General features: G+C 73.2%; 49 protein-coding genes and 2 pseudogenes. 20 read left to right on the top strand and 31 right to left on the bottom strand.

Going from position 1 to position 51,203, the window contains the following annotated elements:
* The 4 genes from UWG_RS0102845 to UWG_RS0102830 all read right to left on the bottom strand — a co-directional run.
* The coding region (locus tag UWG_RS0102845; protein WP_016905696.1) for a phosphoketolase family protein at window positions 1-1,587 on the bottom strand (1,587 nt) is incomplete at its 3' end.
* Window positions 1,588-1,658: 71 nt separating this feature from the next.
* Complete coding sequence (locus UWG_RS0102840) at window positions 1,659-2,141, bottom strand: SSI family serine proteinase inhibitor (protein WP_016905695.1); 483 nt, start codon at window positions 2,139-2,141, stop codon at window positions 1,659-1,661.
* A 176-nt stretch (window positions 2,142-2,317) separates the two neighbouring features.
* Window positions 2,318-3,112, bottom strand: a complete 795-nt coding sequence (locus tag UWG_RS0102835; RefSeq protein ID WP_016905694.1) for an endonuclease I family protein — start codon at window positions 3,110-3,112, stop codon at window positions 2,318-2,320.
* Between the two features lie 224 nt (window positions 3,113-3,336).
* A complete protein-coding gene (locus UWG_RS0102830; protein ID WP_016905693.1) occupies window positions 3,337-3,636 on the bottom strand; it encodes a hypothetical protein in 300 nt (99 codons plus the stop codon).
* 245 nt (window positions 3,637-3,881) lie between these two features.
* Between UWG_RS0102830 and UWG_RS0102825 the strand changes: the two genes are divergently transcribed.
* Entirely contained in the window at window positions 3,882-4,478 is a 597-nt protein-coding gene (locus tag UWG_RS0102825) for an isochorismatase family protein (RefSeq protein ID WP_016905692.1), read from the top strand.
* A 58-nt stretch (window positions 4,479-4,536) separates the two neighbouring features.
* Here UWG_RS0102825 and UWG_RS0102820 read toward each other — a convergent pair whose 3' ends face one another.
* The 8 genes from UWG_RS0102820 to UWG_RS0102785 form a co-directional block, all read right to left on the bottom strand.
* The gene (locus UWG_RS0102820; protein WP_016905691.1) at window positions 4,537-5,121 is read right to left on the bottom strand and encodes a TetR/AcrR family transcriptional regulator; all 585 of its coding nucleotides are present in this window, start codon (window positions 5,119-5,121) and stop codon (window positions 4,537-4,539) included.
* Window positions 5,122-5,132: 11 nt separating this feature from the next.
* On the bottom strand, window positions 5,133-5,546 hold the full coding sequence (locus tag UWG_RS0102815; RefSeq protein ID WP_016905690.1) for a MaoC/PaaZ C-terminal domain-containing protein: 414 nt from the start codon (window positions 5,544-5,546) through the stop codon (window positions 5,133-5,135).
* Complete coding sequence (locus UWG_RS0102810; RefSeq protein ID WP_016905689.1) at window positions 5,543-5,989, bottom strand: FAS1-like dehydratase domain-containing protein; 447 nt, start codon at window positions 5,987-5,989, stop codon at window positions 5,543-5,545. Before UWG_RS0102810 ends, UWG_RS0102815 begins: the two co-directional genes overlap by 4 nt.
* 54 nt (window positions 5,990-6,043) lie before the next feature.
* The gene (locus UWG_RS0102805; RefSeq protein ID WP_016905688.1) at window positions 6,044-7,150 is read right to left on the bottom strand and encodes an NAD(P)H-dependent flavin oxidoreductase; all 1,107 of its coding nucleotides are present in this window, start codon (window positions 7,148-7,150) and stop codon (window positions 6,044-6,046) included.
* Between the two features lie 20 nt (window positions 7,151-7,170).
* On the bottom strand, window positions 7,171-8,775 hold the full coding sequence (locus UWG_RS0102800) for a flavin-containing monooxygenase (protein ID WP_016905687.1): 1,605 nt from the start codon (window positions 8,773-8,775) through the stop codon (window positions 7,171-7,173).
* Window positions 8,772-9,722 carry an alpha/beta hydrolase gene (locus UWG_RS0102795; RefSeq protein WP_016905686.1) on the bottom strand — a complete coding sequence of 317 codons (951 nt, stop codon included), beginning with the start codon at window positions 9,720-9,722 and terminating at the stop codon, window positions 8,772-8,774. Before UWG_RS0102795 ends, UWG_RS0102800 begins: the two co-directional genes overlap by 4 nt.
* 20 nt (window positions 9,723-9,742) lie before the next feature.
* The gene (locus UWG_RS0102790) at window positions 9,743-10,483 is read right to left on the bottom strand and encodes an SDR family NAD(P)-dependent oxidoreductase (RefSeq protein ID WP_016905685.1); all 741 of its coding nucleotides are present in this window, start codon (window positions 10,481-10,483) and stop codon (window positions 9,743-9,745) included.
* A gap of 500 nt (window positions 10,484-10,983) precedes the next feature.
* A complete protein-coding gene (locus UWG_RS0102785; protein WP_029391109.1) occupies window positions 10,984-11,814 on the bottom strand; it encodes a class I SAM-dependent methyltransferase in 831 nt (276 codons plus the stop codon).
* A 552-nt stretch (window positions 11,815-12,366) separates the two neighbouring features.
* On the opposite strand from UWG_RS0102785, the gene UWG_RS0102780 reads away from it, so the two are divergent.
* Window positions 12,367-13,251, top strand: a complete 885-nt coding sequence (locus tag UWG_RS0102780; protein ID WP_016905683.1) for a CoA transferase subunit A — start codon at window positions 12,367-12,369, stop codon at window positions 13,249-13,251.
* On the top strand, window positions 13,248-14,006 hold the full coding sequence (locus UWG_RS0102775) for a CoA-transferase subunit beta (RefSeq protein WP_016905682.1): 759 nt from the start codon (window positions 13,248-13,250) through the stop codon (window positions 14,004-14,006). The genes UWG_RS0102780 and UWG_RS0102775 overlap by 4 nt, the downstream gene beginning before the upstream one ends.
* A gap of 33 nt (window positions 14,007-14,039) precedes the next feature.
* On the opposite strand, the gene UWG_RS0102770 is transcribed toward UWG_RS0102775, so the two are convergent.
* On the bottom strand, window positions 14,040-14,693 hold the full coding sequence (locus UWG_RS0102770) for a TetR/AcrR family transcriptional regulator (protein WP_016905681.1): 654 nt from the start codon (window positions 14,691-14,693) through the stop codon (window positions 14,040-14,042).
* A 179-nt stretch (window positions 14,694-14,872) separates the two neighbouring features.
* On the opposite strand from UWG_RS0102770, the gene UWG_RS0102765 reads away from it, so the two are divergent.
* Window positions 14,873-16,504 (top strand): FadD3 family acyl-CoA ligase, encoded by a 1,632-nt coding sequence (locus UWG_RS0102765; RefSeq protein WP_237719965.1) that lies wholly within the window; start codon window positions 14,873-14,875, stop codon window positions 16,502-16,504.
* A gap of 318 nt (window positions 16,505-16,822) precedes the next feature.
* Here UWG_RS0102765 and UWG_RS0102760 read toward each other — a convergent pair whose 3' ends face one another.
* Window positions 16,823-17,587 carry an SDR family oxidoreductase gene (locus UWG_RS0102760; RefSeq protein ID WP_029391108.1) on the bottom strand — a complete coding sequence of 255 codons (765 nt, stop codon included), beginning with the start codon at window positions 17,585-17,587 and terminating at the stop codon, window positions 16,823-16,825.
* Between the two features lie 87 nt (window positions 17,588-17,674).
* Here UWG_RS0102760 and UWG_RS0102755 point away from each other — a divergent pair, with 87 nt between their 5' ends.
* The 5 genes and pseudogenes from UWG_RS0102755 (at window position 17,675) to UWG_RS0102740 (ending at window position 20,834) form a co-directional block, all read left to right on the top strand.
* Entirely contained in the window at window positions 17,675-18,556 is an 882-nt protein-coding gene (locus tag UWG_RS0102755) for an LLM class F420-dependent oxidoreductase (RefSeq protein WP_029391107.1), read from the top strand.
* Window positions 18,553-19,083, top strand: coding sequence for a nuclear transport factor 2 family protein (locus UWG_RS29370; RefSeq protein ID WP_016905677.1), 531 nt, complete (start codon window positions 18,553-18,555; stop codon window positions 19,081-19,083). Before UWG_RS0102755 ends, UWG_RS29370 begins: the two co-directional genes overlap by 4 nt.
* Window positions 19,080-19,622: pseudogene (locus UWG_RS34205) on the top strand (SDR family NAD(P)-dependent oxidoreductase); the annotation flags it as partial. The gene UWG_RS29370 and the pseudogene UWG_RS34205, both read left to right, overlap by 4 nt.
* Before the next feature lie 92 nt (window positions 19,623-19,714).
* Window positions 19,715-19,909 (top strand): SDR family oxidoreductase, encoded by a 195-nt coding sequence (locus UWG_RS34200; RefSeq protein WP_420235608.1) that lies wholly within the window; start codon window positions 19,715-19,717, stop codon window positions 19,907-19,909.
* A 166-nt stretch (window positions 19,910-20,075) separates the two neighbouring features.
* Window positions 20,076-20,834: an enoyl-CoA hydratase/isomerase family protein gene (locus UWG_RS0102740; RefSeq protein WP_016905676.1), complete on the top strand. Its 759-nt coding sequence runs from the start codon at window positions 20,076-20,078 to the stop codon at window positions 20,832-20,834.
* Between the two features lie 75 nt (window positions 20,835-20,909).
* Here the strand turns inward: UWG_RS0102740 and UWG_RS0102735 are convergent, their stop codons facing one another.
* From UWG_RS0102735 to UWG_RS0102725, 3 genes are read right to left on the bottom strand one after another with little or no spacing between them, the layout of a single operon-like run.
* Entirely contained in the window at window positions 20,910-22,037 is a 1,128-nt protein-coding gene (locus UWG_RS0102735; RefSeq protein ID WP_016905675.1) for an acyl-CoA dehydrogenase family protein, read from the bottom strand.
* 49 nt (window positions 22,038-22,086) lie between these two features.
* A complete protein-coding gene (locus UWG_RS0102730; protein ID WP_016905674.1) occupies window positions 22,087-23,268 on the bottom strand; it encodes an acyl-CoA dehydrogenase family protein in 1,182 nt (393 codons plus the stop codon).
* Window positions 23,265-24,158, bottom strand: coding sequence for an SDR family oxidoreductase (locus UWG_RS0102725; RefSeq protein WP_202800745.1), 894 nt, complete (start codon window positions 24,156-24,158; stop codon window positions 23,265-23,267). Before UWG_RS0102725 ends, UWG_RS0102730 begins: the two co-directional genes overlap by 4 nt.
* A 188-nt stretch (window positions 24,159-24,346) precedes the next feature.
* Between UWG_RS0102725 and UWG_RS0102720 the strand changes: the two genes are divergently transcribed.
* Complete coding sequence (locus UWG_RS0102720; RefSeq protein ID WP_016905672.1) at window positions 24,347-25,111, top strand: enoyl-CoA hydratase family protein; 765 nt, start codon at window positions 24,347-24,349, stop codon at window positions 25,109-25,111.
* Window positions 25,112-25,145: 34 nt separating this feature from the next.
* On the opposite strand, the gene UWG_RS0102715 is transcribed toward UWG_RS0102720, so the two are convergent.
* Together UWG_RS0102715 and UWG_RS0102710 are read right to left on the bottom strand one after the other, a co-directional pair.
* On the bottom strand, window positions 25,146-26,297 hold the full coding sequence (locus UWG_RS0102715; RefSeq protein ID WP_016905671.1) for an acetyl-CoA C-acetyltransferase: 1,152 nt from the start codon (window positions 26,295-26,297) through the stop codon (window positions 25,146-25,148).
* Window positions 26,298-26,346: 49 nt separating this feature from the next.
* On the bottom strand, window positions 26,347-27,144 hold the full coding sequence (locus UWG_RS0102710) for an SDR family oxidoreductase (protein WP_029391105.1): 798 nt from the start codon (window positions 27,142-27,144) through the stop codon (window positions 26,347-26,349).
* 113 nt (window positions 27,145-27,257) lie between these two features.
* On the opposite strand from UWG_RS0102710, the gene UWG_RS0102705 reads away from it, so the two are divergent.
* The 3 genes from UWG_RS0102705 to UWG_RS0102695 are packed head-to-tail and all read left to right on the top strand — an operon-like array spanning window position 27,258 to window position 30,282.
* Window positions 27,258-28,130, top strand: coding sequence for an enoyl-CoA hydratase (locus UWG_RS0102705; protein WP_016905669.1), 873 nt, complete (start codon window positions 27,258-27,260; stop codon window positions 28,128-28,130).
* Window positions 28,127-29,278, top strand: coding sequence for an acyl-CoA dehydrogenase family protein (locus UWG_RS0102700; protein ID WP_016905668.1), 1,152 nt, complete (start codon window positions 28,127-28,129; stop codon window positions 29,276-29,278). The genes UWG_RS0102705 and UWG_RS0102700 overlap by 4 nt, the downstream gene beginning before the upstream one ends.
* A complete protein-coding gene (locus tag UWG_RS0102695; protein WP_016905667.1) occupies window positions 29,275-30,282 on the top strand; it encodes an acyl-CoA dehydrogenase family protein in 1,008 nt (335 codons plus the stop codon). Before UWG_RS0102700 ends, UWG_RS0102695 begins: the two co-directional genes overlap by 4 nt.
* Before the next feature lie 6 nt (window positions 30,283-30,288).
* On the opposite strand, the gene UWG_RS0102690 is transcribed toward UWG_RS0102695, so the two are convergent.
* The 6 genes from UWG_RS0102690 to UWG_RS0102665 are packed head-to-tail and all read right to left on the bottom strand — an operon-like array spanning window position 30,289 to window position 35,679.
* Window positions 30,289-31,338, bottom strand: coding sequence for an SAM-dependent methyltransferase (locus tag UWG_RS0102690; RefSeq protein ID WP_016905666.1), 1,050 nt, complete (start codon window positions 31,336-31,338; stop codon window positions 30,289-30,291).
* A gap of 43 nt (window positions 31,339-31,381) precedes the next feature.
* Window positions 31,382-32,443, bottom strand: a complete 1,062-nt coding sequence (locus UWG_RS0102685) for an NAD(P)/FAD-dependent oxidoreductase (protein ID WP_016905665.1) — start codon at window positions 32,441-32,443, stop codon at window positions 31,382-31,384.
* Entirely contained in the window at window positions 32,440-32,955 is a 516-nt protein-coding gene (locus UWG_RS0102680) for an isoprenylcysteine carboxyl methyltransferase family protein (RefSeq protein ID WP_016905664.1), read from the bottom strand. The genes UWG_RS0102685 and UWG_RS0102680 overlap by 4 nt, the downstream gene beginning before the upstream one ends.
* A gap of 48 nt (window positions 32,956-33,003) precedes the next feature.
* Complete coding sequence (locus UWG_RS0102675; protein ID WP_016905663.1) at window positions 33,004-34,224, bottom strand: beta-ketoacyl-[acyl-carrier-protein] synthase family protein; 1,221 nt, start codon at window positions 34,222-34,224, stop codon at window positions 33,004-33,006.
* The gene (locus UWG_RS0102670) at window positions 34,211-34,513 is read right to left on the bottom strand and encodes an acyl carrier protein (protein WP_016905662.1); all 303 of its coding nucleotides are present in this window, start codon (window positions 34,511-34,513) and stop codon (window positions 34,211-34,213) included. Before UWG_RS0102670 ends, UWG_RS0102675 begins: the two co-directional genes overlap by 14 nt.
* Before the next feature lie 50 nt (window positions 34,514-34,563).
* Window positions 34,564-35,679, bottom strand: coding sequence for a type III polyketide synthase (locus tag UWG_RS0102665; protein ID WP_016905661.1), 1,116 nt, complete (start codon window positions 35,677-35,679; stop codon window positions 34,564-34,566).
* Between the two features lie 246 nt (window positions 35,680-35,925).
* On the opposite strand from UWG_RS0102665, the gene UWG_RS0102660 reads away from it, so the two are divergent.
* Both UWG_RS0102660 and secD read left to right on the top strand, forming a co-directional pair.
* Window positions 35,926-36,315, top strand: coding sequence for a hypothetical protein (locus UWG_RS0102660; protein WP_016905660.1), 390 nt, complete (start codon window positions 35,926-35,928; stop codon window positions 36,313-36,315).
* Window positions 36,316-36,375: 60 nt separating this feature from the next.
* Window positions 36,376-38,733, top strand: coding sequence for a protein translocase subunit SecD (gene secD, locus UWG_RS0102655; protein WP_016905659.1), 2,358 nt, complete (start codon window positions 36,376-36,378; stop codon window positions 38,731-38,733).
* Between the two features lie 133 nt (window positions 38,734-38,866).
* On the opposite strand, the gene UWG_RS0102650 is transcribed toward secD, so the two are convergent.
* Window positions 38,867-39,421, bottom strand: a complete 555-nt coding sequence (locus UWG_RS0102650; protein WP_016905658.1) for a GNAT family N-acetyltransferase — start codon at window positions 39,419-39,421, stop codon at window positions 38,867-38,869.
* A 94-nt stretch (window positions 39,422-39,515) separates the two neighbouring features.
* On the opposite strand from UWG_RS0102650, the gene UWG_RS0102645 reads away from it, so the two are divergent.
* A complete protein-coding gene (locus tag UWG_RS0102645) occupies window positions 39,516-39,986 on the top strand; it encodes a GNAT family N-acetyltransferase (RefSeq protein ID WP_016905657.1) in 471 nt (156 codons plus the stop codon).
* Window positions 39,987-40,241: 255 nt separating this feature from the next.
* Here UWG_RS0102645 and UWG_RS0102640 read toward each other — a convergent pair whose 3' ends face one another.
* On the bottom strand, window positions 40,242-40,946 hold the full coding sequence (locus UWG_RS0102640) for an HAD family hydrolase (protein WP_016905656.1): 705 nt from the start codon (window positions 40,944-40,946) through the stop codon (window positions 40,242-40,244).
* Between the two features lie 647 nt (window positions 40,947-41,593).
* On the opposite strand from UWG_RS0102640, the gene UWG_RS0102635 reads away from it, so the two are divergent.
* Window positions 41,594-42,130, top strand: coding sequence for a hemerythrin domain-containing protein (locus UWG_RS0102635; protein ID WP_016905655.1), 537 nt, complete (start codon window positions 41,594-41,596; stop codon window positions 42,128-42,130).
* 118 nt (window positions 42,131-42,248) lie between these two features.
* Window positions 42,249-42,515 carry a GlsB/YeaQ/YmgE family stress response membrane protein gene (locus tag UWG_RS0102630; protein WP_016905654.1) on the top strand — a complete coding sequence of 89 codons (267 nt, stop codon included), beginning with the start codon at window positions 42,249-42,251 and terminating at the stop codon, window positions 42,513-42,515.
* A gap of 84 nt (window positions 42,516-42,599) precedes the next feature.
* On the opposite strand, the gene UWG_RS0102625 is transcribed toward UWG_RS0102630, so the two are convergent.
* The 3 genes from UWG_RS0102625 to UWG_RS32665 all read right to left on the bottom strand — a co-directional run bounded on the left by UWG_RS0102625 (window position 42,600) and on the right by UWG_RS32665 (window position 46,032).
* Window positions 42,600-43,649 (bottom strand): SagB family peptide dehydrogenase, encoded by a 1,050-nt coding sequence (locus UWG_RS0102625; RefSeq protein ID WP_016905653.1) that lies wholly within the window; start codon window positions 43,647-43,649, stop codon window positions 42,600-42,602.
* 40 nt (window positions 43,650-43,689) lie between these two features.
* Window positions 43,690-45,819 (bottom strand): YcaO-like family protein, encoded by a 2,130-nt coding sequence (locus UWG_RS0102620; protein ID WP_016905652.1) that lies wholly within the window; start codon window positions 45,817-45,819, stop codon window positions 43,690-43,692.
* A 96-nt stretch (window positions 45,820-45,915) separates the two neighbouring features.
* Entirely contained in the window at window positions 45,916-46,032 is a 117-nt protein-coding gene (locus UWG_RS32665; RefSeq protein ID WP_016905651.1) for an azolemycin family RiPP peptide, read from the bottom strand.
* 428 nt (window positions 46,033-46,460) lie between these two features.
* Between UWG_RS32665 and UWG_RS0102610 the strand changes: the two genes are divergently transcribed.
* Both UWG_RS0102610 and UWG_RS0102605 read left to right on the top strand, forming a co-directional pair.
* Window positions 46,461-47,285, top strand: coding sequence for an SDR family oxidoreductase (locus UWG_RS0102610; RefSeq protein WP_016905650.1), 825 nt, complete (start codon window positions 46,461-46,463; stop codon window positions 47,283-47,285).
* A 295-nt stretch (window positions 47,286-47,580) separates the two neighbouring features.
* Window positions 47,581-50,598 (top strand): AfsR/SARP family transcriptional regulator, encoded by a 3,018-nt coding sequence (locus tag UWG_RS0102605; RefSeq protein ID WP_016905649.1) that lies wholly within the window; start codon window positions 47,581-47,583, stop codon window positions 50,596-50,598.
* Between the two features lie 416 nt (window positions 50,599-51,014).
* Here the strand turns inward: UWG_RS0102605 and UWG_RS33505 are convergent.
* Window positions 51,015-51,203 (bottom strand): annotated as a pseudogene (locus tag UWG_RS33505) (hypothetical protein); the annotation flags it as partial.

The raw sequence follows: 51,203 nt of genomic DNA, 5'->3' as shown, positions 1-51,203 counted from the left end.
CTCGGACTGGTCGAGCCACTTGACGTACTGCGCCGTCATGCTCCCGACGATGTTGGCGAACGCCTCGTAGCTCGCGAAGAACCCGTGCCGTCCCGACTGCACGTACCCCTCGAGCCACCCCTGGCACATGTGCTCCGAGAGGACCTCCAGCACCCGGCCGTGGCGGCCGAGGTTCCGGTCCGTGGGGAGCAGCCCCTCCTGCCAGCCGCGGGTGCGCCCCGGTTCCTCGGTGTCGTAGAGGCTCTGCAGGTGGTTGGAGTCGATCTCGTCGGGGCCGAAGACGCGGAAGTCGCGCTGCTCGGCGGTGCGTGTGAGGAGTGCCCCGAGGTACGCGCCGAGGACGGCGGTCGGCTGGTGGCCCGTGCTCCCCGGCTCCTCGACCGGTACGGCGTGCGCCTCCGCCTCGGGGAGCGGCAGCTCGCTGACGAGCCGGCCGCCGTTGGCGTAGGGGGTGGCCCCGAGCCGCAGCTCCCCCTCGGGCACCGGTGCGAGCACCTCGGCGCGGGGGCGGCCCGCCGCATCGAAGAGGTCGTCGGGCCGGTAGGAACGCAGCCACTCCTCCAACTGCCGCAACTGCCGCGGGTCCTCGTGGACGTCGGTGAGCGGGATCTGGTGCGCACGCCAGGTGCCCTCGACGGGTTCGCCGTCGCGTTCTTTCGGCCCCGTCCAGCCCTTGGGCGTGCGGAGGACGAGCACGGGAGTACGCAGCCGCGACGGGCGGGCGGTGCTGCTGCGGTCCACGCTGCGCCTGCGTACGTCGTCGAGGCGCGCCACCGCGGTGTCGAGCGCGTGGGCCAACTCGACATGTACGCGCAGGGGATCGCTGTCGGCGTCGGCGGTGACGTGGAGCGGTTCGTGGCCGAGCCCCCTGAGGTAGTCGTCGAGGTCCTGCTCCTCGGTACGGGCAGGGAGCGTGGGGTTGGCGATCTTGTAGCCGTTGAGGTGGAGGACGGGGAGTACGGCGCCGTCGTGGACGGGGTCGAGGAAGGCGTTGCTGCGCCAGGAAGCGGCGAGCGGGCCCGTCTCGGACTCGCCGTCGCCGATCACGGCGCAGGCGAGCACCTCGGGGTTGTCGAACGCGACGCCGTAGGCGTGGAGCAGGCTGTAGCCGAGCTCGCCGCCCTCCTGGATCGACCCGGGGACCTCGGGCGAGGTGTGGCTCGCGACGCCGCCGGGCGTCGAGAACCTGCGGAAGAGGGCGCGCATGCCCTCCTCGTCCCAGCGGTACCGCGGCTCCAACTCGCCGTAGGTGCCCTCGAGCCAGGCCCCGGCGCGCACCGCCGGTGCTCCGTGCCCGGGGCCCCAGACGCTGACCGTCGGCCGGCCGCTGCGCCGGATCAGGCGGTCGAGGTGGGTGTAGAGGAGGGTCAGGCCGGGACAGGTGCCCCAGTGGCCCAGAAGTTGCGGCTTGAGGTGGTCGGTGGTGAGGGGCTCGCGGAGGAGGACGTTGTCGCGGAGGTAGATCTGGCCCGCTGAGAGGTAGTTGGCTGCGCGCCAGTGCGCGTCGAGGGCGGCGGCCTCGACACCGTCGATCTCCTGCGGTTCTCGGGGACGTGTCGACTCGGTCTCTGCTCGATGGCCGTGCATGGTGCCCAGGGATACCAGGTCGAGCGGGCGTTGACACGCGTGCCGCCCGACCGGTCCTCCGGCGCGGCGCGTCAGAAGCGGAAGAGGTCCCCTGAGCTGCGATGGAGCAGGCACTCGTTGGGGAAGGTCTCCTCCCATTCGACGGTCCGGCCGCGGAAGGTGCCGAAGGCGGTCGCGGTGACGGGGTCGTGGATCATCGAGCAGGCTCCGGTGGCCGGAGGGACGGCACCCGGGTCGCCGTGCGCCCTCGCGAGGTCGGCGCAGGCCGCGGGTCCTTGCGGGTGGGTACCGGTGCCCGAGGGGCAGTAGAGGCGGACGGCGCGGGTCCAGGTCCCCTCGCCGTCGGAGAGGGTGAGTTCGAGGCCGCCGGTGGGGCGGTCGGCTCCGAGCCGCGCCTCGTGGTCGGCGGATCGGGATCCGGCGCCGGCCGGGCTCTTCGCTCCGTCTGCCGCCGTGCCGGCGGCGGAGGCCGGGGTGGCGGCGAGGGGCAGCAGGGCGGCGGCGAGCGCGAGTGCGGCGCCGCCGAGTCGGTGGGCGGTGCGAGTTGTCTCCATGTCCCGTTCAACGCCCGGCGCGCCCGCGGGTCACCAACTCCCCTCGCCCGCTTGGTTGCAGGGCGGAGGGGGCGTACGCCGCGCGCAGGGGCGCCGGCGTGCGCCGCCGGGCTCCGGATCGGCCCGGACGACCCGGCGGCGCGTGTACTGCGGCCGTACGACGGCCGGTTGGCGCGTCAGTAGATCTCGTCGACCCACTCCGGGTGATCCACGAACGGGTTCCGGTTGTGCTGGACCTGCTCGTAGATGACGTCGTTGCGGTTCTCTTCGAACGCGTCCGGCGGGTCCTGCGCGCTCCACTCCTTCAGGACCGAGACGCGGCCGAGGTTGGGCGCCGAGCCGTTGTCCACCTCGTCGTTGGCCTCGAGGTCGGGCCAGGAGTCGTCGCCCTCGTACCGGACGTCCATGTAGAGGATCATCCGGGCGACGTCGCCCTTGACCTCGTCGCGCGGCTCGAAGGAGTCGTCGTCGGTGAAGTTGCCGGGGGCGTCCTCGACTTCCTCGCCTCCCTCGTCGAAGTCCTTGTTCCCGCGCACGCTGTTGACCTGGACGTCGGTGGGCCTCAGGTGGTGGACGTCGGTTCCGGGCCCCGTCGAGGTGCCGAAGTCGCCGTGCGACTTGGCCCAGACGTGCTCGCGGTTCCACTGCCCCGAGTCGCCCCCGTTGTCGCCCGCCGACTGGGAGCGGCCGGTGTAGAGGAGGATGACGTTCGAGGAGTTGTCGGGGTCCTTGTCGGTCTCCTTCAGGGCGTCCCAGACCTCGTCGTAGGAGATGGCCTCGGCGTCGGTGGAGATGATGGTGTGGAGTGCGTCCTTGAGCTCCCCGCCGGTCTTGCCTTCGGCGTCCTGGTAGTAGTCGGCGGGTGCTTCGAGCGCCCCGGGCGCCGGCCCGGCCGTGGCCGTGGGGACTGCGACGGCTGCGACGGCCACCGCTCCGGCGGCCGCGGCGGCGTAGAGGGTTCTGCGTATCACGGTTCATCCCATCGCGTGGGGGACGGACGCCTCCGGCGCCGGTACCGGCGCACGGCGCCCGTGTGACGGGTGTTCGGTCGCACGATTCCTGCCCGGGAATCTACGCGCGTGAACATGTCAGAAACCGCGGCGAAGTGAAGAATCCGTGTGCCAACCACCGTGGATTTCGCGGCGGTTACCCGAACGCGAGAGCCCCACCGCACGAGGCCGAGCCCCGGAACGCGCTACTCCCCCGCGCTCTCCTCCGACTCCGACTTGGCCGCGTCCTTCAACGCCTGGCTCGCCTGGAAAGCACCGTGCTCGGCGGGGAGCCCCGACTCCTGGAGCGCCCTGTTCTTCTCGACGACCGCCTGCTGCACCACGCCCCGCAGCCGCGCGGCCTCGGCCTTCTCCTCGTCCGTCCACTCGATGCCCGGTTTTCCGACGTCCCTGGCATGGCCGTCGAGGGCGGCGAAGGCGCCGTTCACGGCGCGCTGGAGGTCGATCAGCTCCCGATGCGTACTTCTGTCGATGATGTCGGCCATGTGTGCGATCCTACGTCCGCCCGGGAGTTTTCCCAGCGCACAGCGGCGCGCGACGCGCGAGCGGCCGCTCTTCGACGTCGCGTCCGCTTCCGTCAACGGCAGTGTGCCGCAGGCGTGTTGGACCGCTCGCGGCTCGTCCGCCGGCGGGCCCCGCTCGGGTGAACAGTGACCCCGGCGAGCGAGCGCACCGCCGCGGACGGGCACCGGTCGCAGGGAGGCGGCAGCAGACGGACGAGGGAGTGGCCATGGTGCGGGCACTGTTGGTGATCGATGTGCAGAAAGACTTCTGCGAGGGCGGCAGCGTCCCCGTCCCGGGCGGCGCCGGGCGGGCCGCCGCCATCGCCGGGCTCGTGGCGAGGACGGCGGCCGAGGGCGTGTACGCGGAGATCGTCGCCACCCGCGACCACCACATCGACCCGGGCGGCCACTTCTCCGCCGACCCCGACTTCCGCACCTCGTTTCCCGCGCACTGCGTCGCCGGCACCGAAGGCGCGGCCTTCCACCCGTACTTCGCGGCGGCCGCCGAGTCCGCAGCCGTTCGCGAGGTCTTCTACAAGGGCGAGCACGCCGCCTCCAAGAGCGGCTTCGACGGTGCGGACGCGGCGGGAACCCGGCTCACCGACTGGCTGCGTGCGCGCGGCGTCACCTCGGTCGACGTGGTGGGCATCGCCACCGACCACTGCGTCCGCGCGACGGCGCTCGACGCCGTCCGCGACGGCTTCGCCACGCGCGTCCTCCTCGACTACACGGCCGGCGTCGCCCGGGAGACGACGGACAGGGCCCTGGAGGAGCTCGGCAACGCCGGCGTCTCCCTGGACGGGGAGCCGGTCGTGCCGGCGTGAGGGCGCCCAACGTCGCTCCGCGGCACGGAGATTGGATTCCCGGTGCGTTCGGCCGGCCTCACTCGTCCGCGCCGAAGCCCTCCAGGAAGATCTCCGCGGTGTCCGTGGCGAGTTCCTCGACGCCGTAGACCTCGGAGGGGCGGAACCACCGCACCGAGAGGAAGACGGCGTCCCGCAGGAAGCGGTGGAAGACGCGTGCCTCCACGTCCCGGCGGAAGGCGTGCTCAGCGACCCCGTCGGCGATCGCCTCCTGCCACGTCCCGAAGATCCGTGCGGCGGCCTCGCGTACGGCGGCGAAGCGGTCGTGCGAGGCGAAGTAGCCGCGGTTGAGCTGGTAGACCTCCGTCGCGTGCGGGTGGGCGTGCGAGACGTGCAGCGACGCGAGGACCAGGGCGCGGAGACGTGTCGCGGCGTCACCGCCGGTGGCGAGCACGGCGCCGTAGGCGGCGTCGAGTGCGCCGAGGTACTCGGCGACGATCTCCTCGACGATCGCGTCCTTGGAGTCGAAGTAGTGGTAGAGGCTGCCCGAGAGGATGCCGGTCGCCTCGGCGATCTCGCGGACCGTGCAGCCGCCGATGCCCTTTCGGGCGAAGAGCGGGGCCGCGCGGTCGAGTATGAGACGGCGGCGGTCGCTCCCCGCCATCACGCCGGCTCTCACCGGGGGACCGCGAAGGTCGCCCAGGCGCGCACCGCGACGCCCCCGGTCTGCCGTGCGCAGCGCAACTCCAGCTCCACGTACCGCTCCCCGCCCTCCTCCAGATCACCGACCATCTCGCCCTCGCAGGTGAGGGTGTCCCCCGGCCACACCTGCTCGGCGAACCTGGCCCGGAAGCGGCGCACGTTGTGCGCGCCGAGCCAGTCCGTGGCCCAGGAGGCGAGGAGCCCCGCCTGGAACATCCCCACCGAGAACGGAGAGGGAAAGCCGGCGGCCCTGGCGTACTCCTCGTCGTGGTGGATGGGGTTCATGTCGCCCGAGGCGCCCTGGTAGCGGACGAAGTCGGTGCGCGTCACAGGTCCGTGCACGACGGGCCCGGGCGCGGGCGGGAGCGCGGCGCGGCCCGTCGTCACGACGCCTCCGGGACGCCGCCGGTCTCGACGCCGGTCATCCTCGCCTCCGCCACGAGACGGCCGTCCGCGTCACGGAACTCGGTGACCATCACGGCGAAGGTGAGCTCGCCGCCTCGCCTGCCCTGCTTGGTGTACATCTCGGTCACCGTCGACCGGGCGGTCAGCTCGGTGCCCGCGGTGGGCGGAGGCCCGTGGAAGACGTACTCCTGCTCGGCGTGGAGGCCGCGCTGCTGGTCGAGGGCGACGCGCTGCCAGGCGTCCGCCTTCCCCTCCTGCCAGAAGAACTGCGTGGTGAGGAAGGTCGGCGGGCACGGCGGCTCGTCGGAGTCCAGGTAGGCGGGGTTGCTGCTGCCGGTGGCCCGCGCGAACTCGCGGACCTTGCCGCGTTCGACGTCGAGCCTGAAGGGGGCGCCGGTGTGCCCGAGCGCCTGTCGGTCGGCCATCTTCTCCTCGATCCCTGCTCTCGGCGCGGGGAGTGCCCCGGACGCCTGCGGTGTTCAGTGCGCGCGGTCCGCCGTGGACACGGGGCCGCCGGTCGCGGCGAGGCGGTCGAGCACTTCGGTGGCCTCCCGGGTGAGGCGGGCGATCAGTTCCCGGCAGCTCGGCAGGTCGTCGATGACGCCGAGGACCTGGCCCGTCGCCATCACGCCCTCGTTCGGGCGGCCGTCGAGGAGCGCCGTCCGGTAGAGCATGGGCGCGTTGGCCGCCATCACCACCCGGCTCCAACTCAGGTTGTGCGCACGGCGCATCGCGAGCCCCTCCCGTACCATCTCGCGCCACGGCGTCCCGGACATGCGCCGGAAGGCGACGGCGTTCCGCGCGGCCCTGACCAGCCGGCCGGGGCCGGAGGTGCGCTCCAGCGCATCGACGGTGCGGCCGCGTACGACGCGCTGCGGTACGCCGTCGATCTCGCTGGTGAGCACGGTGTCGTGCACCGTCTTGCGGAGGTATTCCTCCTTGACCTCCGCCGCGACGGGGCTGTCGCTGGTGAGGAGGAAGCGCGTGCCCATCGCGATGCCGTCGGCTCCGTAGGCGAGTGCGGAGACGAGCCCGCGTCCGTCGAAGTAGCCGCCCGCGCCGATCACGACGATGTCCACCGCGTCCCTGACCTGCGGCAGCAGCAGGCTCGTCGGCACCTGTCCGGTGTGCCCGCCGCCTTCGCCGCCCTGGACGACGACCGCGTCGGCGCCCCAGGAGGCGACCTTCTCCGCATGCCGCCGCGCGCCCACCGAGGGCACCACGACGAGCCCGGCCTCCTTGCACCGCGCGATGAGCGGCTGCCGCGGGGCGAGCGCGAAGGAGGCGACGCGCACGCCCCTGCGTGCCATCAGGTCGATCCGCCGCTCGACGTCCGGCTGGTCGGCGCGGACGTTGACGCCGAACGGGCGGTCCGTGCGCGCCTGCACCTCGTCGATGGCGGCGGCGAGCTGCTCGTAGGAGAGCAGTCCGGCCGAGAGGATGCCGAGCCCGCCGGCCTCCGCGGTGGCAGCGGTGAGACGCGGGTCGGAGACGTACCCCATGCCCGTCTGGACGACGGGCACCTCGACGCCGAAGAGCGCGGTCGCGCGGGTGCGCAGGCGGCCCGCGGCCGGTTGCTCGGTCATGCGGTTCCTTCCCGTGGTGGTCAGCGCGTGGTGAGGAGGAAGCCCTCGTAGCCGCCGTCGCGGATCTCCTCGCAGCGCGCCGTGTACGCGCCGAGACCGGCCACGTACGGCATGAATCTCCGGGGCTTGCCGGGGATGTTGGCGCCGAGGTACCAGGACTCGGCGCGGGGGAAGAGGGTCGCGTCGGCCGCCTCCTGGACATGGGCCGTCCATTTCTCGGCCGCGTCGTCGCGGGGCTCCACCTGGGTCGCGCCGCGGGCGTCGGCCTCGCGTACGAAGCGGAGGATCCAGTCGACCTGCTGCTCGGCCGTGAGCACCATGTTGGAGAGGACCGAGGGCGCGCCCGGGCCGTTGACGGTGAACAGGTTCGGAAAGCCGGGCACTTGGAGCCCGAGGTAGGTGACGGGCCCTTCGGCCCAGGTCTCCGCGAGGCGCGCGCCGCGGGGGCCGCGGATGTCGATCCGGGTGAGCGCGCCCGTCATCGCGTCGAAGCCGGTGGCGCAGACGAGGACGTCGAGCGGGTGGTGGCCGCCGCGGGTCTCGGCGCCGTCGGGGGTGATCCGTACGAGCGGGTCCCGCCTGAGGTTGACGAGTGCGACGTGGGGGTGGTTGAACGCCTCGAAGTAGCCGGAGTCGGTGCAGATCCGCTTGGTGCCGAGTGGGTGGTCGGTCGGGATGAGATCCTCGGCCGTCTGCGGGTCTTCGACGAGCTCCCGGATCTTCCGCTCGGCGAACCGCCGTGCGTGGTCGTTCGACTCCAGGTCGGTGTACTGGTCGGGGAAGGTCTTCCCGAAGAGGACACCGCCGGCGCGCCATCCCTCTTCCAGTGCCGCCTCGCGCTCCTCGGGGGTGCACTCCGCCGCCCGCTTCGGGTACGGCACGTGCGGCGAACCGCCGCCGCTGAGTCGGGCTCTGCGCCTGCGCTCCGGGTACTCGGCGCGGATGCGTGCCTGGTCGGCGTCTGTGAGTCGCCGATTGAGCGCCGGGACGCTGTAGTTGGCCGTGCGCTGGAAGACGGTGAGCGACGCTGCCTCCTCCGCGAGGAGCGGCACCGACTGGATGCCGGACGAGCCCGTGCCGATGACGCCGACGCGCTTGCCGGCGAGCGAGGGGTGCGGGTCCGGCCAGCGCGCCGTGTAGTACGTCTCGCCCGCGAACTCGTCGATGCCCGGTATGCGGGGCTTGTTGGGCGCCGAGAGGGAGCCCGTCGCGAAGAGGAGGTGGCGGGCGCTGTGCTCCTCGCCTGCGGCGGTGCGCACCGTCCAGGCCGAGGCGGACTCGTCGAACTCGGCCGCGTCGACGCGGGTGCCGAGGCGCACGTGTTCGCGCAGGCCGAAGCGGTCGGCGACGTGCTCGAGGTAGGCGAGGATCTCCGGCTGGGTGGCGTAGCGCTCGCTCCACGGCCAGTCGTTCTGTAGCTGCTCGTCGAAGGAGTAGGAGTAGTCGACGGATTCGACGTCGCAGCGGGCGCCGGGGTAGCGGTTGAAGTACCAGGTGCCGCCGACGCCGTCGCCGGCTTCCAGGCAGACGACGTCGAGTCCGGCGGCGCGCGAGGCGTGCACCGCGTACAGCCCGGCGAAGCCCGCACCGACGACGAGGACGTCGTGCACTCTTCCGTCCGTCATTCTGCTGCTCCCCGGCTCGCGGTGGCGGTGAGGTTCCGTACGTCGTGCCAGAGCACCGCGCGCGCCGACTGCGCGGGCCGGAGCCCGGCGACGGTGAGGAACCCGTGGAAGAGTTCCGGGTAGTGGCGCCGGACGGCGGGGACGCCGCTGTCGGCGAGGGCGCGGCCGTAGGCGCGTCCCTCGTCGCAGAGCGGGTCGAGCCCGGCCGTCACCACGACCGCCGGGGGCAGGCCCCGGAGGCTCGCCGCTCGCAACGGGGCGACCTGCTCGACGGGTTCGGGCAGCCGCCCTCCGGGGAGGTACTGCCGCCAGTACCAGTCCATTGCCGCACGGGTGTTGCCGTATCCGGAACCGCGAGCGGTGTAGCTCTCGGTGTCGCAGGCGGGGTCGATGACGGGGTAGACGAGGATCTGCCCGGCGAGGTCCTGGCCCGTGTCGCGGGCGGCGAGAGCGGCGACGGCGGCGAGGTTGCCGCCCGCGCTGTCGCCGGCGACGAGGAGCCGCCCCGCGTCCCCGCCGAACGCGGCGGCCTCCTCGGCTGCCCAGGCGACCGCGGCGGAGGCGTCCAACGCGGCCGCCGGCGCCGGGTGTTCGGGGGCAAGCCGGTAGCCGACGGACACCACGACGGAGTCGGTTCCCTTCGCCATCTCGCGGCAGAAGCCGTCGTGGGAGTCGATGTCGCAGAAGACGAAGCCGCCGCCGTGGAAGAAGACGATCACGGGGCGCGGCGGGGCCTCCGGCGGCGAGGGGAAGTACAGCCGCACCGGCAGCGGTCCTTCCGGGCCCGGCACGGTGCGGTCCTCGGTCCTCGCCACGTCGCCGAGGTTCTCGACCGGTGCGCGCCGGGCTGCTATGGCGGCGCGGGCCTCCGCGCCCGTCATCCGGTGGACGGCGGGGAAGCTCGCGTCCAATTGCCGGACGGCGGCCGCCGTCTCTTCGTCGAACACTCTTCAACCCTTCACGCGGCTCAGGCGGTCTGCCCGCCGTCGACCACGAAGTCCTGGCCCGTGCAGTAGCTGCCGGCGTCGCCTGCGAGGAAGGCCACGAGGCGGGAGACCTCGGCGGGTTCCCCCGGGCGCGGTATGGGCAGGTGCGCGACGGCACCGCCGCCGGCTCTCGTGACCTCGGAGAGCATCCGGGTGACGATCGCCCCGGGGCAGACGCAGTTGACACGGATGCCGTACTGCCCGAGCGCCTTCGCCGCGGCTCTGCTGACGCCGCGCAGCCCCCACTTGGAGGCCGTGTAGCCGAGCCCTCCGGCGTATCCGGTGAGCGCCGCCGTGGAGGCGACGTTGACGATCGAGCCGCCCGCCTCGCGCATGAGCGGCAGGACGGCACGCATGCCGAGGATCGGGCCGACGAGGTTGACGTCGAGGGTGAGTTGAAGCTCCTCCTCGGTCAACTCCTCCAGCCCGCCCAGTCGGTAGCGTCCCGCGTTGTTGACGAGCACGTCGACGCGGCCGAACTCGCGGCGGACGCGGTCGACCGCGGCCTCCCAGGCGGCCTCGCTCGCCACGTCGAGACCGAGCGCGAGCGTCCTTCCTCCGATACCGTCGGCGACCGCGCGCACCAGTTCCTCGTCGATGTCGGCGAGGACGACGGCTGCGCCCAACGAGGCGAGCATACGGGCGTGTTCGGCACCCTGGCCCTGCCCGGCCCCGGTCACGAGCACCGTCTTTCCCGTGAGGTCGGCGAGTTGCTCCGACACGGCCCCAACCCCTTCGCGACGCCACCGTGCAATGCCTAGCAAGCGCTTGGTGTGGGGAGCGTAGCAAGGTGGCAGAGCCCGGGGAAGACTTCGGGCGACACCGGAGGACCTGCCCGACGGGCTTCCGCGGCGGGTGTCCTCGGGGGACGATCCAGGTGCGGGGCAGACGAGTTGCCGGGACGCCGTACAGCAGACGTCCGCCAAGGGCGGCGGGAGCGGGAGAAGGTGAGGCGGCAGGACGGACGGCGCTCGTCCGGTGCCGCACGTCGGCGACTTGGGCGTGGGCATGCTCGGTCGCGGGAGCGGACCGGCCGGCCGGCCGTGCACGAGGGTCTTCGCCTGCCGTGGCAGGCAGCGGGCCGGCGGCCGCTCGGACACTCGGCGGCAGCGCGGAAGAGACGAAGCCAAGCGCCAAAGGTCCGGGGCTGGTTGGGCGGCAGGCGGGCGGACACCGTCCACTGCTCACGGCAGTGCGCGGTGAGGGCCCGGAGTGGGCGGCCTCAGGCCTGCCCGCGTCGCCCGGAGCGTGTCGGCCCGGCCACGCCAGGGTGCCCCGGTCGGTCGTCCGGACCGGAAGCCGGAGGCGGCGCCTCGACGACGAAGAACAGGAAGCAGGGCTTCGTCGACAGGTCACGGAAACCGTCGGGGAAGAGTTCGCGGGCGGCCGGGTCGGGCTGCGGCTCGCTGAGGGCGGAGAGGCGGAAGCCGGCGGTGGTGAAGGCGTCGGTCATCGCGTGCAGCGGTCTGCGCCAGAACCTCATCGGGGCGGACCTCCCGCCGAACTCCCAGTCGAAGGAGTAGCTGGTGGTCGCGGAGTAGTCGGGCCGAGGCTCCTGGATCGTGTAAGCCACGAACGGGTGATCCACCGAGGCGATCAGCCGGCCGCCGGGGCTGAGCACGCGCCGCAACTCGGCCAACGTCGGCCCCCAGTCCTCCAGGTAGTGCAGTACGAGCGACGCGACCACGTCGTCGAACGCCCCGTCGTCGAAGGGCAGGCGCTCGCCCAGGTCGCCCGTGTGAAGGTCAGCCTCCTCGCCCAGTCGCCGCCTGGCCACGGCGAGCATTCCGGCGCTGGCGTCGATACCGGCGACGACGGCACCGCGGTCGCGAAGCGCGGCGAACAGGGAGCCCGAGCCGCAACCGGCGTCCAGGATGCGGTGACCGGCCACGTCTCCGGCGAGAGCCAGCATCGCGGGCCGCTCGTAAGCGGCGTTCACCAGGCTGTTCTCGCTCTCCGCCGCGTACGCCTCCGCGAAACCGTCATAGTCGTTCACGCGATCCGGACCCGCGACCCGGGTGAGGTTCCCGGGCACCTCGACTGCACGCTCCATCGTCGCAGCCTAGTGGTGAGCCGACCGCGGGACGGGCGAACCGCAGAGCTAGGACTTGACCGGGCGAGCACCCTCGGCGCCACGTGCACATCTCAGCGGCACCGCGGACACGCGCGCGACGGCCGGCATGTCCCGGCACAGCCCTCACCCCGCTCGGACCAGCAACACCCGGAACGGCCCACGCGTCCGGGCACCTCCCCGTAGTCCCTAGCAATCGCTTGGTTGACGTGAGTAGAGTGGGCACATGCGGACCGGCCTTCACCACGACATGCCCAACGCACCCTTTTTCGCCCGCCGTTGGCTCGATACGCCCACCGCCGAGGCCGACACCGCGGACGCAGCGGATGCCTCTGCGCCGCTCTCCCGCAGTGCGACAGACCCGCCCTGCACGTCCGCTCAACCGAAGACCGCACGACGCGGAGTCGAGGCTCTCCCAGCAGAGCTCCCGGGGACGCGCGACGCACACGCAGTGCGACCGCGGCGCCGCTCCACCGCCGTGCATGCACCGACACGACCCGGCGACCGACCGCATCGACTGAAGAGAGGAGAGGCATGGCGGACAAGACCATGGCCCTCGACGATTTCCCTGCCGCTCTCGCGTCGGGCTCGACGATCGGCATCGGCGGCTGGGGGTCGCGCCGCAAACCGATGGCGCTCGTGCGCGCCCTCCTCCGCAGCGACGTCACGGACCTGACGGTGGTGAGCCTCGGCGGCCCCGACGTCGGCCTGCTCTGCGCAGCGGGCAAGGTGCGCAAGCTCGTCTACGGCTTCGTGTCGCTCGACAGCATCCCGCTCGACCCGCACTTCCGCGCCGCACGGGAGACCGGCACGATCGAGGTGGCCGAGTACGACGAGGGCATGTTCGTCGCCGGCCTCCGCGCCGCCGCGAGCCGCCTCTCGTTCCTCCCCACCCGGACGGGCCTCGGTTCCGACGTGCTCACCATGAACCCGGAGCTGAAAACCGTCGCCTCGCCCTACTGCGACGAGGAGTACGTCGCGATGCCCGCGCTGCGCCTCGACGCCGCGCTCGTCCACGTGCACCGCGCCGACCGCGCCGGAAACGGCCAATACCTCGGCCCCGACCCGTACTTCGACGACCTCTACGCGCGCGCGGCCGACCGGTGCTACGTGAGCTGCGAGGAACTCGTGCCCACGGCGGACCTGTTGGACGCGGGGCCTCCGCAGTCCCTGCTGCTCAGCCAGATCTTCACGACCGGGGTGGTGGAGGCGCCGCGCGGAGCCCACTTCACCACCTGCGCCCCGGAGTACGCCCGCGACGAGCCGTTCCAGACCGAGTACGCGACGGCCGCCAAAAACCCCGAGGACTGGCGGGAGTTCGCGCGTACGTACCTCGGCGGCGACGAGGCGCACTACCAGGCGGCCGTGGCCCGCTTCCACGCGGACCGCACCGCGAAGACGCAGGAGGCGACGGCATGAGCGCGGAGTTCACCAGGGCCGAGGTCTGCGCGGTGGCCTGCGCCGAGACCTGGCGCGGCGCGGGAGAGGTGCTGGCGCACACGGTCGGCCTCGTGCCCACGATCGGCGCCCGGCTCGCCCGGCTCACGCACACACCTGAACTCGTCCTCTCCGACGGCGAGGCGTACCTCATGAGCGAGCCGCCGCCGCTCGGTGCCACCGCCGCGGAGGGCGGCGTCGTCAGCGGATGGCTGCCCTTCCGCACCGTCTTCGACATCGTGGAGAGCGGACGGCGGCAGAGCATGATGGGCGCGAGCCAGATCGACGCGTACGGCAACCAGAACATCTCGCTCATCGGCGACTGGCGCAGGCCCGACCGCCAACTCATCGGCGTACGGGGCGCGCCGGGCAACACCGTCAACCACCGGACCGACTATTTCGTCGCGCGGCACTCCCCCAAGGTCTTCGTCGAGCAGGTCGACGTCGTCTCCGGGGTGGGCAACGACCGTGCGCGCAGGCACAGTTCGGCCGGGCGCCACCACCGGCTGGTGGCCGTCGTCACCGATCTCGCCGTGCTCGGATTCGGGTCCGAAGGGCGCCTCCGTCTGGAGTCGGTGCATCCCGGCGTCACCGCGAACGAAGTCCGCGCGCGCACGGGTTTCGCCCTCGACACCGAGGGGGCGGGGGTGACCCGCGCGCCCACCGGCGAGGAACTGCGGCTGATCCGCGAGGTGATCGACCCGGAGGGCCTGCGCGACCGTGAAGTCCGGGGCTGAGCAGACGAGTTCGGCGCCGGGTCCCGCACCGGATCACTCCTCCGCGAGCAGGCCGCCCTGGAGCATGCGCAGGTACTGCTTCGCGACGGCGTCGACCTTGTACTTGCCGCGCGGCCGGTACCAGCGCACCGACGACCAGACCGTGTCGCGGATGAACCGGTAGGCGAGCTTGACGTCGATGTCGCCGCGGAAGGCGCCGGACTTCTGCCCCGCTCCCAGCACCCGCACCCACACGGCTTCGATCTTCCGGCTGGACTCGCCGACGTACTCGAAGCCGGGCTGCTTGCTGAGCGGGCCGACCTGGTTCTGGTAGAGCGCCACGGCGTGCGGAGCCGTGGCTATCGCGTCGAACGAGGCGTTGACCAGCTCCTCGAGCGCCTCCCTCGGCTCCCCCGCCTGCTTCTCGATCGCGGTGAACCGGCCGAGGAGGTTGACGAGGAAGTCGCGGAGAATCTCGTCGAGCATCGCCTCCTTGGAGCTGAAATGGTGGTAGAGGCTGCCGGAGAGGATGCCCGCCTCGTCCGCGATGTCGCGCACGGTCGTCTCCGCGTAGCCGCGGGTCGCGAACATGCCGGCGGCGATCTCCAGCAGCTCGCCGCGCCGCGCCGAGCCGCCCTTCGCGACGCTCTTGCCGGCCGGCGGCGCTCCTGGGCTCTTCACGGCACCCTGCCGGGGCTTCGCCGCCATCTGTCGTCCCTCCTGAGATGCCACAACAAGCATTTGACCGCCGGTGATTCTGCCACAGCCGACGACCGCGGCGCGGCCGGTCCCGGCCGCCCCGGCGAGCAATGACCGTAGAACCCGCGTGAGCAGCCCTGTTCAGCTCCGCACCACCTGAGTACGATGCCAAACAAGCAATTGCTCGCTTGGAGGAGAATGTGGTCACCGCGAGTGCTCCGAGAACGATCCCCCAGCTCGTGCGGGAGGCGGCGAAGAGGTACCACGACCGCCCGGCCGTAGTCGAAGGGGAGGTGCGCCTCGGGTACCGCGAACTCGCGGAGCGCGTCCACGAGACGGCCGCCGCCTACCTCGCCGCCGGCGTCTCCCCGGGCGACCGGGTCGCCGTGTGGGCACCGAACCGCACGGAGTTCGTGCTCGCCGTCCTGGGCGCGCAGACCGCAGGCGCCGCCGTTGTCCCCCTCAACACCCGCTACCGCGGCCACGAGGCGGTGGAGATCCTCAACCGCTCCCGCGCCTCGGCCCTCGTCCTCGCCGACGGATTCCTCGGTACGGCCTTCTCCCGCATGCTCCGCGACGCTGCCGCCGAGCGCTCCCGAGCAGGCGACCAGGGCTCGGTCCCCGGCGTCCCCGCCCTGCGCACCGTGGTCGACATCGGCGCCGCACCGGACACGCAGATCGCCGTGCCCTGGCGGGAGTTCCTCGCCGCCGGCGCCGACATCCCCACCGCACACGTCGAAGCGGTCGCCGACGCCGTCACGCCGGATGACGTCTGCGACATCATGTTCACCTCCGGTACGACGGGCGCACCCAAGGGCGTGATGAGCGCGCACCGGCAGACGATCGACGTCGCACGCGTGTGGGGAGAGCGCGCCGGTCTCGGCCCCGACGACAACTACGCGGTCGTAAACCCTTTTTTCCACGGTTTCGGCTACAAGGCGGGCATGGTCACCTCCCTCCTCTTCGGCGCGACCGTCCATCCCGTCTCCGTCTTCGACGCCGAAGAGCTCCTCCGACTCGTCGAGTCGGAGCGGATATCGGTGATGCCGGGCGCCCCGACGCTCTTCACCTCGCTCCTCGACCATCCCCGGCTCGGCGCGTACGACCTCTCCTCGCTGCGGTACTCCGTCGCGGGCGCGGCGACCGTGCCGCACTCCCTCTTCCGGCGCATGCGCGACGAGTTGGGGTTCGAAGCGGTGACACAGGGATACGGCCTCACCGAGGCGCTCGTGGTGACGATCTCGCGCCCCGGGGAGGCGCCCGAGCACGTCGCGGAGACGACCGGACCCGCCGTGGAGGGCATGGAGGTGCGCATCGTCGACGCAGAGGGGCGCGAGGTTCCGTGCGGCCAGGAGGGCGAGGTCCTCGTGCGTGGACGCAACGTGATGCTCGGCTACTTCGAGGACGAGGAGGCGACGCGGCGCGCGATCGACTCCGACGGCTGGCTGCACAGCGGCGACATCGGCCGGCAGGACGAGCACGGCTGCCTGCGCATCACCGACCGGCTCAAGGACATGTTCACCGTCGGGGGGTTCAACGTCTACCCGGCCGAGGTGGAGAACGTCCTCGCGGCGCACCCGCACGTCTCGGCCAGCGCGGTCGTCGGTGTGCCCGACGGGCGGCTGGGCTCGGTGCCTTTCGCCTTCGTCGTACCGCGGCAGGGGTGCGAACCCGAGGCGTCCGAACTCGTCGGCTACTGCCGGGAGCGGCTCGCCAACTTCAAGGTGCCGCGCGGTGTCAGGCTCTGCGAAGAGTTGCCGAGGAACGCGAGCGGGAAGGTGCTCAAGACCGAGTTGCGTGAGGCGGCTGCTGGGGAGTGAGGAGCGTGGCCGGCACGTTCGCGGACGCCGAGCCGGTGGTCGGGGACGGGTCGGCCCCGCAGGAAACGGGTTGCCGGGCGGCGGAGTACGTGGCGGCTTCGCGTGCGCCGTTGCCCGACGCGGTTGCTGGTCCGCGGCGTTGGGCGGCCCGGCCGTCGCCGGTGCGGTCCGCGGGCCGGCGCCGCCGCGCGTCGGCCGGGGCAGCGGAACGCACTTTCCTGCCGCGGCTCCGTATACGCCGACCGAACTGCATCCGCGGTCGGTTCGTGCGCGGAGCCCGCTGCGGCCCGCATGCGGCAGCCGCTCCCCGGCGATCTCTCACCCCTCGTCCGCCTGCGCGAGGAAGGCCGGCCATTCGCCGCCCCCGTCGACGTTGAGCACGGCCCCCGTGATGTGCGCGGCGTACTCGGAGGCGAGCATCAGGCAGGCGGCTCCGATGTCCCGGGGTGTGGCGAAGACGCCTCGCGGGATCGTCGCGGCGATGCGGGCGGTCGCCTCCTCGTCGCCGTAGTGGCCGGTGGCGCCCGGTGTGGCGACGAGCCCCGAACTCACCGCGTTCACCCGGACTTTGGGCGCCCACTCGACGGCGAGGCTGCGGGTGAGGCTTTCGAGACCGGCCTTGGCCGCGCCGTAGACGGCGGTACCCGGGCTCGCCCGGCGCGCGCTGATGGAGGTGACGTTGAGCACGACCCCGTCGAGGGCGGACTCCGCCATCACGGGGAAGGCGGCGTGTGCGACGAACGCCGGGGCGAGCAGATTGAGTTCGGTGATCTTGCGGTGGAAGCGCGGGGACGCCCCGGCGAAGTGGGCGAACGGAGCGCCGCCCGCATTGTTGACCAGGACGTCGATCCGGCCGCGCCGCTCGGCGACGTCGGCGATCCAGGAGGCCGCCTGCTCCTCGTCACGGACGTCTACGGAGCGGTAGGTGACGCCCCCTGGCAACCGCTCGGGCTCGGAACTTCGTCCGCAGATCTCGACGCTCGCCCCCGCCTCGCGGAAGACGTCGACGATCCCGGCCCCTACGCCCCGCGCCCCACCGGTGACCAGCACGACCTTTTCCGACAGGTCAAGAGTTGGCGGCACGGACCCTCCTAGCTGCACGGCGTGTCGGGCGAAAATCCTAACCGAGCAACCAACCAAACGCTAGGTTAGAAGGCTACGATGGCCGCCATGAAGTACTCAGTCATCGCCCCCGTGTCGGCGTCGGTCACGGCCGACCCGGAGTGGATAGCGGAATATGCCGAGCACGTGGAGGCGTGCGGCTTCGAGTCGCTCTCCGTCGTCGAGCACGCCCTCGTCGTCAGCCGGTACTCCAGCGTCTACCCGTACGCCTCGTCGGGCCGCATGGAACTCGCCGACGACTGCGTCATCCCCGACCCGCTCGACCTCCTCTCCTTCCTCGCCGCCCGGACCACCCGACTCGGCCTCGCCACAGGTGTGTTGGTCCTGCCCAACCACCACCCGGTCGTCCTGGCCAAGCGCCTGGCGACGATCGACGCGCTCTCCCGCGGCCGGCTGCGGATCTGCGTCGGCGTCGGCTGGATGAAGGAGGAAGTGGAGGCGTGCGGTGCCGAGTTCGCCTCCCGCGGCCGCCGGGCCGACGAGCAGCTCGACGTGGTGCGCGCCCTCTGGGCCGACCGCTCCCCCGAAGGCGTGGACCACCACGGCGAGTTCTTCTCCTTCGAGGGCGGCATGAGCTACCCCAAGCCGGCGAACGGCCGCAGCGTACCGCTGCACATCGGCGGACACAGCCTCGCCGCCGCCCGCCGCGCCGGCCGCCGAGGCGACGGGCTGCAACCGCTCGGCGTCGCGGGCGACCGGCTCGAGCGGCTCGTCTCGGTGATGCACGAGGAGGCGGAGGGGGCCGGCCGCGACCCTTCCACTCTGGAGTTGACCCTCGGCCACCAGGTATCGCGAATCACCCTTGGGAAAGCGGCATCACTCGCGGCGCGCGGCGCCTCGCGCCTCACCCTGCAACCGGAGCCCACCGGCAACCTCTCGCGAGCCAAGGACGAACTCTCGGCATGCGCGGACCGGTTGGGGCTGGCGTGAGCCTCGCACCAGCGGACCGGCTCGACCTCGCCGACCTGGTCGCCCGGTACGCCGCTTACGTGGACGACCGCCGCGTGGAGGAAGCCGCCGCGCTCTTCACTCGGGACGCCACCCTGGCCCTCCCCGCTCCCCCGGCACGGCTGGCCCCTGAGGTGACCCGCACCGGCCGCGCCGAGATCGTCTCGGCGCTGCGTGAAGCCGCGGCCTTTCCCCTCACCCGCCACACGGTGCAGGGCGAACTCTTCAACGCCCAGAGCTCGTCGGACGCCGGAGCACGGGCAGCCGGCCGGGTCCTGTGCACGGCACACCATCTGCGGAGGCGCACGTCCGGCGCGCTCACCGATCTCGTCTGGCAGCTCCAGTACACCGACAACTACCTCCGCGAGGAGGAGGGTTGGCGGATCACCCGCCGGGAGGTCCGGATCGACTGGATAGAGACGCGCTCGCCCCGCCTGTGGCGCGCCGAGGAGGACGAAGGACCGGCCGACGTCGAGGGGTCGGCGACGGAGAACGGAGGGACGCCATGAACGAGCAAGCGCACGGCAGGCCGCGCGTCTGCGTGGTGACAGGAGGGGCGCGCGGTATCGGCGGCGCGGTGAGCCGCCTCCTCGGCCGTGGAGGTGACACGGTCGTCCTCAACGACACCGGGGCCGAGGCGGCGAGCGCGGCCTCGCGCGAGATCACCGATGCGGGCGGCCGCTGCGTCACCGTACTCGGCGACATCACGCAGGACGCCGTCGTCGCCGAGGTCGCCGAGGTCGCGCTCTCCGTCGGCGAAGGGCACGTCGACGTCCTCGTCAACAACGTGGGCGACTTCCGTCCGGCCTCCCGCACCTTCCTCCACTCGACTCCCGAGCAGTGGCAGCGGCTCTACGAGCTCAACCTCCGCCACGTGCTGACGCTCACGCACGCGCTCCTTCCCGCGATGGTCGAGCACCGCTCGGGCGCGATCGTCAACAACTCGACGGTGGAAGCCTTCCGCGGCATTCCGGCCCACGCCCCGTACTCGGCGTTCAACGCCGGTGTCTCCGCCTTCACGAGGAGCCTCGCCGTCGAGGTCGGGCAGTACGGCGTGCGCGTCAACGCCGTCGCACCCGACCTCGCGGACACCCCGCAGACGCCGGCGGCCGCGATGCTCAGGGGCGCGATCCGGAACGGCTGCGGACCTGGACACCGCTGGGAAGGTTCGGCGCTCCCGAGGAGTGCGCCGAGGTCGTCGCTTTCCTCGCCTCCGATCAGGCGCGGTACGTCACGGGGCACACCGTTCCCGTCGACGGCGGCACCCTCGCCGCCTCGGGCTGGTACGGGCGCGCGGACCGCAGGGGCTGGACCAACATGCCCAACGAAGCCTGATGAGCGCCTACTTCACGACGGAGTCGAAAGCGGGGGACGCCTCCGCGCCGCGGACGGGGCGCCGCCCGCAGCACTTCTCGTTCGCAGCAAACGCTTGGTGGACGCTTCGTCACGCTCGCGGCCGTAGGAACGTCCGCGCGGTACACACCGGAAGGGGAGGCGGCTGATGCCCGTCCGTCAGGAGCAGTTCGGTGCGGTGTCCCTGGTGACGCTCGACCGTCCGAAGGTACGCAACGCGCTCGACCAGCAGGCGCTCCACGCCGTCGCGGAAGCCCTCGACCGAGCGGCCGCTCCGGGCAGCGGCATCCGCTGCGTCGTGCTGACCGGAGCGGGCGAGCGTTCCTTCTGCGCAGGCCTCGACCTCGCCGACGCCGCGGGAAGCGGCCTCCCCGACCCGGACACCTCACCGCTCGCGCGGCTGCGCTCCGGGTACCCGCTCCCGGTGGTCGCCGCGCTCAACGGGGCGGCCGTCGGCGGCGGCCTGGAGCTGGCGCTCGCCTGCGACCTGCGCATCGCGGCGGAGCACGCCGTCTTCGCGCTCCCCGAGGTGTCGCTCGGCTTCGCCGCGACCGAGGGGGGCGTGGAGCTCGGCCGCCTCGTCCCCTTCGGCATCGCGCTGGAACTCATGCTCACCGCCGAACGTGTCGACGCCGCCCGCGCCTTCGACGTGGGACTCGTCAACCGCGTCCTCCCTGCCGACGAAGTCCTGCCGGTGGCCATGGAGTTGGCGCGACGAATCAGCTCGCACTCGCCCGCCGGCGTGCGGGCGAGCAAGGAACTCGCCTACCGCGCCCTCTGGCAGGAGCCCTCGCAACTCCACCGTCTCGCACGGAAGCGCACCGAGGAGCTCATGGAGGGCGAGGACGCAGCCGAGGGGCTTGCGGCCTTCAGGGAGAGGCGACGGCCGCGGTTCAGGGACGTGTGACCCGGCCCGCACGGCCTCCGCGCCGGTGGCCTCCGGCGGTCAGCGCGCCCCAACCGCCGTTGCAGAGCGGGCCGTTCACGCGTCCGCGAGGCGGTCGGCGAGTTCGCGCCGCAGTGCGGGGCCCGAACCGGCGAGGAGCTGGGCCGACTTGGCCCGCTTGAGGTAGAGGTGGAGGTCGTGCTCGTAGGTGAAGCCGACGCCGCCATGGAGCTGGAGCGCCTCGGCCGCGACGTCCATGAACGTGTCGGCGGCCATCGACTTCGCGAGCGCCGCCACGCTCCCCACACCGTCGCCGAGTTCGTCGACCTCGCCCGGGTGCGGTGCCGAGGCGGCGAACCGGACCGCGTAGTCGACGGCGGCGCGTGCCCCGTGGACGGCGAGCGCGAGGTCGGCGCAGCGATGCTTGAGCGCCTGGAACGATCCCAGCGGCCTGCCGAACTGCCGCCGCAGCGTGAGGTGTTCGACGGTCATGTCGAGGCAGGTGCGCGCCGCGGCGACGGACTCGGCGGCGAGGGAGACCCGGACGAGCGCACGCAGGCGGGCCGCGAGAGCGCCGCCGTCGTCCGGCGGCGAGAGCGGCGTGGCGGGTACGTCGGCGAACGCGATGTCGGCGAGGCGCCGCGTGTGGTCGAGCGCGGCGCGCTCGGTGCGCTCCACCCCGGGCGCATCACCGGGCACGAAGTGCACCGACGCCGCGTCCCCCGTACCGGCGACGACGAGGAACCCGTCCGCCACCGCCCCGAAGGGGACCGCACCCAGCCGCCCGCTCAGCGCGCCGCCCGCACCGGCGAGGCACTCCCCCGCGCCCGGCGTCACCCCCGCCGCGGCGAGGACGAGCGGCTGCCGCGCCATCCGCTCCAGCACCTCCTCGCCCGCCGCGCAGCCGCCCCGTGCCACCCGCTCCGCGACGAGCACAGCCGTGACGAGCGTCCCCGGCAGCGGCGACGGTGTGAGACGGCGGCCGAACTCCTCGACCACGGTGGCGACTTCGCGGAACCCGAGGCCCAGGCCGCCGAGGCTCTCCGGCACGGGCAGCGCACCGAGGCCGAGTTCGTCCCAGGCACGGTCGTGGAGCGCCCGGTCGAACCCGTGCGGTTGCGCCATCTCCGAGCGCCGTCCCTGCGCGCCGGAGCGGGCGTCCAGAAACGCGGCGACCGTGCTCCGCATCTCCTCGCGTACTTCGTCCTCGACGTCGTCGCTCACCGGTCGCTTCCTCTCCCTCGTGCCGTGCCGCCGCGCCCGCCGCCCGGCTTCAGCCGCGGGGCAGACCGAGCAATCGCTCGGCGATGATGTTGCGTTGCACCTCGTTCGAGCCGCCGTAGATCGTGTCGGCACGGCTGAACAGGAAGAGCGTCTGCTCGTCGGTCAGTTCGTACGGCGGCGCCACGGTGAGCGCCTCCGTACCCGCGACGTCCACGGCGAGCTCGCCCAACTCACGGTGCCATTCGGCCCATTGGAGCTTGGAGAGCGACGCTTCCAGGCCGGAGGCCCCGCCGCCGGAACTGCGAAGGGAGGCGAGCGCGGTGTACCGCATGACGCGCAGCCGGACCCAGGCGCGGACGAGGCGGTTGCGCAACTCCGCGTCCGCCCACGCCCCGTTGGCGCGAGCGAGGCGGAGCGCCGCGTCGAACTCCCGGCGGAACCCGATCTGTTGCCCGAGCGTGGCGACGCCGCGCTCGAACCCGAGCGTGGACATCGCCACGCGCCAGCCGTCCCCCTCCTCGCCCACCCGGTTCGCCGCCGCGGTGCGGGCGCCGTCGAAGAAGACCTCGTTGAACTCGCTCGTGCCGGTGAGCTGCCGGATGGGACGAATCTCCACGCCGGGCTGGTCCAGCGGGACCAGCAGGTAGGAGAGGCCCGCGTGGCGCGTCGAGTCGGGGTCGGTCCTGGCGAGGACGAAGATCCAGTCGGCGAGGTGCGCCAGGGACGTCCAGACCTTCTGCCCGGTGAGGACGTACTCCTCCCCCTCGCGCACGGCCCGCGTGCGCACGGACGCGAGGTCGGAGCCGGCGCCGGGCTCCGAGTACCCCTGGCACCACAGGTCCTCTCCGGCGAGGATGCCGGGGAGGAACCGGCGGCGCTGGTCGTCCGAACCGTGGGCGAGCAGCGTCGGGCCGAGGAGCTGCTCGCTCATGTGCATCAGCCTGCCGGGGCCGCCCGCCGCCGCGTACTCCTCGTGGAAGACGACCTGTCGGGCGAGGGACGCGCCGCCCCCGCCGTGCTCGGTGGGCCACCCGAGGCCGATCCACCCCTCGGAGCCGAGCCGTCGCTCCCACGCCCGCCGGCGCTCCAGCGCCTCGTCCTCGTGGCCGGGCCCGCCCGTGTCCACGACATCCGAGAACTCGCCCCCGAGTTGCTCGGCGAGCCAGCCGCGGACACGCAGCCTGAACTCTTCGCCCGCTTCGGGTACTTCGGTCTCGCCGCCCATCGTCATGCCCCGTAGACGGGCGCCGGCGGCTCGGCGTCCGCGAGCAACCCGGCTACGACGGGGAAGAGTTCCTCTGGCTCCCAGCGGCGCCCCCGCTCCGCCGGTGGTCCGTGGCGCCAGCCGTCGGCGAGCGAGACGGAGCCGCCCTCCACCTCGAAGACGCGCCCTGTGACCTCGCGTGCGGCGTCGCTGCCGAGCCAGACGACGAGCCCCGAGACGTTCGACGGGTCCATGGCGTCGAACCCGGAGGCCGGGGCCGCCATCCGCTCGGCGAAGACCGTCTCGGTCATGGGCGTGCGGGCCGAGGGTGCGATGGCGTTGACGACGACGCCGTACCGCGCCAACTCCGCGGCGGCGACCTGGGTGAGCGCGGCGATGCCCGCCTTGCTCGCCGCGTAGTTGCCCTGTCCGACGCTGCCCATCAGCCCGGCGCCGGAAGAGGTGTTGACGACGCGCGCCGCCACCCGGCGGCCGGCCTTGGCCTCGGTGCGCCACCACTCGACGGCGTGCCGCAGGGGTGCGAAGTGGCCCTTGAGGTTGACCCGCACGACGTCGTCCCACTCGGCCTCGCTCATGGTGGCGAGCATGCGGTCGCGGTTGATCCCCGCGTTGTTGACGAGCGTGTCGATCCGCCCGTACCGCTCGACCGCGGTGGCGACGAGCGCGGACGCCGCCTCCCACTCGGAGGCGTCGGCGGTGACGGCGACCGCCTCTCCCCCGTTCCCGGTGATCTCCGCCGCGACGTCCTCGACCGTCCCCGCGGCGTCGTTGAGGACGAGGCGCGCGCCGTGGCGGGCGAACTCCAGTGCGTGCGCGCGTCCCAGGCCCTGCCCGGCGCCCGTGACCACGACGACGCGGTCCGCGCAGAAACCGCTCTTCACAGCTGTCCGTGTCACGCGCACAGCGCACCACACCTCTCGCACAACAGGAAAGCAAACGCTTGGTACTTCTCAACTCGCCGTCGCCCCACGAGGCTCGGCGACTTCGCACCACCGACGCCGAAGACGGCCAACCGGCTTGTGGTTCCGGCGTGTTGGGCAGGGTGCTACGTTAACAAGCAAATGCTAGGTTAGGAAGTGAGAGAATGACCGTCACCACCTCGACCGGGCAGGACGGCGTCACCGCCGTCACCGTCTCGTATCCACCAGTGAACGCCCTCCCCGTGGCCGGCTGGCACGACCTCGCCGACGCCGTGACGGAGGCGGGGAGCGAGCGGAGCCGGGTGGTCGTGCTCCGCGCCGAGGGGCGGGGGTTCAATGCCGGGGTCGACATCAAGGAGATGCAGCGGACGGCCGGGTTCGAGGCGCTGCTCGGCGCCAACCGCGGCTGTTACCGCGCGTTCAAGGCGGTCTACGAGTGCCCCGTCCCCGTCGTCGCGGCCGTGCAGGGGTTCTGCCTCGGCGGCGGCGTCGGCCTCGTCGGCAACTGCGACACCGTGATCGCCTCGGAGGACGCCTACTTCGGGGTGCCCGAGGTCGACCGCGGCGCGCTCGGCGCCGCCACGCACCTGGCGCGGCTCGTCCCCCAACACCTCATGCGCACGCTGTACTTCACCGGCCGCACCGTGCCCGCCACCCAACTCCAGGCGTACGGCTCGGTTCTGGATACGGTGCCGCGCGAGCAGCTCGACGCGGCCGCGCTCCGGGTGGCGGGCGAAATCGCACACAAGGACCCGCGCGTGATCCGCGCGGCCAAGGAAGCGCTCAACGGCATCGACCCCGTCGACGTCCACCGCAGCTACCGCTTCGAGCAGGGCTTCACCTTCGAACTCAACCTGGCGGGCGTCGCGGACCAACGGCGCGACGCGTTCGCCTCGCCGGAAGGCGCCGACCCGGCCGATGCCGACTGACGGGTGACGGGTGACGAGCAGCTCCGAGGCCCCGTCAGAGCCGCTCGACGACGGTGACGTTCGCCTGGCCCCCGCCCTCGCACATCGTCTGGAGTCCGAACCGTCCCCCGCGCCGCTCCAGTTCGTGGAGCAGCGTCGTCATCAGGCGGACCCCCGTGGCCCCGATGGGGTGACCGAGCGCGATGCCGCCGCCGTTGACGTTGATCCGCTCCGGGTCCGCGCCGGTCTCCTTCATCCACGCCAACACCACGGAGGCGAACGCCTCGTTCACCTCGAAGAGGTCGAAGTCCTCGATGGCCAGGCCGGTTCGGCGCAGGGCGTGCGCCGTCGCCGGGATCGGCGCCGTCAGCATCCACAGCGGATCAGCGCCCCGTACCGAGAGGTGGTGTACCCGTGCCCGCGGCACCAGTCCCTGTTCCTCGACGGCGCGTTCGGAAGCGACGAGGACGGCCGCCGACGCGTCGCTGAGCTGTGAGGCGACCGCCGCCGTGATGCGCTCGCCGCCCGCGACGGGTTCGAGGGAGGCCATCTTCGCCGGGCTGGTGTCACGGCGCACCCCCTCGTCCACGGCGAAGGGGCCGACCGGTGCGATCTCTGCGTCGAACCGCCCTGCGTCGATCGCCGCCGCGGCGCGCAGATGACTCCGCCAGGCGAACTCCTCCAACTCTCCGCGCGAGAGCGACCACCTCTCCGCGATCCGCTCGGCCGCGCGGAACTGCGAGACCTCCTCGTCCCCGTACCGCTTCCGCCACCCTTCGGACTCGGCGAACGGCGTGGTGAACCCGTACTGCTCGCCCGCCGTCATCGCGGCGGAGATCGGGATCGCCGACATGTTCTGCACCCCACCGGCGACGACGAGGTCCGCCGTGCCGGAGAGCACCGCCTGCGCGGCGAAGTGGATCGCCTGCTGGCCCGAGCCGCACTGCCGGTCCACGGTCACGCCCGGTACCTCCTCGGGGAGGCCGGCCGCGAGCCACGCGGTGCGGGCTATGTCGCCGGCCTGCGAGCCGATCGTGTCGCAGCAGCCGAGGACGACGTCGTCGACGAGTGCGGGGTCGAGACCGGTCCGGTCGATCAGGGCGCGCAGCGTGTGCGCCGCCAGGTCGGCGGAGTGCACGCCGGACAGGGCGCCGCCGCGCCGTCCGACGGGGGTGCGTACGGCGTCGACGAGGTATGCCTGGGACATGTCCGTCTCCTCAACTGACTGGTCGGCTCCGGGCGTCGGGCTGCCGGGCTCACGCGTGCTGGCTGCTCGCCGAGAGGACCTCGCCCGTCAGGTAGGAGGCGTACTCGCCGGCGAGGAAGACCATCACGTTGGCGATCTCCCACGGTTCGGCCGCACGTCCGAACGCCTCGCCCGCCCTCAGCTCCTCGAGCAGCTCTTCGCTGGTCACCTTCGCGAGGAAGGGATGCATCGCGAGGCTGGGTGAGACGGCGTTGACGCGGATGCCGTCGTCGGCGAGGTCCATGGCGGCCGAGCGGGTGAGCGCCATGACACCGGCCTTCGCCGCCGCGTAGTGCGCCTGCCCCTGCTGAGCCCGCCAGCCCACGACCGAGGCGTTGTTGACGATGGCGCCGCCCCTGCCCGCCGCGCGCATCCGCCTGCCGGCCGCCCGTACGCAGCGGAACGTGCCGGTGAGCGTGATCTCCAGAACCCGCTCCCACTCCTCGTCGCTCATCTCCAGCACGGACGCCGTGCCGCCGAGCCCGGCGTTGTTGACCATCACCTCGACGCCGCCGAACTCCTCCGCCGCGTCGAGGAGTGCGGCTATCTGCTCCTCCCGCCGGACGTCGCAGACGACGGCGCGGACGCGGTCGGCGCCGAACTCCGCGGCGAGCGCGCCCTCGCTCTCGGCGAGGCGGCGCTCGTGCGTGTCACCGAGCACGACCCGGGCTCCTTCCTCCAGGAAGCGGCGGGCCGCGGCGGCACCGATACCCGCGCCGGCGGCCGCGGTGACGACGACCGTCCTCCCGCGCAACAGGGCGCGGGGCTCGGGATACGGCGGTGGGGGGACTCGCCTGGATGCGCTCATGGGCTCTGCTCCCGGATTCCGGTCGTCTGGTGCGGAGTTGGCCCCTGGCCAAGGCCGGCGTGGACCCGTAGGCTAGCAAATCAAGCACTTGCTTGGGAATCGCTGGAGGAGCCATGCCGAGCACCGGAGGGGACGCCCCGGACGAGGCGGTCGTCACCTACGAGCGCCGCGGTCCCGTCGCTGCCGTGACCCTGAACCGCCCGCGGTACCGCAACGCGCAGAACTCGAAGATGACGTACGCGCTCGACGCGGCCTTCACCCGCGCCGTCGACGACGACGAGGTGAAGGTGATCGTCCTCGCGGGCGCCGGCGAGCACTTCTGCGCGGGCCACGACATCGGCACCCCGGACCGGGACGTCGACGAGAGCTTCGAGCGCAAGGCCGTCATCTGGTGGGACCACACGGAACGGGAGGGCGTCGACCGGCGCTGGGCCCGCGAGTCGGAGGTCTACCTGGGGATGTGCCGGCGCTGGCGGGAGATCCCCAAACCGGTGATCGCGATGGTCCACGGCGCCTGCGTCGCCGGGGGCCTCATGCTCGCCTGGTGCTGCGACTTCATCGTCGCCTCCGACGACGCCTTCTTCGCCGACCCGGTGGTACGCATGGGCATACCCGGCGTCGAGTACTTCGCGCATCCCTGGGTGATGAACCCGCGCGCCGCGAAGGAGTTCCTCTACACGGGCGAGCGGTTCTCCGCCGAGCAGGCGCGGGAGTGGGGCATGGTCAACCGCACCGTTCCGTTGGAAGAGTTGGAGAGCGAGACGTACCGGATCGCCGAGCGGATCAGTGCGATGCCCGCTTTCGGCCTCGCGCTCACCAAGCGAGCGGTCAACCAGGCCGAGGACCTCCAGGGGATGCGCAGCGGCATGGACTCCGTCTTCGGGTTGCACCACGCGGCCCACGCGCACAACGCCGAAGTGGGCGGCGACTCGCTCGCCGGCATGGACGCCAGGCGGATGCGGGACGCGGGACGGAGCGCCTCGTGAACCTCGACCTCGGCGAGTCCGAACTCGCCTTCCGCGACAAGGCCCGGGCCTGGCTCCGCGCCCACGTACCGGCGGAGCCGCTGCCGCCGACGGACTCGGCGGAGGGCTTCGCCGCGCGCCGCGCGTGGGAGGCCGAACTCGCCGCCGGACGCTGGTCGGTGGTGAGTTGGCCCGAGCAGTTCGGCGGGCGAGGCGCGACGTTGCTGGAATGGGTTCTCTTCGAGGAGGAGTACTACCGCGCGGGCGCCCCCGTGCGGGTGGCGCAGAACGGCATCTCGCTGCTGGCGCCGATCCTCTTCGCGCACGGCACACCGCAGCAACAGCAGCGCTGTCTGCCGAGGTTGGCCGACGGGACGGAGATCTGGGCGCAGTGCTGGTCGGAGCCGGAGGCCGGCAGCGACCTGGCGTCGCTGCGCAGCACCGCCGTCCGCGACGAGGCGCGCGGGGGCTGGCTCCTCAGCGGCGCGAAGACGTGGAGCTCGCGCGCCGCCTTCGCCGACCGCGGCTTCGGCCTCTTCCGCTCGGACCCGGAGGCAAGGCGCCACAGCGGCCTCACCTACTTCCTCTTCCCGCTCGACGCGGAAGGACTCACCGTCCGCCCGATCCCGCAGCTCGACGGGAACCCGGGGTTCGCCGAACTCTTCTTCGACGAGGTCTTCGTCCCCGACGAGGACGTCCTGGGCGCCCCCGGCGACGGCTGGCGCGTGGCGATGAGCACGGCCGGCAACGAACGGGGACTTTCGCTGCGCTCGCCCGGCCGGTTCTGCGCCGCCGCGGACCGGCTGCTCCACCTCTGGTGCGAGCGCGGCGCCTCGCTGCCCGAAGCGCGGGACCGTGTCGCGGACGCCTGGATAGCGGCGGAGGCGTATCGGCTCTACACGTTCGGGACGGTGACGAAGCTCGCCGAGGGCGGGGAGGTCGGCGCGGAGGGCAGCGTCAACAAGCTCTTCTGGTCCCAACTGGACGTCGGCCTCCACGAGACGGCGCTCGAACTCCTCGGCCCGGAGGCCGAGTTGCGCGACGCCGAGGGCGCGTGGGCGGACGGCTACCTCTTCTCGCTCGGCGGACCCATCTACGCCGGCACCAACGAGATCCAGCGGAACATCGTGGCCGAGCGGCTGCTCGGCCTGCCGAGGGGGACCCGATGAGATTCGCGCTCACCGAGGAGCAGCGCGCGTTCGCGGAGTCGCTCGACGACCTGCTCACGGCGGCCGAGGCGCCGGCTGCGGCCCGCGCCTGGGGCGCGGGGGACACCGGGCCCGGGCTGCGGCTGTGGGGCCGGCTCGCCCGACTCGGCCTCCATGCCCTGCGGTTGCCGGAGGAGTACGGCGGGCTCGGTGCGGGGCCCGTCGAGACCGTCGTCGCCTTCGAGCGGCTCGGGCGGCACCCGGCCCCCGGGCCGTACGTCGAGTCGGCCGTCGTGGCACCGGTGCTGCTCGGCGTCGCGGGAGCACCGCGGTTCGCCTCACCCGACGCCCTCGCCGAGGGGCGTGAGATCGTGACGTTCGCGGCACCGCCGTGGACGCCGCTCGCGCTCGACGCCGAAGCGGCGAGCCGGGTGCTCGTCCTGGACGGGCACACCCTGCGCGAGGCCGAGGTGGGGGCCGGGCGCCGTTCCGTGGACGCCTCCCGCCGCCTCCACGAGGTCGCCGCACGGGGCGAGTTGGGCGGCGTCACGGCGCGGACGGCCGCCGCGGCGCTCGACGAGGCCGCGCTGGCGTGTGCGGCGGTGCTTCTCGGCGCCGGGCGGCGGCTGCTCGCCGAGGCGGTCTCGTACGCGGGCGTGCGGCGCCAGTTCGGCCGGGCGATCGGCGAGTACCAGGCGCTGAAGCACGCCCTCGCGGACGTCCGGGTCGGTCTGGACTTCGCCGAACCGCTGCTGTACAGGGCCGCGTTGAGCCTCGGCGAGGAGGCGCCCGAGGCCGCGCGCGACGTCTCGGCGGCGAAGGTGGCGGCCGCCGGCGCCGCGCACCGCGCCGCACGTACCGCACTCCAGGTGCACGGCGCCGTCGGCTACACCCTCGAACACGACCTCGGCATGTGGGTCACCAAGGTGCGTGCCTTGATGGGGGCTTGGGGCACACCGGCGGTGCACCGGTCGCGGGTCCTGGCCGCGGTGGCGCCCGACGCGGCCGTCGGGCGCCGGGATTGAACCCTCTCACCCCGCCACGACCTGGTAGAGCACCTGACCGGGGATGCGGCGGAGCTCCGTGCCGCGCGGGTCCACGAACCCGGAGTCGGCGAGCCAGTCGAGGAGTTGGTGCCGTCCGTGGAGAGAGGCGCCGGAGCTGAGGTGGAAGAGGAGGCCGAGTCCTGCGGCCGTCGCGTCGGGGCCCCGCTGGTCGGGATCGCGCGCGAAGAGGTCGAGGACGGCGAGGGTGCCGCCCGGGCGCAGGGCCGCGCGGAAGCGGCGCAGCAGCGGGGGGATCTCCTCGGGCTGGAGGTGGTGGAGAAGGTTGAGGCACAGCAACACGTCGTGTCCGGCACCGAGTTCGGCAGTACGCGCATCGCCCTCGCGGTGCTCGACCCGGCTCGCCCACCCGGCGTCCGCAATGATGCGGCGCCCGACGGCGACGCTCCCCGGCAGGTCGAGGACGGTGGCACTCAACCCCCGGTGCCGCGCGCAGAGCTGCGCCGCGTACCACCCGTGCCCGCCGCCCACGTCCAGCACGTGGCGAGCCCCCTCCGGCACCCTGACCGCGGCCGCGAACTCCGGAGCGCTGAACCGCGCGAGCTCGTACTGCCCCTCGATGTACTCGCGCCAGTACGGGGAGTCGGCCGGGGCGAGGTGGTGGTCGACGGCGGCGGCCCCGCCGGCGTGCTCCGGCAGCCGCGACCACCAAGGCCAGTACTCCTGATGGCTGGCGACGTAACTCCGCACCGATCGGGGCGAGTCGGCGAGCAGCCAGCGCCGCGCCGCGCGGGTCGGCGCGTAGCGGCCGCGGCGGCCCGCGCGCACGTACCCGAGCGCCCGGAGGGCCTCCAGGAGCAGCCGGGTGGTGTCGGCGCGCAGCGAGAGATCCTCGGCGAGCTGCTCGGGCGTCGCGGCCCGCGTGGCGAGGCGGTCCAGCAGGCCGAGGCGCACGGTCGCGACGAGGACACCGGGCAGGGCCATGCCGGCGAGCGACTGGAGCGCCGGCAGCGGGACGCGCCCGCTGCGCAGTGCGAGGCGTTCGAGCAACGTCTCCCCCTGGACGGCGATGCGCACGGGCGTCTCCTTCGTTCGTCGGCCGGTGCTCCCCGGCCCCGGTTCAGCGGGCGAGGCGTCCCACGGCGGCGTCGAAGAGCGCCGGAGCGCCGGTGCAGCACCTCAACAGGTGCCGGCGGAGCAGCGGTCGGGACGTGGCGAGGACGAGCGCTCGGGTGGTGAGGCGGTAGCCGCGGGTGGCGCGGCGCCAGCTCCGCTCGTACGTCTCGGGTCCGCCGTCGGCGAGGGCCTCGACGACCGCTCTCGCCTGCGCGAGCGCGAGGCTGACGCCCTCCCCCGTGAGCGCGTCCTCGTACCCGGCGGCGTCTCCGACGAGGAGGACGCGGCCGTGCACGCGCAGCCGCGGGTACTGGCGCATCGGTCCTGCCCCGCGCACGGGCGAGGCGGGCTCCGCGCCGTCGAGCCGCGCCGCCAGCTCGGGGAAGGCGCGCAGCAGTCCCGCGTAGGAGGGCGCACCCCCGGTACGCGCCCTGTCCCTGGCGAAGAGCACGGCCACGCCGACGAGTTGGGGCCCGACGGGCGTCACGTACGCCTCCGCGTGCGGCGCCCACACCACCTCGACCCGCGTGCTCCAAGGGGTCGTACGCCAGTGCCGACGCAGCCCGAAGCGGCACGGTGCGCCGTACCTGACGCCGACCCCGAGCGTGCGGCGCACCGGCGAGTGCAGCCCGTCGGCCGCGACGAGCCACCGGGCCCGCACCCCGGCCGCGCGGACCGAGCGGGCGTCCTGCTCCACGCGGTCGACCCGCCGCCGCACCCGCGGCACCCCTGCGGCCTCCACCGCCTCCGCCAGCGCCGTGTGCAGCTCGGTGCGGCGGACGCCCCGTCCCGTCCCCGAGCGGAACCGCGCGCGTGCGCGGTTGCCCGCGAGGTCGGCGTACTCGATCCCGGTGAGTTCGTACCCCGCGGGCTCGACGCCCAACTCGGCGAGCAGCCGCACCCCTTGGGGCATCAGGCCCTCCCCGCACGCCTTGTCGACGGGTGCGCCGCGCGGTTCGCAGACGAGCGCGGAGAGCCCTGCCCGCGAGGCGTGGAGCGCCGTGGCGAGCCCCGCCGGCCCGCCGCCGGCGACGAGCAGGTCGACGTCGTAGGCCGGTCCGGTCACGGTGCGAAGCCCAGCGCCGCGTTCTCCACCCGCAGGCGGACGGCGAGGACGAGGGAGTTCGCGGCGAGGAAGAGCAGCGCCGACAGCCAGGCGGTGTGGACGAGCGGCAGGGCGACCCCTTCTGCCACCACGGCAAGGTAGTTGGGATGGCGCAGCCACCGGTACGGGCCCCGCTCGACGAGCGGCAGCCCCGGCACGACGACCACCCGCGTGTTCCACCGCGAGCCGAGCGACTGCACGCACCACCAGCGCAGTGCCTGCGAGGCGACCACGAAGGCGAGCGCCGTCCAGCCGAGCGGAGGGAGGAACGGCCGTCCGGCGAGGGCCACTTCGGCGACCATGCCGACGAGCAGGGCCGCGTGCACGGCGACCATCGCGGGGTAGTGCCCACCGCCGTACTCGACGCCGCCCCGGTCCCTGGCCCAGCGCAAGTGACGTGCGGACACGAGGAGTTCGACGAGCCGCTCCGCGGCGACGGCGAGCGCGAGCAGCGCGAACCAGAGGAGGCTCACGGTGCGACCGCCTCACGCGCGCCGGCGCGGGACGGCCCGTACGGCGGCTCAGGCGGTGGCGAGGACGAGAGCGGCATTGTGGCCTCCGAAGCCGAACGAAGTGGTGAGGGCCGCCTCCATCGCCACGTTCCGCGGTCCGCGCGTGACGAGGTCGAACTCGGCGCCGGCGTCCTGGAGTCGGAGGCCGGCCGTCGGCGGGACCTGCTGGTGCTGGAGGGCGAGGACGGTGAGGGCCGCCTCGATGGCGCCGGAGGCTCCGAGTGCGTGGCCGAGGACGCCCTTGGCGGCCGTCGCGGGAGGCGGCTCGCCGAAGACGCGCCGCAGCGCCTGCGCCTCGGCGGCGTCCCCGAGCTGTGTGGCGGTGCCGTGCGTGTTGACGTGGTGGATCCGGTCGGGCGTGCGGTCCGCGTCGGCGAGGGCGCCGCGGATCGCCTGTTCGGCGCCGCGCGCTTCGGGGTGCGGCGCCGTCGGGTGGTGCGCGTCGGCGGAGGCGCCGTATCCGAGGAGTCGGGCGCGCGCTTGGGCGCCGCGCGTTCGCGCGTGCGCCTGCGACTCGACGACGAGCACCGCGGCGCCCTCGCCGAGGACGAAGCCGTCGCGCTCCCGGTCGAAGGGGCGGCACGCGCGCAGCGGGTCCGGGTTGCGGGAGAGCGCGCCGAGTTGGGCGAAGCCCGTCGCGGTGATCGGCACCCGCGCCGACTCGCTGCCGCCGGCGAGGACGACGTCGCAACTGCCGGAGCGCACCATGTTCCGCGCGACGCCGAGCGCGGTCGCGCCGGAGGCGCAGGCGCTGGAGACGACGAAGTTCGGCCCGTGCGCACCGAGTTCGAGCGCCGCCTCCGCCGCCGACATGCTCGGCAGGCTGCGCGGCAGCGTCGAGGGCGAGACGCGGCGGGGCGAGCCGTCCGCGAGGCGCCGGAACTCGTCGGCGTACCGGTCGAGGCTGTTGCCGGCCGTCCCCAGCACGACACCGACGCGCTCCGCCGCCCAGTGGGGCGCGGCGAGCTTCGCGTCGTCGACGGCTCGCCTGGCCGCCCCGACGGCGAACTGCGTGAAGCGGTCGAGCCGCCGGCTCAGCCGTCCGCCGAGCTCCGCCTCGGCGTCGAACTCCGCGACCTGGCACGAGTACGCGACGGGCAGCCCGGCGAGGAGCGGATCGGGGCGCGCCGTCGACACGCCCTCGCACACCGTCCGCCACACCCCTTCGGGCTCGGCTCCGGCCGGCGTCACCAGGCCGAGTCCGGTGACGAGGACCTCATCCCTCGACACGGGCCTCTCCTCCCGCGGGACCGGCAGGCGTGCGTCCCGGCACGGCGAGCGCCTCCAGCGCGCTGCACGCCTCGCCGAGCGTCGATTCGCGGCTCACTCCGTCGAGTTCGGCGGGGAACTCCAGGTCGAGGTCGTTCTCGACGGCGACGACGAGCTCGACGAGCGCCAAGGAGTCGACGCCCAGCTCGCGGAAGGTCTGCTCGGGGCGCAACTCTTCGGCGTCGAGGTCGAGTTGCTCGGCGAGCAGTTGGAGCATGCGGTCCTGGAACTTCGGCGCGGGTGTGGACACGGAGCCTTCTCCTCTGCGTGGGGCGGGTGTTGGCGGAACCGGAGGGGCGCTCACCAGTCGAGGAGGACCAGTTCGCTGGCGAAACCGGGCCCCATCGCCGTCATCAGGCCGGGAGAGCCGGGCGGCGGCGGGGCGTGCATCGTCCGCCGCAGCACGTCGAGGACCGAGGCGGAGGAGAGGTTGCCCAGGCTGGAGAGGGAGCGGCGGGTGTGCGCGAGCGACCCGTCCGGCAGTTGGAGGCCGCGCTCGACCGCCTCGATCACCTTCGGGCCGCCGGGGTGGCAGACCCAGGAGGCGATGTCGGCGGGGACGAGGTCGTGCTCGGCGAGGAAGCCTGTGACGTCCTTGGGCAGTTCGCCCTCGGCGACGTCGGCGACGTCTGGCGAGAGGACGATGGTGAACCCGTCGGCGCCGATCTCCCATCCCATGACGGAGAGCGAGTCGGGGTAGAGGCGGCTGCGGGTCGCGAGCATCCGCGGCCCCGTGGCCGGCTCGGTCCTGTCGGCTCCGAGGACGACGGCCGCGGCCGCACCGTCCCCGAAGAGGCTGGAGGCGACGAGGTTGGCCGTCGCCGTGTCGCTGCGCTGCACCGTCAGCGAGCAGAGTTCGACCGAGAGGAGGACCGCGACCTGCTCGGGGAAGGCCCGCAGATAGTCGTGAAGCCGAGCCAGTCCCGCGGCGCCCGCGGCGCACCCCAGTCCGAAGAGGGGCACCCGCTTGACGTCCTCGCGCAGCCCGATCCGCTCGGCGAGCCGTGCCTCGAGCGACGGGACGGTGAGCCCCGTCACGGTGGTGCTGGCGATCAGGTCGACGTCCTCGGCCGCGATCCCCGCGCGGTGCAGCGCGGCGCGGAGCGCCTCCTCGCCGAGTGCGCAGGCGGTCGAGCACCAGGCGGAGTTGGCGTCGGTGAAGTCGGCGAGCTCCTGGTAGCGGTGGAGCGGCTGGGAGAGGTGGCGGGTGCGGACGCCCGCGTTGGCGGAGATCCGGGCGAGCATGCGGCGTCGGTCGTCGTCGGGCAGGCAGGTGGCGGCGAACGTCTCCGCGATCTCCTCCTGCGTGTAGCGGTACGGCGGAACCGCCACCTCGACGGCCGCGATCCGCGGTGCCGCCGCCCCGGGTCCGCCGGAGCCCGGGTTCCGCCGCGAGGAACCGTCAGCGCTCTGCATCACGAGACCTGCCCTGTGTCGACGTGTCCCCCGGCGGAACCCTAGAGCACCGGAAGGCGATATCCGGATAAATACGCCCGGAGCGCGCCAGTCTGCCGCCCCTCCGCGACGTGGGCGCGAGTACCGGGGAAGATGGCGCACGGTGACGGGCGAGAAATGTGTGCCCCGAGCGTTGGAGACAGCGGAGGCGACGGCAGCCGAGCCGCGCCGAGGTGCGGCCCGGAAGGCGCCGCGAGAGGAGGGGCGGTGCGCACGACGAGGCGCCCGGCACGGGTACGTGCCGCGGCCCACCGCGCCACCCGCGCCGCCGCGGCACTCCTCACCGCGCTCCTCGTCGTCCTCGTCGGCGACACCGGCTCGCAGGCGCACGCAGGCGGCGCCCCCGCCATCGAGCACGTCGAGCACGCGCAGCACGCTTGGTCGGACCAGGGGCAGCCCCTACGCCTCCACGAGACGTTCGGGCACCCGATCCACCCGGCGCACACTCCGCCTCCCCCTGTCGTCCTGCCGGACGCCGGCGCGGGGCAGGCGCACGCCGTCGCGGCGGCGCCGGCGGAGCCCGGCGAATCGGCGCTGCGCCTCGCCCGGCTCGCTCCCTACCTGGGGCGCGGACCGCCCCTTCCAGCAGGCAGCTGACAACTTCCCACCCCGCCGCGGTCGGTGACCCGACCGCGGTACGCCTGCTGGAGGCAACCCATGACCCGCGCCAACAAGGTGCGGGCGGTGATCGCGCTCGCCGTACTGGCGTTCTCCGCGCTGCTCACCGCCACCACTCCGCCGAACCTCGGGATCGACCTGAAGGGCGGCACCCGCATCGTCCTGGAGACGCGCGACACCGCGAAGGCCGATGCGACCGCACACACCACCGACCGCACCATGGAGGTACTGCGCCAGCGCATCGACGGCCTCGGCGTCACCGAGCCGGAGCTGGTGCGCTCCGGAGACAACCGCATCCTCGTCGACCTGCCGGGCGTCGACGATCCCACCGAGGCCGCCGAGGTGCTCGGCCGCACCGCCAGCCTCTCGTTCCATCCCGTCGAAGGACCCGCGGACGCTGCGGAGGCCAAGGGCAAGGGCGGGTCGGACGAAGGCAAACCGCCGGGCTCCGCCGCGGACGGGGACGAGACCGACGGCCGCGCCCTGCGCGACGAGTCGGGGCAGGCACTGCAACTCGACGCGGCGGAGCTCACCGGCGCCGAGGTCGCGCAGGCAAAAGCCGCGATCGACCCCGAGCGCGGCGGCTGGTTCGTCGAGCTCGGCCTGCGCGACGGAGGCAAGGACGCCTGGGCCGACGTGACGGGAGAGGCGGCCTGCGCTCCCGAGGGCGACCCCGCGCGGCGGGTGGCCGTCGTCCTCGACAACAAGATCATCTCGTCGCCGCAGATCGATCCGTCCGTCGCCTGCGGGCGGGGGATCACCCAGGGCACCACGCAGATCACCGGGTCCTTCAGCGAGGCGGAGGCGAAGGAGCTCGCCGCGCTGATCGAGGGCGGTGCGCTGCCCGTCCCCGTCGACGTCGTGGAACACCGCACCGTCGGGCCCACCCTCGGTGCGCGCGCGATCACCGCGAGCGCCGAGGCGGCCGTGCTCGGTGCGGCGCTCACCGCGGCGTTCGTGCTCTTCGTCTACCGGGTGGCGGGGCTGCTGACCGTCATCGGACTGCTCAGCTACGCGCTCATCGCCTACGCGGGACTTCTCGCCTTCGACGCGACGCTCACCCTGCCGGGGCTCGCCGGCTTCGTCCTGGCGATCGGTATGGCCGTCGACGCCAACGTGCTCGTCCTCGAACGGGCACGCGAGGCGTACGGGGGAGGCGAGGGGCGCAAACGGTCGCTGCGCTCGGCCCTGACGAAGGGGTTCAAGGGCGCCCTCTCGGCCGTCATCGACTCCAACGTCACGACGCTGCTCGCCGCCGGGCTCCTCTTCTTCCTCGCGGCGGGCCCGGTGCGCGGCTTCGGGGTGACGCTCTCGCTCGGGGTCGTCGCCTCGATGGTGAGCGCGCTCGTGGTGGCCCGGATCCTCACCGACCTCGCCGCCGGGAGCCGCTGGCTCAGGGCGCGTCCCGCGCTCAGCGGTATCGCGGCGCGCGGGTGGCTGCGGGCCAAATGGGAGCGGAGCAGCCCCGACTGGATGCGGCACGGGCGGCGGTGGCTGGTCGTCTCCGGGCTCGCGCTCGCCGTCGCCGTCACCGGGCTGTTCGCCCGCGGCCTGGAGTTCGGTGTCGACTTCACCGGCGGGCGGATCGTGGAGTACACGACCGAGCAGTCCGTCGAGCCGGACCGGGCAAGGCAGGCGCTGGAGCGGGCCGGTATCTCGGACGCCGTCGTGCAGAGCTCGGACGACGGGGGCGAGAAGGTGTCCGTGCGCACCGAGAAGCTGACGGCCGAGCAGGAGAAGGCCGTGGACGACACGGTCGACGAACTCGGCGGCGGTGCCGACCGGGTGCGGGACGAGCTGATCGGCCCGAGCATCGGCGAGGAGCTGCGCCGCAACGCGCTCGTCGCCATCGGGGTCGCGCTCTGCGCCCAGTTCGCCTACCTCGCGGCGCGGTTCAGGTGGAGCTTCGCGGCAGCCTCGATCACGGCGCTCCTCCACGACGTGGTCATCGTCGCCGGGGTGTTCGCCTGGCTGGGGATGTCCGTCGACGGGGTGTTCCTCGCCGCGCTGCTGACGGTGGTCGGCTACTCGGTGAACGACTCGGTCGTCGTCTTCGACCGCGTACGCACCGAGTGGGCCGCCGACCGGGCGGGGCGGCTGCGGTCGATCGTCAACCGGGCAGTCGTGCGCACCATGCCGCGGACCCTGAACACCGGGATGGGGACGCTCTTCATCGCCGGGTCGCTCGCGCTCCTCGGCGGGGATTCGCTCCAGGACTTCGCGGTGGCGCTGCTCGTGGGGGTCGTGGCGGGGTCGTACTCGTCGCTCTTCGTCGCCGCGCCGCTCGCCGTCGAGCTGGAGCTGATGGGGGGTGCTCCGAAGCCGCCGACGCCGAAGGAGCCGGCCGAGCGGAAGCGTCGGGTGCGCGGTCCGGCCGACACCGGGGCGCGCGTCTGACGCGGCCGGTGCGGCCCCGGTCCGCAGCGGGACCGGGCCGCGCCGGCCCGTCGACCGTGGTCGGCGGGACGGTGCTTGGTTTCGCCTTCGCGGGGAATCCGCTCGTGCGGGCGGGCGCTCCCCGGCGCGGGGCTCAAGTCCCGCGCCGGGCGCGCCACTCCGGAGCGAGTACCGACCAGACCTCCATGTCGGCGCGCTCCCCCCGATGGAGGAAGCTCTCCCTGAGGACGCCGTCCCGCTGCATGCCGAGGCGTCGGGCGACGGCGATGCTCGGCTGGTTCTCGGCCGACGTCAACCACTCCACCCGGTGGATGCCCCGCTCCTCCACGGCCCACTCGATGAGGACACGCGCCGCTTTCGTCACCAACCCCCGTCCGACGGCGGACGGTTCGAGCCAGCAGCCCGCCTCGGCCGTGCCCTGCGCGACGTCCATCGTCCGGAAGAGCACGCCGCCCCGCAGCTCGCCGTCGGCCCAGATGCCGTAGATCCGGCCGGTGTCGGCGGCGGCCTTGTCCGCGTACCCCTGGAGGAAGGCGCGGCTCGACGCCGTGTCCCGCACCGCGTCGGAGAGTCCGATGTGACGTCCGACGAACTCGCGTCCGCGGTCCATGTGGGCGAGGAACTCCTCGGCCCGCCACGGCTCCAACGGGCGCAACTCGCCCTCGTCTTCCAGCGGTACGGCGAACATCGACGTCCTTCGATCGGCTTTCGGACGCCGTTGAGCATGACACGGCCGCCTTGTCGGGGGAAGCGCCGCCAGGGGGTGCGGCACACTCGTCCGCATGGTGCGTCTGCGGATTCTCACGGTCGACGACTGGCCGCTGTGGCGGGAGCTGCGCCTCGCGGCGCTGCGCGAGGCACCGCACGCCTTCACCGCACGGCTCGCGGACTGGGGGCACGGGGGCGAGGAGCGGTGGCGGGCGAGGCTGGAGGCGCCGGCCACCCGCAATGTCGCCGCCTTCGCGCAGGGGACGGCCGTCGGGATGGCGAGCGGGCTGTCCCGGGACGGCGCGTACGAGCTGCGGTCGGTCTGGGTGAGCCCCCGGGCGCGGGGCCGGGGCGTCGGCGACCTCCTGCTCTCGGACGTCGCTTCGTGGGCACGGGAGCACGGGGCAACGTCCCTGCGCCTCAAGGTCGTTCGCGGCAACGAGGCCGCCGAGGCGCTGTACGCGCGCAACGGCTTCGTCGCCGAGGAGGCTGCCCGGGCGGAGGGTGCCGGGGAACGCGTGATGGTCAGGTCTCTCGTGCCCTGACGCGGTGGCCGTGTCCCGGATCGGCCGCGGAGCGCCTCGCCGGCTGGTTGCCGACGGCGGCGCGACCGGGCCGGCGCCCGGAGCGCGGTGCGCCCCGGGCGCCGCCCGCTGCGGGGCGCCCGCCGAGAGCCGACGGCCCTCCGTGGGCGCCCCGTCGGCCGCCGACCCGCGGAATGTGCGCCCCCGCCGACGGAGCACACAGCGCCCCGGCGTCCGACCCGCGGAGCCACCGCCCCGCCGGAGCGACGCCCGGCGTCAAAGCCCGTCGGAGCGCGGCTGTTGACGTGGAATGCGGGCCAAGGCCCAGCGGCGCATCTCCGGGCGATCGAGCGAGGCGACCCAGAGGTCGACGAGGTCGAGGACCTTCTCCGCGGGCGTGGGACCGACGCCGAGCACCCGCATCCCGGCCGAGCGTGCGGCCTCGATCCCGGCGTGCGAGTCCTCCACGGCGAGGGTGTCGGTCGTCTCGGCGCCGCAGTGGCGGGCCGCCGTGAGATAGGTGTCGGGCTGCGGCTTCGGGCGCACTGCCTCCTCCGGCACGGAGATGTACCGGAAGTAGTGCAGCAGTCCCGCGGCGTCCAGCGAGGACTCGACCACGTCGCGCGGGCAGTTGCTCGCCACGGCGAGCGGCGCGAACGTGCTGACGGCGCCGACGAGTTCGACGGAGCCCGGCATGGTCACCGGTTCCGCGACGGAGAGCCGCCGGAAGATCTCCAGCAGGCGGCCGGCGACCGCTTCGGCCTCGTCCGGGTGTCCGGCCTCTTCCGCCATCATGCGGCCGCAGTCGGTGTAGTGGAGTCCCGCCGCGCGTTCGGCGAAGCCCTCGCCGACGGTGAATCCGTACTCGGCGAGCGTGAGCGACCTGGCTTCCTGCCAGTGCCGTTCGGAGTCGAGCAACGTCCCGTCGCAGTCGAATACGACGGCCTTGGGGGTCCAGGTGAGAAGGCACGGGTTATCCATGCGATTGCTCCCGTTCGACGAGTGTGCTGAAAGTATTCGAGACGGCAGGGCACGCTGTTGCAGACACCGCAGAATTCTGGCGTCCGCGGTTTTTCGGGCAGCGTTCCTCGCCGCCGGAGGAGAGACGTGCGGACGAGCGGCGCTGCACGGCAGGCTTCTCAACGCTCATCCGGATGGGGACGCAACTCACGCTAGAGAACCTGCACTTGCCGGTCAATCGATCCCGGAAAGTATTCATAACGCGGGGATGCGAAGCACGGGGCAACCATCGGGCCACAAAAGAATGGAATTACGAACGCGATTCGAATCGCCGGACCCCCGAGTGGCCTGTTCGTTTCGCCTTCCGGGGGCGATGCCGCTCAAAAAACCCACAGAAAAACAGGAGTTCGCGGCGCATGGGGCGGGAGGGGAGCCATTCGACCGCCGGCATGTACGCCCCTCGTCCCCCAACCGCGCCCCGTCGCCACCCTCGTCCGGGGAGCCACCCGCGCACCAGGGCGAGCGCAGGGCCGCGCCCTCGGGCGCACGTCACCTTCCGCGGGCAGCCGGGCGGAGCCCCTCGGCGTGCGCCACCGTCACCGTCCGTTTCCGAACGGCAGCTCGGGGAAAGCGGGACGGTGTCCCCGAGAGCGAACGGAGGTGCAGGGATGGAGCGCGCCGAGACGGTCCGCGCGTCGGACGGCGAGTCAGCGACGGACGACGTCGTGGAGCTGATCCTCAGCGACCACCGCGCGATGGAGGAGCTCTTCCGCGAGATGCGCAGTGTGGAGGCCGACCGCACCGGAGCGCTGCGCCGCTTCTCCGACCTGCTGATCGCACACTCCGAGGCCGAGGAGAGCGACGTCTACCCGGTGCTGCGCCACCTCAACGACGTCGAGGGCGACGAGGTCGAGCACGGCGTCCACGAGCACGCCGAGGCCAACGCGGCCCTGCTCGCCCTCCTGGAGACGGGCGAGCCGGGCGGAGAGGACTGGGACGCGAAGCTGGAGTCCCTCGTGGAGGCGGTCACCCACCACCTCGACGAGGAGGAGCGCTCGCTCATCAACCACACCAGGGAGAACGTCGCCCCGGCGAGGCGCCGCGAACTCGGGCGGGCCTTCGCACGGGCCCGCCGCGACCAGTTGGCGAGCGCGCCGGGACGAGTGGAGAACGTACGCAGAGTCGTCGCAGCGGGGACCGCCTGAGACCGGCCGGTCGGACGCGCGCCGCGTCGGAGCGCCCTGCTCCGGCTACCCGGCCGCGCGTCTGATCGACTGGTGCCGAGAGCCTGATCGAACGACCCCGAAACGAGAGTGAGTCACAGTGGGCATCATCGCGTGGATCATCATCGGACTGCTGGCCGGCGCCATCGCCAAGGCCCTGGTCCCCGGCAAGGACCCGGGCGGCTGCCTGATCACCATGCTCATCGGTGTGGTCGGCGGGCTCCTGGGCGGGTGGCTCGGCAAGGTCATCTTCGGGGTCGATTCCATCAACGGCTTCTTCCACCTCTCCACGTGGATCGCCGCCGTCGTCGGCTCCGTCATCGTGCTGCTGGTCTACCGGCTCCTGACGGGGAACCGGGGCCGCTGACGCGGCGCCGCCAGCAGACGCACCGGAAGGCTCCGGCGGTGGCCGCCACCGCCGGAGCCTTCCGCGTGTCAGCACGCCTGCCGGCTACGGGTGTTCGACGCGGACGGCCGGCGGAGGCTCCGTTCCGGGGAGCCCGAGCGCGAGGTTGCCGACGTGGAGCGCCTCCTCCTCGCAGCCCTCGAGGAAGGGGGCGGTGACGGGTGCCTCCATCCGCCCCGTCAGGCACGAGGCGAGGCCCAGATCCGTCGCCGCGAGGCTGAGCGTTTGCATCAGGCACCCGGTGTCGCGGTAGACGAGGCTCAGCGCCATCCCCTCGTACTTCCACGCCGTGCGGTCCCCGTAGGAGGCGAGGTAGAGGCTGGCGGGCGGCGGGCCCTCCAGCAGCGCGGGGAGGGTGACCGTGCGGTGCTGGAGCACGTCGAGCTCCTCGTCCCACGCGGAGAGGCGGTGCAGGACGTGGTCGAAGGGGTCGTAGTGGTAGGCGCCGGCGGGGAGTCGGGCGACCTCGCGGGCGAGGAGGTAGACGTCGAGGCTGTGCCTGCCGCCGCCGGAGGGCGCCGGGCGCTGCGTCTGCTCGTACGAGCGGGGCGGTAGGTAGCCGCGCACCCTCGCCGAGCGGGCGAGGAGAGCGGCGAGCCGGTCGAGGGGCAGCGGGTCCGGCGCGAAGCACCTGGTGCTGCGCCGCTCGCCGAGGACGTCGGCGAGCGGGCGGCTGGGCTCGCCCCCGGCCTCGGGCAGCGCGACGCTCTCCGGCGCCTCGGGGTGCGTGCGCCGTGCCGCGGGCGCGCGTCCCCGCCGCGCGTGCGGCACGGGGCCGCGGCCGGCCTGCGCGTGGGCGGCCCGCTCGTACGGCGTCCAGCGGGGGCGGCGTGCGTCGTCGCCGGTGCCTGTGGTGCGCTCCAGGATGCCTGCGGACGCCAGGCGTTCGAGGAGGGCGTGCGTCGCCTGCTCGTCGCCTGGCGGGCGCCACCGGGCGTGGAGCTCGTCCGGGGTGAGGGCGGTGTCGAGGTGGTGGAGGAGGTCGACGAGTTCGGGCCTGGCCGCGAACTTGCGCCAGGCGCGGCAGTCGACGAGCACGGGGCCGCCGCCCTCGGCCCACTCCAGGAGTACGTCGGGGTTGCGCCGGTAGCGCACGCTTGGCAGGTGGCTCGCTCCCTTCGGCCGTACGCCCCACTCAGAGAAACGGCAGCGGGTACGGGTTGAGTTGGCTTTCGATGCGCGGCTCGGCACGCACGCCCATCGCCACCGGCGCCTCGAGGACGCGGGGGCCGCCGCGCCTGTGGAAGTCGCTGCGCAACGTGATCGGGCACAGGCCCGGCACGACGGTGCGGACGACGGAGACGCCGCACTCGGCCACGTCGATCGGGGTGAGGTCGACGGTCACCGTCTCGTATCCGCGCGCGGCGAGCCGGGCGACGGCCTCGGTGACGTCGGCGTCGAGCCCCTCCGACGACCGCGGCTCCGGCGGTGGGCGCAGCGGTCCCTCGTCCCAGAAGGCGAGGTGCCGTACGCGGTCGGGGTGCCAGTAGTAGAGGCTGAAGTCGCGGAGGGAGTCCAGCACTTCGTCGTCGTGCGGGATGCGGGCGCCGGCGTCGAGTTGCTCCTGCCACTTGCCGGCGCCCGCGTGGCCGAGGCACGCCTCCTCCAGGGCGCCGAGCAGCGCGGCGTGCGGGTCGAGGTCGGCGCGGGCCGCGTGGACGACGACGGGGCGCTCGGGGGTGCCCTCGCGAAGCCGCACGCCGAAAGCGGGGATGCCGAGGTCCGTGGTGAGGTCTTTGCCGGTCACGGAGATGCCGCGCGCTCTGAGCCGCTCGACGATGCCGCGGGCCGTGCCCTTGGGCAGGCGGTCGAAGTCGAGGGTGGGGAGGGTGAGTCGGTTCTCCCAGAAGACGACGGAGGAGTCCCGCTCGACCACCTCCATCACCCCGGCGAAGACGGCGTGCCGCGGAGACGCTCCGGCCGCGAGCCCCGTGGAGATCGGGTCGAACCAGGAGCGGTGGCCGCGGGGGAAGCGGTAGGGGAGGTGGACGGCGCAGGCCGGCAGGTAGCGCCTGCGGCCGGTGGTGAGCGAGCGGCCCTCGACCCAGTCGATCGGCGCCCGCGGGTCGAAGGGGCGGTGGCGGGCGTGCGTCGCGTACTCGCGCGCGGAGCCGAGCGGCAGGAGGCGCGGGTCGACGGCTTCCTCCCCCAACTCGGCCAGCGTGGCACGGTGCAGGGCGCGCTGCTCGTGGACGCCGGCCGCGTACCGCTCCATCGTCTCGCCGACGGCGCAGACCCGGGCGTTGAGCGGGTCGCTCTTGACGGCTCCTCCGCGGGCCTCGGCCGTGACGGCGGAGAACCACTTCGTCGTCGTCTCGCCCGCGGTGCGTGCGTAGGTGGTGCTCCCTTCGGCCTCCTCGCCGTCGTCGACGCGCAGTTCGGGGACGATCCCGGTCAGCGGGTCGACGGCGCCGCGCATGCGCTCCCAGCTCTCGTGCAGGCTGCGGGGCCCGTCGCCGGGCGCCGGCGGGACGGCGTGGGACGCGCACGCGGGGCAGGCGGGGGTGTGGAGGAGCCGGTGCTCGGTGCGCTCCAGGGAGTCGAGGGCGAGGTCGACGAGGACGGGGCGCTCGGAGCCGTCGGCCGGGGCGAGGACCGTGTGCGCGAGGACCCCCGCGGCGATGGCGGTCGTGGGCCACATGTTGCTCTCCGCCGCCCCGAAGAGGGTGCCCAGCGGCAGGTCGGCGACGGCCTGCCAGAGGTGGTTGGCACGCAGGCGGCGCACGAGGCAGACGGGGCAGGGGGTGCGGGGCGGGTCGAGGCGGGCGAGGAGGAGGCGGGTCGGTGTGCAGAGGTGGACGAGGAGCTGCGGGCCTCGGTCCAGGGCCGCGCGTGTCCAGGAGGTGAGGGTCTCCTCGGGGATGTCGAGGGGGAGCAGGGCGAGTCGGGCCGCGGTCCACGGCTCGGCGGGTCCGGTGCGGAGGCCGGCGCGGTGGAGGAGCCGCACCGTCTGCGTGGCGAGGGGACCCTCGCCCGCAACGGCGACACGTCGGCCCTCCTGCTTTCCGCCCGGGCCGTAGACGGGGTGGGCACGATCGTCGGGACCCCGGTGTGCGAGGCCGCGCTCGCGGAGGGCCTCGGCGAGCCGGGGCGGGAGGGAGGCGAAGGGCACGGCGCCCGTCTCGCCCTCGTGCAAGGGCGGTTGGGCCGGGACGCGGAGCGTCCCCGTACTCGCGCAGACGTAGAGGTGGCCGTTCCGCTGCACGAGCCGGACGTCCCGTCGGACCGTACCGGCCGGGGCCCGGCCGGCGCGCTGTTCATCCACTGCTTTTCACCTTCGGGAGGGGGTTCGGGGCTCGGGGCAGCCGCCTCCCGGCCGGGCGCAGGCCGGGCCGGGAGGCTCACGCCGGCTGACCCGGCGTCACTCCTCCTCGGACTCGGCTTCGCTCGCCGCGGCCGAGAGGCACGAGTGGCCCGCGAAGGTCTCCTCGGCCTCCGGGATCGTCATCTCCTCGAAGAGGGCGTCGTTTTCGGGCATGCTTCGTCCTTTCCGCTCGTGAAGGTTTTCCGATTCGGCGACCAATGCCCCCGCTTTCAGGAGGAGGAAGCCGCAGCTCGAATCATCCACGAGGCAAGCCGGGACGGAAGGGGACGGGAACGAAACTCGCACTTACGGGGCAGGTGCACGCAAAGAAATCCCGCGCAGCGTGAAGCAAAGGCCACGAGACCGTTGTCCGACTTTTCTGCGTGCCGGCGGAGTTCGGGGGCGTCCCGCATTCCGCGGTACGGGCCTCCCCATGAATGCGCCCACGCGGGCCCGACCCGGCGGGCAGGGCGGTCGTGGATTTGCCCGGAGCCGCCCGGCCGGTGAGGGTGGAGCGGGCGGGGCCTCGCTCGGGGCTCTCGACGTCGCGGGCAGCACGGCCCGACGTCGCCGCGGCGTACGCAGCAAGGAAGGTGGAGGACATGGCAGAGCAGGTGGTCGTCGTCATCGGCGCCGGGGGCATGGGGAGGGCCGTCGCGCGACGCACGGGGGCGGGGAACCGGCTGCTGCTCGCGGACTTCGACGAAGGGCTTCTGCGGTCGGTCGCCGACGAGTTGGAGGGCGAGGGCCACGCCGTGACCACGGCGGCCGTCGACGTCTCCTCCGCCGGCTCGGTGGCCGCGCTCGCCCGGCAGGCGGCCTCGCTCGGCGAGGTCGGCAGCATCGTGCACACCGCCGGACTCTCGCCCGTGCAAGCGCCCGTCGACGCGATCCTCGCCGTCGACCTCCTCGGAGTCGCGCTGGTGCTCGACGAGTTCGCCGGCGTCGTCGCGCACGGCGGCGCAGGCGTCGTCATCGCCAGCATGGCCGGCCACGGCCGCCCGGGTCCCTCCGCCGAGGAGAGCCGCCGGCTGGCCACGGTGCCAGCGGGGGAGCTGCTCTCCCTGCCGTGCGCCGCGGCGTCCAACTTCCCGGACCCCGGCGCCGCTTACGCGTTCGCCAAGCGCGCCAACCTCCTGCGCGTACAGGCTGCTAGCACGTCGTGGGGCGAGCGGGGGGCACGGATCAACTCGGTGAGCCCCGGCATCATCGCCACTCCCATGGGGCAGCAGGAACTCAACGGTGAGCACGGCGGCACCATGCGTGCGATGATCTCCGCCTCCAACGCCAAGCGGGTCGGCACGGCCTCCGACATCGCGGAGGCCGTCGCCTTCCTCCTCGGGCCCGGCGCCGGCTTCGTCTCGGGGACGGACCTGCTCGTCGACGGAGGCGTGACGGCGGTGGCGAGCACCGGGGGGCTCGGCTAGGCGCGTCGGAGTCCGAGCGGTAGCAGCGCCTGCCGGGCCGCGAACGGCCCTCCTTGCGCTCTCGGTCCGTCCTTCGCACGCTCAAGTGGCCTCCGCAGCCCGGTCGGACGCCTCTTCGAGGAACCAGCCGGCCTTCGGTCGGGGTGCTGTGTGGACTGGGCGCGTCGCCGCAGACGAGACTTGACGTGGCGCCGCGAGGAGCCGTCACCGCCGGGCGGCCGGGCAAGGGGGTGCCCCGGGCGTTCCACGAGGGCGGCGCGGAGGAAGCCGGGCGACGTATGGAGGGACATGTCCGATGGGGAACGAGACACGTGTGCGCTTCCGGATACTCGGGTCCTTCGAATGCTGGGACGGTGAGGAACGCCTGCGTGTGGGCGGGCCCGTGCACGAACGCGTACTCGTCACCCTTCTCCTCGACCCCGGGCGGGTGCTGCCGGTCCCCCGCCTCGTCGAGGCCGTCTGGGGTGAGGAGGCGCCCGCGACCGCCGAGCACCAGGTCCGCAAGGCGGTTGCCGATCTGCGCAGGCGTCTCCCCGACGGGCGGAGCGTGATCGTCACCGACGGTCCCGGGTACCGGGCCGTGGTCACGGAGGAGCAGCTCGACCTCAGCCAGTTCAACGAGGGGCTGCGCAGGGCGAGGGAGGCGACGGCCGACGGCCGGACGCGCCGTGCCGCGGAGGCGCTGCGCGACTCGCTGGCGCTGTGGCGCGGCCCCGTGCTCTCGGGGGCCGGCGGCGAGGTGATCGTGGCTGCGTCCGCCGCGGTCGAGGAGCGGCGCCTGACCGCCCTGGAGCAGTCCTTCCAACTGCGCCTCGGCTTCGGGGAGAGCGGTGAACTCATCGGAGACCTCCGCGAGTTGATCAGCGCGCACCCGCTCCGGGAGCGGGTCAGGGGCCAGTTGATGCTCGCGCTCTACCGCTCGGGGAGACAGGCGGAGGCGCTGGAGGAGTTCAACAGGGTGCGTGACCTGCTCGTCGAGGAGCTCGGCATCGGTCCGGGCGAGGAGTTGCAGGAGCTCCACCAGGGCATCCTGCGCAACAGCCCGGAGCTGGCGGCGCCCGCGCCGGCCGAGGAGCCGCCGGGCCCCGCACCGCTCGTCGTCGAGGAGACGCGCACCACGCTCCCCTACGACCTGCCCGACTTCGCCGGCCGCAACGAGGAGTTGGGGCGCATCCTGGGATTCGTCGACGAGCCGACCGGGTCGGGGCCGCTCATCGTGATGGTCGACGGGATGGGCGGGAGCGGGAAGACGTCACTCGCCGTGCGCGCAGCACACCAGCTCGCGGCGCACTACACCGACGCCCAACTTTACCTGGACTTACGGGGTTTCGCGCCCGGCGAGCAACCGCTGTCGGCGTTCGCGGCCACCGAGGCGCTGCTGCGCATGCTCGGCGCACCGGCCGAACGCATCCCCGAGGACCTCGACGGGCGCACCGCCCTCTGGCGGCAGACGGCGACGAGGCACCGAATGCTGCTGCTCCTCGACAACGCCGTGGACGAGGCGCAGATCCGCCCGCTGCTGACCCCGTCGAGCGACGTCCTCACGCTGATCACCAGCAGATCCCTCCTCGTCGACCTCGACGGGGCGCACAGCGTGTCGCTCGGCACCATGTCGCCCCAGGACAGCACGGCGCTCGTCGTCGCGGTGCTCGGAGCGGCGCGTGCCGAGGCCGAGCCGGAGGCCGTCGCCGAACTCACCTCGCTCTGCGGGCACTTGCCGCTCGCCCTGCGCATCGCGGCGGCGCGGCTCCGCAAGCGGCCGCGGTGGACCGTGCGCTACCTCGTCGACCGGCTGCGCGACGACACGCACCGGCTCGCCGAGCTCAACGCCGGCGAGCGCAGCGTCGAGGTGACGCTGCGGCTCTCGTACGAGGGGCTGGAGGCCGGACACCGCAAGGCTTTCCGCCTGTTGGGGCAGTACCCGGGCCCGGAGCTCGACGTCCACACGGCCGCCGCCCTCCTCGACGCGCCGACGCGGGACGCCGAGGACACTCTCGAATACCTCCTCGACGTGCACCTCATGCAGCAGCAGGAACCCGGCCGCTACGCCTTTCACGACCTGGTGCGGAGCTTCGCCCTCGGACTGCTGCGCCCCGCGGACGAAGACGACGAGGCCGAGGGCGCCGTCGTCCGGCTGCTCGACTACTGCCAGCTCGCCACCGACGCCGCCTGCGACCTCCTCTTCCCCGGGCGGGTGCGGACCGAGGGCCCGCAGCAGGAGGTGCACCGTGAACTCCCCGCCCTGCACAGCGCGGTGCGGGCCAGGGAGTGGCTGGAGCGGGAGCAGGACGGCCTGCTCGCCGCCGTCGCCCTCGCCTACCGCAGGGGCATGGACCGGCGGGTGGCGCGGCTCGCCGCGAACATCGTCTTCCAACTCGACCTGCGCGGACGCTTCGACGACTTCCAGGAGCTCGCCGGCACCGCGGTCGACGCCTCCCGGAGGCTGGGCGACAGGCCGCTGCTGCGGCTGAGCCTCTCCAATCTCGCCGTCGCGCACTGGAAGTTGGGGCGGTTCGAGGAAGGGGTGGCGGAGGCCGAGGAGGCGCTGCAACTCGCCGTCGAGCTGCGGGACCAGCGAGGCGAGGCGAAGGACACCGGGTTGCTGGGGCTGCTCTTCTCCGCGCTCGGCAGGTTCGACGAGGCCGCGCCGCGGCTGGAGCAGTCGATCGCGCTCAAGCGGGAGTTGGGCGCGGAGCGCGCCGAGGCGGAGTCCCTCACCAACCTCAGTGCGCTGTACGCGCAGCGCGGGCGGTTCGCGGACGCCGCCGAGGCGGCCGAGCGGGCCGTCGCGCTCGACCGGCGCATCGGCGCCACCGACAAGGAGGTCGAGGCGCTCACCGACCTCGCCGTCGCGAAGCTGGGGCTCGGCGAGGAGAGGGAGGCCTACCGGGTGCTGGCGCGCGCCCGCGAGCTGGCGAGCGACGCCGTCTCCCCTGCCGAGGGTGCGCTCCTCCTCGCGGTGTCGGCGGAGGCGAGCGAGCGGCTCGGCGAGTCCGAGGAGGCGGAGCGGCGAGCCGGAGCCGCCCTGCACCAGGCGCGGTTGAGCGGCGCACCGCTGCGCCAGGCCGCGGTCGCCAACACCCTCGGCCGCCTGCACCGCCGACGCGGCGGGCACGTACGCGCACTGGAGCTGCACCGACAGGCGCACCGCCACGCCTCCGAGTCCGGCTACCGCGTGGAGGAGGCCCACGCACTCCACGGGATCGCCGCCGCGCTGCGGGGGCTCGGCGACGACCACGAGGCGGAGAGGTACCGAACGCGCGCGGAGGAGGCGTTCGAGACGATGGGGGTGCCGGAGGAGTGCCGCGGGTGAGCGGGGCTCGGGGGGCTCGTCGGTAACTCATGGACAAGGTCAGATGGCCGGGGTGCCGGGAGACGTGCGGGCGCTTTCGCGGGGGACGTCGCGTGTGGGAATTCCTCGGGCGCCCGCGCCCGTCCGGCACGGACGCGCGGCGGACGGAAGCACTCTTCGGGGACGCCCGTCGGGTGTGGCTCCACGGACACTTCTCGGAGCAGGCACCGTACGGACGCGGACGCTCCGGCTCGTCGCCCGGCGCCTCCGGACGCCGCGGCTCACCCGGTTTCGCCGGCGGGCGACCGGCGCCCGAGGACGGACAGGAACGGGCGGGCGACCGGCGTTCGAAGTGCTGACACGACGAGGCGGCGCCACCGGTTTCCTACCGGTGGCGCCGCCTGCGCCCGAGCGTGTGCCTTGCGCTGCCGACTGCCTCAGGCCGCGGCCACGTTGGGGCCTTCCCCATCGGCGGGTGCGGAGTTGGGACCCTCGCCCGAGGCCGGGGCGGGAGCGACGTTCGGACCTTCTCCCGGCTCGGAGTCGAGGCCCCCGCCTTCCACGGCGGCGGAGTTGGGCCCTTCGCCCTCCGTCCCCGCCGAGTTCGGCCCCTCACCCGCTACGAA

Source organism: Streptomyces xiaopingdaonensis, assembly GCF_000262345.1.
Taxonomy (GTDB): Bacteria; Actinomycetota; Actinomycetes; order Streptomycetales; family Streptomycetaceae; genus Streptomyces; species Streptomyces xiaopingdaonensis.
Note: the sequence above shows the minus strand (reverse complement) of the source record. Positions and strands in the feature narration are given on the sequence as shown.

What these genes read in the sequence shown, in the direction of transcription:
- UWG_RS0102840 (WP_016905695.1), bottom strand. Translation starts at nt 2,141, where the DNA reads ATGGAGACAACTCGCACCGCCCACCGACTCGGCGGCGCCGCACTCGCG.
- UWG_RS0102830 (WP_016905693.1), bottom strand. Translation starts at nt 3,636, where the DNA reads ATGGCCGACATCATCGACAGAAGTACGCATCGGGAGCTGATCGACCTC.
- UWG_RS0102825 (WP_016905692.1), top strand. Translation starts at nt 3,882, where the DNA reads ATGGTGCGGGCACTGTTGGTGATCGATGTGCAGAAAGACTTCTGCGAG.
- UWG_RS0102820 (WP_016905691.1), bottom strand. Translation starts at nt 5,121, where the DNA reads ATGGCGGGGAGCGACCGCCGCCGTCTCATACTCGACCGCGCGGCCCCG.
- UWG_RS0102810 (WP_016905689.1), bottom strand. Translation starts at nt 5,989, where the DNA reads ATGGCCGACCGACAGGCGCTCGGGCACACCGGCGCCCCCTTCAGGCTC.
- UWG_RS0102805 (WP_016905688.1), bottom strand. Translation starts at nt 7,150, where the DNA reads ATGACCGAGCAACCGGCCGCGGGCCGCCTGCGCACCCGCGCGACCGCG.
- UWG_RS0102800 (WP_016905687.1), bottom strand. Translation starts at nt 8,775, where the DNA reads ATGACGGACGGAAGAGTGCACGACGTCCTCGTCGTCGGTGCGGGCTTC.
- UWG_RS0102785 (WP_029391109.1), bottom strand. Translation starts at nt 11,814, where the DNA reads ATGGAGCGTGCAGTCGAGGTGCCCGGGAACCTCACCCGGGTCGCGGGT.
- UWG_RS0102780 (WP_016905683.1), top strand. Translation starts at nt 12,367, where the DNA reads ATGGCGGACAAGACCATGGCCCTCGACGATTTCCCTGCCGCTCTCGCG.
- UWG_RS0102775 (WP_016905682.1), top strand. Translation starts at nt 13,248, where the DNA reads ATGAGCGCGGAGTTCACCAGGGCCGAGGTCTGCGCGGTGGCCTGCGCC.
- UWG_RS0102770 (WP_016905681.1), bottom strand. Translation starts at nt 14,693, where the DNA reads ATGGCGGCGAAGCCCCGGCAGGGTGCCGTGAAGAGCCCAGGAGCGCCG.
- UWG_RS0102755 (WP_029391107.1), top strand. Translation starts at nt 17,675, where the DNA reads ATGAAGTACTCAGTCATCGCCCCCGTGTCGGCGTCGGTCACGGCCGAC.
- UWG_RS0102740 (WP_016905676.1), top strand. Translation starts at nt 20,076, where the DNA reads ATGCCCGTCCGTCAGGAGCAGTTCGGTGCGGTGTCCCTGGTGACGCTC.
- UWG_RS0102730 (WP_016905674.1), bottom strand. Translation starts at nt 23,268, where the DNA reads ATGACGATGGGCGGCGAGACCGAAGTACCCGAAGCGGGCGAAGAGTTC.
- UWG_RS0102720 (WP_016905672.1), top strand. Translation starts at nt 24,347, where the DNA reads ATGACCGTCACCACCTCGACCGGGCAGGACGGCGTCACCGCCGTCACC.
- UWG_RS0102715 (WP_016905671.1), bottom strand. Translation starts at nt 26,297, where the DNA reads ATGTCCCAGGCATACCTCGTCGACGCCGTACGCACCCCCGTCGGACGG.
- UWG_RS0102710 (WP_029391105.1), bottom strand. Translation starts at nt 27,144, where the DNA reads ATGAGCGCATCCAGGCGAGTCCCCCCACCGCCGTATCCCGAGCCCCGC.
- UWG_RS0102705 (WP_016905669.1), top strand. Translation starts at nt 27,258, where the DNA reads ATGCCGAGCACCGGAGGGGACGCCCCGGACGAGGCGGTCGTCACCTAC.
- UWG_RS0102695 (WP_016905667.1), top strand. Translation starts at nt 29,275, where the DNA reads ATGAGATTCGCGCTCACCGAGGAGCAGCGCGCGTTCGCGGAGTCGCTC.
- UWG_RS0102665 (WP_016905661.1), bottom strand. Translation starts at nt 35,679, where the DNA reads ATGCAGAGCGCTGACGGTTCCTCGCGGCGGAACCCGGGCTCCGGCGGA.
- secD (WP_016905659.1), top strand. Translation starts at nt 36,376, where the DNA reads ATGACCCGCGCCAACAAGGTGCGGGCGGTGATCGCGCTCGCCGTACTG.
- UWG_RS0102650 (WP_016905658.1), bottom strand. Translation starts at nt 39,421, where the DNA reads ATGTTCGCCGTACCGCTGGAAGACGAGGGCGAGTTGCGCCCGTTGGAG.
- UWG_RS0102645 (WP_016905657.1), top strand. Translation starts at nt 39,516, where the DNA reads ATGGTGCGTCTGCGGATTCTCACGGTCGACGACTGGCCGCTGTGGCGG.
- UWG_RS0102640 (WP_016905656.1), bottom strand. Translation starts at nt 40,946, where the DNA reads ATGGATAACCCGTGCCTTCTCACCTGGACCCCCAAGGCCGTCGTATTC.
- UWG_RS0102635 (WP_016905655.1), top strand. Translation starts at nt 41,594, where the DNA reads ATGGAGCGCGCCGAGACGGTCCGCGCGTCGGACGGCGAGTCAGCGACG.
- UWG_RS32665 (WP_016905651.1), bottom strand. Translation starts at nt 46,032, where the DNA reads ATGCCCGAAAACGACGCCCTCTTCGAGGAGATGACGATCCCGGAGGCC.
- UWG_RS0102610 (WP_016905650.1), top strand. Translation starts at nt 46,461, where the DNA reads ATGGCAGAGCAGGTGGTCGTCGTCATCGGCGCCGGGGGCATGGGGAGG.
- UWG_RS0102605 (WP_016905649.1), top strand. Translation starts at nt 47,581, where the DNA reads ATGGGGAACGAGACACGTGTGCGCTTCCGGATACTCGGGTCCTTCGAA.